We start from the raw sequence: 56,244 nt of genomic DNA, 5'->3' as shown, positions 1-56,244 counted from the left end.
CGTCAAAGACGAGATCGCCGATGCGGCCTGTGACCGGACAGTGACAGGCGACGACGGTGTCACCGAGCAACACGTCCATCACGAACCGATTGCGCCGTTTCAAGATGATCCCTTCATGCAGGGGTTGTGCGAAGCGATACATCGTCAGTCGACGCGTGTGACCGTCGTGTCGAGCTCGAACGTGACGTTGCCGGCCAAGGCGCGTGAAATCATGCAACCGTCTTTCGCTTTTTTAGCAATCCGTTCGACGAGCGTGAGGTCACGGTCTGTGGCTGTTGCCGGCACGTTGATGAGGGTCGTGTAGCGAATCGTCTCATACGTGAAGACGCCGTTCGTCACGTCGACGATGCCTTCGGCGTCGATGGTGATGCCACGGTGCGGCAGGTCACTGCGCCCGAGCATGGCCGCGAGCGTGATGATATAGCAAGTCGCCGCAGCACCGAGAAGCATCTCATCAGGGTTCGTCCCGATGCCGGGCCCATCCATTTCCGGGGGAATCGAGATTTGTGTTTTCAACCGTTCAGCCTCGAGCGTACCGACGTCATTGCGTCCGCCGGTCCAGTCGAGGTTCATTTGAAACGTATGCTTCATAAAAATCGCCTCCAATGTCTCTATTCTAGAAGAGAACGATTGGAGGCGCATGTGTTATGCTCGCGCGCGTTCAGCGAACGTGCGGAGCGTCTGGATGATGACATGGGTCGCTTTTTCCATGTTGTTGACGGAGACGTACTCGAACTTGCCGTGATAGTTCTCGCCGCCCGTGAAGATGTTCGGGGTCGGGAGTCCCATATACGACAGTTGCGAGCCGTCTGTCCCGCCGCGAATCGGTTCGATTTTCGGTTCGATGCCGAGTTCGAGCATGACATCGGCGACCGTGTCGACGATATGTTTCACCGGCTCGATTTTCTCGGCCATGTTGTAGTATTGGTCATCCATCTTCAAGTCGATGCGCGCTTCGCCGTATTTCTGTTTCCATTCGACGACGAGTTTTTCAAGCAACGCTTTGCGCGCTTCGAACTTCGTGCGGTCGTGGTCGCGGATGATGTATTGGAGCGTCGTCGTCTCCACGTCGCCAGAGAAGCCGTTCAAATGGAAGAAGCCTTCATAGTCGCTCGTATGCTCTGGCGCCTCATCGGCCGGAAGGCGGTTGTGGAATGCCATCGCCAATTTCATCGAGTTGACCATCTTGTTTTTGGCACTGCCCGGGTGAACGTTCGTCCCATGGAACGTGACCGTGGCACCGGCGGCGTTGAAACTCTCATATTGGAGTTCGCCGAGCGGGCCACCGTCCATCGTATAGGCGAAGTCGGCGTTGAAACGGGCGACGTCGAACTTGTGCGGGCCGCGGCCAATCTCTTCGTCCGGTGTGAAGGCGATGCGGACCGGTCCGTGCGGAATTTCCGGATGGGCCAATAAGTATTCGACAGCGGTGACGATTTCAGCCATGCCGGCTTTATCATCGGCCCCGAGCAGCGTCGTCCCGTCTGTCGTGATGAGCGTATGGCCGACGTAGCCGTCGAGTTCCGGGAAGTCACGCGGCGACAAGATGACTTGGAGCGCCTCGTTCAAGACGATATCGCCACCCTCGTAATGCTCGACTAGTTGCGGGTTGACGTTCGTCCCGGTGAAGTCGGTCGCCGTATCAACGTGGGCAAGTAAGCCGATTGTCGGTACATCGTGGTCGACGTTACTCGGGAGCGTGGCAAACAAGTAGCCATATTCATCCGTCTCGACGTCTTCGAGTCCGATTGCTTTCAACTCGGCCTCGAGATGGCGAATCAAATCCCATTGTTTCGCCGTCGACGGTGTCGTCTCACTCGTGAAGTCGGATTGTGTATCAATTTTTGCATACGTGATTAAACGTTCAATCAATTTCGATTGCATGGTCTGCCTCCTCTGATGAATCTGTTCTCATTTAGTTTAGCATGAGAGCCGTTTTGAAAAGTATCGAAATTGTTTGAAAATAAAAAGAGAGGCGCAATGGCCTCTCTTCGTGCCCGATTTCTTCCCGAATCAAAACAGAAGAGGAAGTAGAAACGGCAACACGAATGACGTGAAGATGGCAGACAGACCCATCGCGGCGCCGCCTGTCGCCCCTGACAGCGGGTGTTCTGTGGCTGCTTGGGCCGTGCCGATGCCGTGGCTCAGCGTCCCGAGCGCCAATCCTCGTGTGAACGGGTCGGTCACGTTGAAGCGCGTCAGAATCGTCGGACCGAGCATGGCCCCGAGAATCCCACAAGCGACGGCGACCGACGCGGCGAGTGCGGCGTCACCTTGCAGTTGCCGCGCCAATTCCAGTGCGATTGGTGACGTCACTGATTTTACGGACAAGGCGAGCAAGACGTGATCTGTCAATTTAAGCGCAGTCCCTAACCCGACAGCGACGAAAATTGTCGACAGCGTCCCGAGCATGATGGCCCCGAGCGCCCGTTTCGCACGCGCGAGCAAAATGGGCAAGTTGCGATAGAGTGGTAATCCGAGTGCGACCGTGGCTGGTCCAAGCAGCGTCGTGATGGCGTCTCGAGCCGGAGCGTACGCATCATACGTCTGTCCGGACAACAGCAACACCACAATCAATGTCGCCGTGCTCAAGAAGACGACGTTCGTGAACGGGGACGCCCATTTAAATGACAGTTTGCGGCTCAACATGTAGATGCCGATGGTGACGAGCACCCAAAATAACGTCATGACGCTTCACCTTCTTTTCCGGAGATGAGGGCGGTGACGATGAGGCCGACGAATAGGCTGATGATCAAGGCGGCAAAGAGCGGCACGCCTTCCGCTTTTAATAAATCACTGTACGACATGAGTCCGACCGCGATCGGGATAAAGAAGAAGGCGAGATGCTTCGTCAAAAAGCCGGCGCTGTCTTCAATCCACTCGACACGGATCAATTTGGTCATCAGTAAGAGCAGCAAGAGGACCATCCCGATGACGCTTCCGGGAACTTTTAAATCAAGCGTCGCGACAATCCAATTTCCGAGTGCGCTCAAGCCAAACAAGAGCGAAAGGCCGATCACCCATTCGATGAGACGTTGCATATGTGACATCCTTTCACGAATAAGTTCAAAACGTAAGCATCTTCTCAAGTTTCATTCATTCGGTCAAGAGAAAGGCTATATAAAAAATGATAAAGGGTACACACGTTCGGTATGATAGACTACTTGTATCATATCCGAATGAGGTGTTCGAATGGAACTTCAATCAATCAAACAGTTTATTGACCAGCACGGGCTCGAACAGGGGGATGACATCTTGGCGGCGTTCACGAAGCGCGTTAACTTGAAGCTTGAACCCCGAACGACACGAGAAGAAGTCGCAATCGGTCATTCGAAATTTGGCGGCTATCCGGATTTACCGAGTGTGTCGGACCATCCCGGAGAGAACTTGACGTTTTTGGCACAGTTCAGGCTTAGTGACTTCGCTGGATTTGAATCGGTCGAAGCGCTTCCGAAAGAAGGCATGTTATCGTTCTTCTATGATTTGGATGAACAACCGTGGGGTGACGCAGACGAACGTCACCTTTGGCGCGTCCTCTATACAGAAGCGACGACGCTTGAACGGGTACGGGTCGGCGAAGCGCTCAAGGAGCGGGCTGCCACATTCGAGGAAGGTTATGCGCAAAACGATGATGCACTGTTTGATTTGATGAGCGAAGAAGAATATACCGCTTTTGAGGAGCTGTTCGATGAGGGCGAGTTGCATGCGGTGGGCGGGCATCCGGACGAGGTGCAAAACGATGTGTTTGAAGAGATTGAAGAGACGTATGGGGAACGTTTCCGTGACCCGTTTCTCTTATTCCAAATGGATTCGAGTGAAGAACTCGACATCATGTTCGGTGACGCCGGCATCCTTTATTTCCTCATCCCGACCGACGCCCTCAAAGACAAGAGCTTTGAAGAGGCAGAAATCATCATGCAATGCTATTAAACACAAAAAGAGAGTCGACCCTATTTGGGCCAACTCTCTTTTGCGTTACGCTTGTTTTTTCTTGCGGAACCGTGCGAAGAACTCATACACGATTGGGACGATGAGGAGCGTCAACAGCGTCGAACTTGTCAATCCGCCGATGACGGTCACACCGAGACCTTTCGAGATCAAGGCGCCGCCTTCAAGGCCAAGTGCGAGCGGAGCGAGGGCACCGATTGTCGCGAGCGCCGTCATGAGAATCGGACGGAGACGTGTACCGGCTGCCTCGAGCAACGCATCACGCGTCGAGAGACCGGCCGCTTCTTTATGAATGACGCGGTCAATCAGGACGATGGCGTTCGTGACGACGATCCCAATCAACATAAGCGCACCGATCAAGGCTGATACCGAAATCGTTTCGCCTGTGATGAGTAGGGCGACAAGTCCCCCGATAATCGCATAAGGAAGCGAGAACAGGACGACGAACGGTGTGACGGCACCGCCGAACGTGATGACGAGCACCAAGTAGACGATGGCGACGGCCGCGAGCATGGCGAGACCGAGCTGGGTGAACGATTCTTGAATCTGTTCAGTGACCCCACCGACGTCATAAGAGACGCCAGTCGGGAGCTCGATGTCAGACACACGTTCTTCGATAGCAGCCGAAGCTTCCGTCGCTTTGTCCGTGCTGAGCTCGACGTTGACGCGAGCGAGGAGCTTCCCGTCGCGTTGGACGAGCGTATCCGGTGTCGTACCTTCCTCGACTTCGATGAAGTCCGAGATTGGCCGAGGGCCGAACGGCGTCGTCACTTCTTGTTCTTGCAACTCTTCGATGCTGTCGTACGTGACTTGTTCTGTCGGGATGATGACATCGAGTTGCTTGTCATCGATCGTCACGGTCGAAAGCGGGCTTTCTTGCGCTTGGAACTGTCCAATCGTCTGGGCGAGCTGAGCGGCCGAGACGCCTGCCTCAGCAGTAGCTTGCTGGTCGACGTTGAACGTGTACTGCACGTAAGATTCGCGAAGATCGGACGTCGCTTGACGGACGTAATCCGTCTCTTCTTCAATCGTCTCGATGAATGTCGGGACGATGGCTTCTAGATCTTCGAGCGAGTTGGCATAGACGTTGTACGTCACGCCACTCGTGCCGGCGCCGCCGGCGAAGTCTTGCTCTTTCCATTCCCCGCCTGTAGCGAGTTCGTTCAAGCGTTCGACGTCAGCGATTTTGACGTCAGCGAAATCTTCTGTGTCCGGGTCATACTGGACGATGAAAATCCCTTGTTTGTTGTTCCCCGGGTTGAGCGGGTTCTCGCCACCGACCGTGAATTGGACGTCGGTCGCGTCTGCTTGCTCTTCCATGAAATAAGTTTCGGCGATTTCAGCTGCCGCAATCGAATCGTCGAGTGTTTGGCCCGGTTCTGGGTCGAACGTGACGTAAAGCGTCTTCTCCGACTCTTGGTTCAAGAAGTTGACCCCGATGGCTGGGACGAGGGCGAAACTTCCGATTAAGAGTGCTGTCGCGAGACCGAAGACGACGAGTTTATGGTTGAGCGACCAGTTGAGGACACCACGATACCATTGCGCGAGCTTCCCTGGTCCTTCTTCTGGTTTCAATTTATCGCGGTTCTTAAAGAACGAGTCGGCCATCATCGGTACGACCGTGATCGCGACGAGTAATGACGCGAGCAAGGCGAAGACGACGGTCAAGGCGAACGGTAAGAACAGCTCACCGACGAAGCCAGTGACGAACCCGAGCGGCAAGAAGACAGCGATTGTGACAATCGTCGACGACGCGATCGGAATGAACACTTCTTTCGTCGAGGCGATAATCAGTTCTTTGCCTCGCAACGTCTCGTTCGGACGGGTGAGGCGGCGGTAAATGTTCTCAATGACGACGATGGAGTCGTCGACGACGCGTCCGATGGCGACGGTCATCGCGCCGAGCGTCATGATGTTAAGCGTGATGTCGAGCTGTTTCAAGACGATCAATGCCATAAGGAGCGAGAGCGGAATCGAGATGACCGCAATAATCGTCGAGCGGAAGTTACGAAGGAACACGAGAATGATCAAGATGGCGAACAAGCCACCGAGCAACGCTTTCGAGACCATCGTCTCGACCGATTCTTCAATCGGTTGACCTTGGTCGAGCGTGACCGATACTTTGGCCGTGTCATAGTCGGCTTCGAAGTCGGCGAGCACGTCTTTGACGGCGTTGACGACGTCGACGGTGTTCGCATCTTGTGTTTTCGTCACTTGAATCCCGATGGAACGTTCCCCGTTCGACCGTGAAATCGATTCCTCGATCCCGCGGTCTTCAATCGTCGCGAGTTCGCTCAAGGCGACGGTCGGGACAGTCGTCGGGATGTTGGCTGGTGGCACGGCACCTGGCACTTCAGTCGGGACTTGTGGAGTCTCGCCAGTCGGAAGTTCTGTTGGCGCACCTGGCACCGGCTGTTCCGTTTGTGCGGGTGAGTACGGGATTTGGAGGTCGCGGAACGCTTCGAGCGTCTCCGACTTCCCGTCGATGACGACGGCTTGTTCCGTATCACCGAGTTCATACAAGCCGAGCGCGATGCGGGCATCGTTCGCTTGAATCAACTGTTTGACCGTGTCTTCCGTCAAGTTGTATTCGGCAAGTGCCTCCTCATCGAACTGAAGCTCGACGCGACGAATCTCTTGTCCGGCGATTTGCACGGTCTGAGCGCCTTCTACACCTTCAAGCGCTGGTTGTAACTCATCTTCGACCAATTTCGTCAATTCAGCCAAATCGAGACTCTCATCCGAGACGGCTGCCCCGATGACCGGGAACGCGTCAAAGCTGAGACGCGACACCTGCGGGTCTTGGACGGCTTCAGGCAACTCGACGTTGCTGAGCGCGTCTTTGACCAGTTGTTCAGCCTCTTCCATGTCGGTGCTGAAGTCGTAATCGATTTGAATGTTTGAAGCGTTCTGGAACGAAGACGAACGAACTTGTTCGACACCGTTCAAGCTCTTCAAGCGTTCTTCGAGCACGGTGCTCACTTCGTCGAGCACTTGTTCAGGTGAGGCTCCTGGATAAATCGTCGTCACCGAGACGGTCGGTGTCGTGATGTCAGGCAATGTTTCTAGTTTCATCGTCAAGCCGGCGAAAATTCCGGCGGCTGTCAAGATGATCGTCATCAACCAGACTGCGAACTTGTTGTTGACGGAGAAGGACGTGATTTTCTGCATGGGATTCATTTCTCCTCTGAGGGCTTAGTCTGTTTTACCCGAATCGATATTCCGGGCTCGCTCGATCAAGCGAGCGATAATGTCGTGTTTTAAGGCAGGCGGGGCGACGCCGACGTTGAAGTGCTCGGACATCATCATGCCTTCGAGTGCATAACGGATAATCATCGTCTCAACGGGGTCGCTCGTCTGTTGAAACTGAGCGAAGAACGTGTCGAGGTCGTGCTTCCATCGTTCCGCGTACTCTTGGTCGACCGCGAACAACGTCAAGAAAGCGATCATTTTCTCGGCGTCGATGTGGATCGGTGAACGCTCCGGATGGAGTTTTGTCTCGTCAAACAGGCGGACGAACGCTTCGACAGGACCGTTGCCGTCCGCTTGAAGCGACTCGTACAAATCGTTTTGTTCGGTTTGGAGCCGTTCGACGATGGCGGTCAGCAGCGCTTCTTTGGATGGATAATGATACAGGAGACCACCTTTCGAGACGCCAGCTGTCTTGGCGACTTCATCTAATGTAAGATGATGCACACCATGCTCCATGATGATATCCGTCGCGGCATCCAACAATTTTTGTTTCGTGATCATTGATCGGTTTGTCATGTCATGCCTCCTTTCTGTACCGACCAGACGGTTTGTTCTCTTTCACTATAGGGGGCTAGTCATTTTGAAGTCAAGAAATGATGATGTTAAAACTGTTAAGTTATGTACCTATAACTGAAGTAAACGATTTCAAAAAAAGGTTGACGTGAGAATGATTATCAGTGATGATATTAACTGAGAGTAATTATCATTACCAATAATAGATATGAATAAGTGGGGGATTATGAAATGAACAAAAAGTACATGGCACTCGGCCTTTCGGCTGCGCTCACGACATCACTTCTTGCGGCTTGCGCCAGCACAGAAGAAACGACGACTTCAAGCGACAACGAGACAGCAGAAGAGTCAAAAGTCGTCAACGTTTACTCGAGCCGTCACTATGATGTAGATAAAGAGCTTTACAAGCAGTTCGAAGAAGAGACAGGCGTGAAAGTTAATGTCGTTGAAGGGAAGAGCGATGAGTTGCTCGAGCGTTTGAACACAGAAGGCGACAATACAGAAGCCGATCTCTTCATCACAGCGGATGCAGGGAACTTGTATCAAGCGAAAGAAGCGGGACACCTGCAAGCGGTCGATAGCGACGTGCTTGAGTCGAACGTTCCGGAGAAATACCGTGACACGGACAACGAATGGTTCGGTCTCACGAAACGGGCGCGTGTCATCGTCTACGCGAAAGACCGCGTGAAACCAGAAGACTTGTCAACGTATGAAGCACTCACGGAAGAGCAGTGGAACGGCAAAGTACTCGTCCGTCCGTCTGAGAACATGTACAACATCTCGCTCCTCGCCTCATTCATTGAAGTGAACGGTGTCGACCAGGCAAAAGAGTGGGCGAAAGGCATGGTCAACAACTTTGCACGCGACCCACAAGGGAACGACCGTGACCAAGCGAAAGCAGTCGTGGCCGGTGAAGGTGATGTCGCCATTATGAACACCTACTACATGGGTCTCATGTTGAATTCGGAAGATGCGGAAGAGAAGAAAGTCGCTGAACAACTTGGCGTCTTCTTCCCGAACCAAGATACGACGGGGACACACGTGAACATCTCAGGAATCGCGATGACGAAAGCCTCGAAGAACTCGGAGAACGCGAAGAAGCTCATGGAGTTCATGTCTGATCCGTCGGCACAAGAGCAGTTCGCGAGCGTAAACTACGAGTATCCAGTAAATGAATCGGTTGAACCGAACGAACTCCTTAAATCATGGGGTGAGTTCAAAGAGCAGGACATCAACTTGTCTGTCCTCGGTGAAAACCAGCAAGAAGCCATCCGCGTCTTCAACGAAGCGGGCTGGAAATAAGAAGACTTCGGCTTGAACAGACGTTCAGGCCGAAGATTTTTGCGTTTCTCGACACGCTAGCGGTACAACGAGAGCGTTGAACCTGATATGATGGGACAGGAAGTGACTGAACGAGAGAAGAACGGGAGTTGTACGACATGAACTGGTACGCGCTGAAACGACAACTGAATGGATGGGCCATCCTCAGCTTTATCGCGCTCTTGTTCATCGTCCTGCCAGGCGTCGTCGTCTTGGTCGAACTATTCGCACCGGTCAATGACAACTGGCAACACATCCGCGAGTATTTGTTGCCGACTTACGTACGCAATACCCTGTTCATCATGCTTGCGACCGGCCTGCTGACGACGATTATCGGGACGAGCTTAGCTTGGTTCGTCACGGTATACGACTTCCCGTTCCGTAAGTTCTTCAAATGGGCGCTCATCTTACCGCTCGCCATCCCGCCTTATATCGGGGGATACACGTATCACGGGATTTTGAACTATACGGGCGTCATCCAGACGACGCTACGCAATGAGTTCGGCATCACCGTCGACCAGACGTATTTCAACATCATGACGATTCAAGGAACGGTGTTCATCTTCACGCTGTTCTTGTATCCATACATTTACACGATCACGCGGGCTTTCTTGCACAACCAATCGTCCTCGATGATTGAGAACGCCCGCATCCTCGGCCGCGGCTCATGGGATATCTTCTTCACCGTCGTCATCCCGATTTCGCGTGTCGCCATCATCGGCGGGGTCAGCCTCGTGTTGATGGAAGTATTGAACGACTATGGGGTCGTCAAATACTTCGGGATTCAAACGTTCAGTACGGCCATCTTCAGTACGTGGTTCGGGATGAAAGATACGTCCTCGGCGCTGAAACTCGCCGGGACGCTCATGATTCTCGTCATCGCCATCTTGACGATGGAACGGCTCGTCCGAGGTCGGAAGCAGTTCAGCTATGCGACGACGAAAGTGAAGCCGCTCAAACCGAGACAATTGAACGGGTGGCACCGCTACGCCGTATTCGGCTACGTGGCGACCATCTTCGCTATCGCGTTTCTCATCCCGTTCGTGCAGCTCGTCGCTTGGACGGTATTGACGTTCGAACAAGTGTTCACGGCCGAGTTTTTCCGCCTCGTCTGGAACACGGTGAGCGTGGCGTTCATCGCGACCGTAATCATTCTCGTGTTCGCGCTCATCATCGCGAACTACACGCGCCTGTTCCCGTCGAACATGACACGCGTCATCTCGAAAGTGACGACGCTCGGCTATTCGATTCCGGGAGCGGCCATCGCCATCGCCGTCATCACGTTGTTCTTGCTGCTTGACGAGTGGGTGCTGAACGTGGCGCTCGCGCTCGATTTGGGGCAGACGTTCGTGTTTAGGACGACGCTCATCATGCTCATTTTCGCCTACGTCATCCGCTTCCTCGCCATCGGCTATAACTCGATTGAGAGCGGATTTGAGAAAGTCGGGAAGTCGTTCACGGAAGCGTCGCGCATGCTCGGGTGGGGGACGGTACAGACGTTCTTCCGGGTCGATATCCCGATGATTAAAGGGGCGATCATGAGCGCGTTCATTCTCGTCTTTATCGATATTATGAAAGAATTGCCGCTGACGCTGTTTTTACAGCCATTCAATTTTTCGACGCTCGCCACGCAGGCGTTCAAATATGTCAGTGACGAGAAGATTCATGAGGCCGCGCTCGCCTCGATCGTCATCGTGCTCATGAGTGGACTGTTGATCTTTGTGTTCCATAAGGTGCTTGATAAGGAGGCCGACTAATGTTTGTTCAAATCAACGATTTACACTTCAGCTATAAAGGTGCGCAAGCTGAGACGATTAAAGGATTCTCCATCTCGATCACGAAAGGTGAAATCGTATCGCTTCTCGGCGACAGCGGTTCTGGGAAGAGTACGATTTTACGCCTCATCGCGGGGCTCGAGATGCCGAACCAAGGCGTCGTCGTCGTCAACGACTGTGTCTGTTGCGACGACTGCCAGTTCATGCCGCCTGAACAGCGTGGTGTCGGGATGGTGTTCCAAGACTATGCGCTCTTCCCGCATATGACTGTTGAGAAGAACATCCGTTTCGGTCTGCATAAATTGAGCCGGAAGGAGCGGAACGAGCGCGTCGAAGAGATGCTGGCGCTCGTGAACTTGTCCGAGTTCCGTCATCGCTATCCATACGAGCTCAGTGGTGGTCAGCAACAGCGTGTCGCGCTCGCGCGTGCGCTCGCACCGAAACCGTCGCTCCTCATCTTGGATGAGCCGTTCAGCAACTTGGACACGTCGCTCCAACATCGCATTCGGGACGATTTGCGCCGCCTCCTCAAACAGACGGGGACGACGACTATCTTCGTCACGCACGATGAAGAGGACGCGGAGGCGCTCGCCGACCGTATCGTCTATCTTGGCGAAGGCAAAATCAAAAAACAGGTCATGACGGAGAACAATAAGACGTTCAACCCGCAGATTCCGTGTTTCGTGTAAAACGTAAGAACCCGCAGACATAAATCGTCTGCGGGTTCTTTTGTGGTTATTTCGTCTCTTGAGAAGGACTCGACTCATTTCCGAGCTGGTCGATGGCAGTTACATAATACGCTGCCTGCTCGTTCGTGACCTCGATGCTCTTCCGGGCGTGCGACGCGATACTCTCAATACGAGTCGCTTTTCCGTCGACGACTTCATAGACGCGATAGCCGATGACGGTGTCGTCACGGACGGCGTGCCACGTCAATAAGTTCCCGCGGAGTTCGACGCTCGTCGGTGCATCAAGTTCGACTTCGGTATTGATCTTGGTATCGACAAGTTCGGTATAGACGACGAAACGCTCGTCGTAACCGCCGTCACCGAACGTACCGGAACACGTGATCAAGTTCAAATATCGACTCGACGTGGCCCCGAAAATATCTTCGATCGGTGCGTTTTTCGTATCGTAACTCTCTGTTTTTGTGACACGAAACGTCAACGTGTTGCCATTCTCATCAATAATTGTCACGTCATCGCCTGTCTTCAGTTGATCGAGCTCATAGAAGACGGCGGGGCCGGTCTTACTGTCCACATGTCCGGCGATGACGGCATTCCCTTTACTGCCTGGCTTGACGCCGGGCTCGAACCAACCGACTTGGTTCTCGTCTTTTGGGACGCCCATCTGGCCGTTGTCGAGTACGCCGACCTGTTCGATTGCGGTGTCGACCTTGATTTTAGGAATTTGAAGTTGGACGGGTGTCGCGACCTTGGCACTTTCCTCTTCCTCGGCTAATCGAAGCTTCTTCACCTCTTCCTGTAGAAGTGAGAATTCAGCCGATAAATCTGGGCTCTCCTCTATTTGTTTTTCTTCTACAGGTGGTGACGACGATTCTTGGGCGCTCGTCCACGTCCAGAAGCCAAAACAAAAGAGAGAGAGCGCCAGAAACAAATGGCGCTTGTTCATGGGGCTCCCTCCTTATTGAATTATTGTTCAGACACTTTACGGTTGCGAAGCGTTACGAAGGCGAGCAAGATTCCGCCAAGTACAGCAAGGCCAGCGTAGAGCGTGTTCATTGATGGTTCTTGTGCACCACCGAGACCTGTTTCAGGCATCTCTTCAGGCATTGTTGTTTCAGCGAACTTGTCAGGCATTTGTGTCACGATCGCGTTACCGAGTGTCTCACCAACACCGAACATGAACGCGTATCCTTCACGGAATGACATCCAAGCGGCATCCGCATCACCAGCTACATACTGATCGAACGTTTGAAGCACGAGGGCCTCATGTTGTTTGATGGCTTCTTGGCCAGCTTCTTGTGGCAAGTTACCTTCTGTCGCTGCATCGAGGAATGTGCTGAAATCGACAGCGAACTGGTCGAGCTTCATACGTGCTTCTTCAATTTTAGCTTCATCGCCTTCGAGTGTAGCGGCAACGATGTCACCTTGGGCTGTGATGTGGTTCCCGTTCCATACTTTTTCGAATTGGGCTGCACCTTCGTCACCGTAGACTGAACCGATGGCTGCTTTGAAATCGAGTGTGTTCTGATCTTCAGCCCAGCTCACGTAGTCAAAGTCTTCTGCTTGATCGTAGCCTTTTTGCATGCCGATTGCTGCGAGGGCGAAGTGCTCACCAGCAAGGCTGTTCAATGTTGAACGAAGCTCGACGGCCGGTGTGTCAGCAGCAGTTTCAAACTTGTCAGGCATCTGTGTGACGATTGCGCCTGAAAGGGCTTTACTGATGTCGAACATGAGCTTGTACCCTTCACGGTACGTCATATATGCCGACTCGTAATCACCTGCGACATAGTTGTCGAATACTGAGAGAACTTGGTCTTCGTGAAGCTCAAGTACGTCAGCTGCAGCGTCTTTTGGTAAGTTACCTTCTGTTGCTGCATCAAGGAATGTTGAGAACTCTTCTACGAATTCATCGACTTCAGCTTCTGCGTCAGCGCGAAGCTCTTTGTCTTCTGATTTAGCCGCTTCAACGAAGTCAGCTGAGTAGTCGTTATGACCAGCGAAGATTTCTTCGAACTGCGCTGCGCCTTCATCTCCGTAAATTGAAGCGATGGCCGGTGTCATGTCGAGTGCGTTTTGATCGAGTGCCTTCATCGCGACTTCAGCGTCTGGTGCTCCATCATAAGCTTTCATCATCGATGTGACGGCTAAGACGTAATGCTCAGAAAGTAATTGATCGAGCGTGGCTCGTAAGTCACCTGCTGGTGTGCTAGCTGTCGGCGCGTGATCCGCTGCCTGTGCATTCAATGGTACGAGTAAGCCGAGTGCAAGTGCCGGTGCTACAATCTTGTTCATTGTTTTCTTCTTCATGGGTAATCGCTCCTTTTTTTGAGTGGTTGTCGTTGTTTACACCCATCTAACGGAGCGGTTCAAAAAATGGATCACTCTTTTTTTATTTTTTTTCGTTTTTTTGTTGAAGTGTGCGATAGACCCCTGGTGCGACGCCATATTTTCGTTTAAAGATACGATGAAAATATGGATAGGAGCGGAATCCGGACAGCTCGGCGATCCGTTCGAGAGAGTGTTGGGTATACTGCATCTGTTCTTCGGCGAGCTGGAGTCGAATCGATTGAGCATAGGCGACAATCGTCATACCGGTCACTTCTTTGAATAAGTGGACGGTCCGCGATACACTGAGCCCGACCGCGTCGGCGACGTCCGCCACTTTGAAGTCGCTTGTAACGTTTCCTTCTATATAACGCATCATGCGTGACACGACAGGTGGTCGCACGTTTGCTTGCACTTCTTGGACGGAACGGTCGAGCATGAGGAGCAAGGCTTCAATCAGTGTTTCAATCAAATCCGGACTTTGTTCAGTCGTCGGGCGTCGCGCCTCTTCGGTGATATGCTGCCAGAGTGACAACAAGCGAGGGTCGATCGAGATGGACGTGATGCGGGAACGGTCGATCGCCGCCCACCATGCATCGAGTGTCGGACCATCACAGAAGAGATGATAGTCCCCGCTTGCCGGAGTGTCGACATGCAGTTCGTACTCGTCACCAGGTTTGACGAGCAACAAATCGCCAGGTCGTGCCGTATGCGTCTTCCCATTGACGACGATGCGCGCCGTGCCCTCCGTCTGCAAACGAATCAAATACGTCTCCAATCGATTCGGGAAAGGAAAAGTGTAGGTCGTTGTATGATACGAATAGCCACAAAAGCCGATTTCCATCAAATCATCCTTTCTTAATAGCAAAATCGTGCATATTCTCATCATATCATGGATAGAAATCAAGGCGACGAGCGGGTACGATGAAATCGACAGAACGTATGAGGAGGATGAAACATGAAACAATGGTGGAAAGAAGCGGTCGTCTATCAAATTTACCCGCGCAGCTTTAATGACTCGAACGGTGACGGGATTGGGGACATCCCTGGAATCACCGAGAAGATGTCGTATTTGGCGGAACTCGGAATCGATGTCATCTGGCTATCGCCGGTGTACGATTCACCGAACGACGACAACGGATACGATATCCGCGATTACCGTGCCATCATGGATGAGTTCGGAACGATGGACGATTTCGATGCGATGCTCGAAGAAGCGCATCGTCACGGCATCAAAATTATGATGGACCTCGTCGTCAACCACTCGTCGGACGAGCACCAATGGTTCATGGAGTCGCGCTCCTCAAAAGACAGCCCGTATCGGGACTATTACATTTGGAAAAAAGGCGAGAACGGTCAGCCGCCGACGAACTGGGGCGCTTTCTTCGGAGGGAGTGCGTGGCAATACGATGAGGCGAGCGACGAATACTACTTGCATCTGTTCAGCAAAAAGCAACCAGACTTGAATTGGGAGTCAGAGACGTTGCGCCGTGAAGTATACGATTTGATGACGTACTGGCTCGATAAAGGGGTCGACGGTTTCCGGATGGACGTTATCAACATGATCTCGAAAGATCCGAGCTATCCAGACGGCGAGACGCGTGGGACAGGTTATGGGGACGGCACACCGTTCTTTTTCAACGGGCCGCGCATCCATGAGTTCATGCAGGAGATGAATCGTGAGGTCTTGTCGAAATACGATACGATCACGGTCGGTGAGATGCCGGGCGTCAGCGTCGATGAGGCGAAGCTTTATACGGGAACAGACCGTGACGAGTTGAACATGGTGTTCCATTTCGAACACGTCGACGTCGGCAACGGCAGTTTCGGCAAATGGAACCCGACGGACTGGAAGTTGACGGACTTGAAGACAATCTTCTCGCGTTGGCAGGAAGGTCTTGAGGAAGATGGCTGGAACAGTCTCTATTGGAGCAACCATGATCAACCGCGAGCCATCTCGCGGTTCGGGAACGACTCGGACGAATACCGTGTCGTCTCCGGTAAGATGCTGGCGACGCTCCTGCACATGTTGAAAGGGACGCCTTACATCTATCAAGGTGAAGAGTTCGGGATGACGAACGTGGCGTTCGACTCGATTGATGAGTACCGCGATATCGAGACGCTCAACGCGTATCGGGATTACACGACGAACGGACTGTTGACGCATGATGAGATTTTCCGCGGCATTCACGCACGTGGGCGCGACAACTCACGGACGCCGGTCCAGTGGTCGGCCGAGGCGCAAGGCGGATTCACGTCCGGCACGCCTTGGATCGGGGTCAATCCGAACTATGTGACCGTGAACGCGGAAGCGGCACGACGCGATCCGGACTCGCTCTTCCATTACTATCGCCAATTGATTCAGCTCCGTAAACAACATCCGATTGTCGTTTACGGGAAGTATGAGTTGTTGCTGCCGAACGATGAAGCGGTATACGCCTTTACACGTACGTTCGAAGGCGAGACGTGGCTCGTGCTCTGTAACTTCTCGGACGAGACGGTGACGCGTGAGCTCCCATTCGACGTGAAAGAGCGGGTGATTGGGAACATGGAACCAATAGAGCCGTTCACGCTTCGTCCGTACGAAGCGCAAGTGTATAAAGTGTGACGAACAAAACTCGCCTCCATGGCGAGTTTTGTTGTGTTGTTAGTAAAGATGACCCGTTTCGGGAATAGGGATAGTAGAGTCTGACCGAAAGGGGGAAACACGATGAATACGTTAATTGCTTATTCGACCCGCTACGGGACGAGTGAGAAAGTCGCCCATCTGTTGGCCGAGCGGCTAACAGGGAACGTGCACATTCAAAACGTGGTCGAACAGCCAGACGTTGATTGGGCGACAATCGATCATGTGATTGTCGGCAGCTCAATCCGGATGGGGAAAATCCAAGATGAGATGACGGCATGGCTTCATATTCATGAAGCTAAATTGTTGAAGCGTCCGCTTGGACTTTATCTATGTGCTGGGACGCCGACCGCGGCCGAACGGCAACGGGAGCTCGAGGACGCGTATCGGGAAGTGTTGCGCGTGCACGCTTATTTCGTCGAAGTCGTCGGCAACGGCTATGATTTCGAGCGGATGGGCTTTCTCGACAAAGCCATCGTCCGCATGATGGCAAAACAGACGGTGAGTTCGTTCAATTTAGACGAGACGATGCTCGATGAACTCGTCGAGGCGGCTCAAACATCGTTGCGTACGCGACCTGAGAATCCGTAAGCAAACAAGTCGTGAGCCTCGATTGGACTACTCGTGGAGATGAGCACATCTCCACTTTTTTGTTCGCCTTCGATTCGCTGGAGTGTAATATTCGTCAACTGGCCACCAATTTTCAATGCGACCGGGGCCGAGTTGCGACAGATAACGTCCTCAATCGTGACGTGGTCGGTCCGGTTATCGCCGCCGAACAGTTCAATGTCGGCCCGACTCGATGCAAATCCGCTCGTCGCAATCCGTTTCAAGCGTACGTTGCGAGATTTATACTGGACGGCGAGGGCTGGATTGGCGCGGTAGTCGTAATCCGGATTGCCGATGGCCGTGAATCCATGAATGAACACGTCCTGATACGCCGACACGACGAGACTGCGTGCCGAAGATTTCGTATACAGCTTCGAGCGGACCGGTTCCATCGACACGAGATTCGTGCCCGACAGGAAGCGGGCCGTCTTCGACTGCGGGTCATCTGCCAAGTGATGGCTGATATGACGGAAATTGAATGACCGATTGTCGTGATACGAAAAATGTCCGAATATATGAACGTCATGGGCGGCCGATGACGTCCCGTGCGCTTTCACTTCGACGCCCCCGAAACAACCTTCACTCATATTATTGACGAGCGTGACGTGGCGCGACCCATCATCAATCTCAATCCCGTTCGAGTTCGAGAAGCCATGGGCGTGGGTGCGTCCGTGTGGATGATGGCAGTAACAGTTCGTGATATAGAGGGCATCGCTATGATGGGTCGTAATGCCGTCATCTCCGTAATTCGTTGCTTCACAATGGTCGAGCCACACGTACCGGCTCCCTTTTTTGGCGCGAAGCCCGTCCCCTAAGTAATGATAATGAGGAGATGTGATATCGAAGGCATGCAGTCCCGCGTTTTTCGCCGTGACATGGTGAATCCAACCGAATTTGACGTGTGTGAACGTCAACGCGCTTGAAGCGGTATCGCCACTCGAGGTCCGGTCGACGTCACCGAGGCGCTCCACGTTCCAGTCGAGCGTCAAATGTGCGACTTCGATATGGTGGTTTCCGGCGAATGGAGTTGCATTTCGAAGCAACCGTCGATGTTTCGGAGCTCGGTCCGAGAGCTTGATGATCGTTTCCTGCTGACCGGCGCCTTCGAGCACACAGTTCGACGGGATGCGGATGCCGCGGACGACATACACGCCGGCCGGCACGTGGACGTGGCGGTTCGACCGGAGGGCGAGCCGGAAAGCGAGCGTGCAATCGGTCAAACCATCCCCGACGGCCCCGTAGTCGGTGACGTCGACATGTTGGCGTGTCGCTTGTCTCAAGTTCAAGTGCTCGGCGTCGAGCCGACGCATCCATACCGGGCGGACGATTCCATCGATCGTCTCGAGCGGCAAGGAACTTGTCACTGGGACGATGCGTTCGGTCATCGGCAGGTGGGAGAGATAGGTTTTCGCTTGATCGGGATAATTGGCTTGTCGTGTCGCCTCATGCCAATCAAGTGTTTCTTTCAATAGATCACCGAGCGCCCAGTTCGAGTGGTGGGCGATGGTGGCAGCGATATTCGAGCGATCAATGTATGCGGTCATATGGTTCATCCTCCTAGCGTTCACTACAATTGGATGTACCCGTTTTAAAAGTATTTTTAGCAAACCGAAGTATTTAGTAGACAGAAGCATTTATCCGTGGTATATTCTATATGTGCTTAATTAAGAATAGCTGGAAACATAATTCACAAAACGCTTTGGATTATTTTTCGTTTAAGATAATCCTAGAGGTTTGTGATTTTTTATTGGTCAGTTTTTTCTAGTAAGGCACTACTAGAACGCACAGCGTTTATTTCAGGAGGGTTCATTATGAACACAGGTAAAGTAAAATGGTTTAACTCAGAAAAAGGTTACGGCTTCATCGAAATGGAAGGCGGAGACGACGTATTCGTACACTTCTCAGCAATCCAAGGCGACGGCTTCAAGACACTTGAAGAAGGCCAAGCAGTAACTTTCGAAATCACTGACGGAGCTCGTGGACCACAAGCTTCTAACGTTGAAAAAATCTAATCTTCCTTTCTAAGGAATTTTATAACCTGCTCGCTTCGGCGAGCAGGTTTTTTGTTGTCCGCGTGTTTAATCACTTGTCCCAGGGGAATGAATATACGAGTGACTACCACAAGGAGGTTTTTCAGAATGGATGCAATGCAAACGGCAAGACAGATTTTAGATCATAGTAACGTGGGCACGATGGCGACGGTCTATAAAGGAAAGCCGCACAGCCGTTATATGACTTTTTTCCATGATGAGCTGACACTCTACACGGCAACATCGAAAGACACGGATAAAGTCGATGAACTGAAGAACAATCCGTATACGCATATTCTGATTGGCTATGACGGCGATGGCGTCGGGGATACGTATCTTGAGATTTTGGGGGAGACGACGGTATCCGATGACGAATCAATGAAAGAAAAAGTATGGAACGAGAAACTCGAAGGCTGGTTCGACGGTCCGGATGATCCGAAACTCGTCATCTTAAAAATCTCGCCGCAATCGATGCGTGTGATGAATAAAAAAGGGCAGCCGCCCCAAGAAGTAAATCTGTAATTCAAACAAAGACGTCCCGAGTGGGCGTCTTTTGTAATTGACCAATTTCCAAAAAGTGACTGACCTGTGACACACATATGAACGAAACGTGAACTGTTATCCTAACCTATGTGAAAAGATGAACATGGATGGTATATTGTGAATGTAATCACATATAAGACATCATTCACTCATCTAAGGAGGAATTATCATGTTCACAAAATTTTGGCAGAACCACAACGTCGCCACCGGTATTTTGACAGTCCTTCGTGTCTGGCTCGGCTATCACTGGCTCACAGCAGGTTGGGGCAAGATCACAGGCGGATTCGGTTCAGAAGGTTTCCTCAATAACGCACTGACCCTCGCAACAGGCGATCACCCAGCTGTAGCCGGTTGGTGGGCAGCATTCCTTGAAAACTTCGCCATCCCGAACGCTGCCTTGTTCGATGTGTTGATTCCATACGGTGAATTCCTAGTGGGTCTTGGACTCTTGGTTGGTGCCCTCACACGTAGCGCAGCCTTCTTCGGTCTCGTGATGAACATGGCGTTCTTGCTCTCAGGTACGGTCAGCACGAATCCAACGATGTTGATTGTCTCAGTCCTCATTCTTGTCGCAGGCTATAATGCTGGGAAACTTGGTGTCGATGGATTGTTCCTACGCAAATTCGTGGAAACAAAAGTCATGCATCGTTCACCAAATCGTCAAATAGCGTAACGACTTTATGACGTTCTCCTGTGACAAACATCACCTCTTTCGGCTACGATGGACGTAGCATCGATTGAAAAGGAGAACGAATATGAACGCGACACGTTTTAAATGGCTTGGATACACAGAGGGGATGTCTTTCTTACTCTTGTTGCTCTTCGCGATGCCGCTCAAGTACTTGGCGGGCATGCCGCTTGCCGTCAGCATCGTCGGCGCGGCCCACGGTTTCTTTTTCGTCGCTTATGTGGCGGCAGCCGTCTATATGGCATGGCGTTTCAACTGGGGCTTCAAAGTGTTGGTCCTCGCGGTTATGGCATCCGTTATCCCGTTCGGACCGTTCTTGTTAGAGAAACGAGTCCTACCATCTACAGAAAAGACATCGAATTGAGGTTCGATGTCTTTTTTGCGTTCATGCACTCTCTGCTTGCGCTGACACAGCGGCTTTTTCGGCAGTGATGTCGTGACGGATCCGATACATCGCGAACAACGTGATGGTGAGCAGGCAGAGCATGCAAATCGTATAGAGTGAAGCGACCGGCATCCATTCGCTTAATAGGCCAAACACGATGAAGCCGAACGGTGTGATGCCCATCGCGAGGGATTCGAGGACACCAATCACGCGACCGAGATAACTCGGTTCCGTGTTCGTCTGTAAATAGAGCTGGATGGGGATATTGACACGGATGATGAAGAACCCGCTTAATAAGGCGAAACCAGCGAAGAAGACGATAGCTGGTGTGACTGAGAAGTCGAAATAGAGCGGGACGGCCGGTCCGATAAAGAGGCAACTCATAATGATCAGCGCGGTTCGGGTCGTGGCTAGCCGATGTTTGATTTGAAAGACCGGCAATGCATGGGCGAGCGAGGCGACTAAAAATCCGACGGCGAACATGCTTTCTAAAAATCCGAATTGAAGCGGGCTGACGCCGATTTCTTGTAGGGCGGCAATCGGGAACAGCACTTCGGTGGCAACAAAAAAGAAATTGAGCAAGGCGGCCAAGAGGGTCAACGTCCAAAGTACGCGCTGGCGTTTCAAGTAGCGGAAGCCAGACCGGACCTCGGACCAAGTCGATTGCTCGCTGGGGACATGGTCGTACGCTTTAAAGTGGAGACGAGAGGCGACAAGAGCGGCGATCATAAATAAGAGAGACGAGCTGAAGAGAAACGCTGATACCGGAAGTAACGTGAACAGTGCCCCGGCGAGCAGCGGCGTGCCGATGCTTGAGATGGAGATGGTACTTTGAATGAGGGAATTGGCGCGTTGGAGTCCGTCTTCGTCGAACAAGAATGGAATCGAACTCGATAATGTGACGGATAAGAAAGTCGAGACGACAGAGAGCAGACATGTGATAATCAAGAAAGCAGGAACGCCGAACGTCCAGACGAGACTCGCGATGCCGGCAGCTAAAAATAATAAGGCGTTCACGGACTCCATCGTAATGATCACGCGCTTGCGATCCAGTTTGTCGGCAAACGCCCCAGCAAACGGAGATAATAAGACACGTGGCACTGTGCCGGCAAGCAAGACGAGTGCGAACTGTAGTCCCGAACCGGACGTCGTCAGAACCGTCAGTCCCGCGACGAACGTGAAGAGACTGGATGCAAACAACGACATGAATTTTCCGAGCAATAATACATACAAGTTTGATGAAGTGGTCGTCATATCGATTCTCCTTTACAGTTAAGTTCAATCTGATTTAACTTTATAGTAAACGATGACACTCGATCTGTATACAATAAGTTCAATTAAATTTAACTTTTAAGAGGTGCTCTATGATTGGACAACGGATTAAAGCGTTACGCAAAGAAAAAAAACTGACGCAAAGCCAGCTCGCTGAAGGCATCATCACGAAATCGATGCTCAGTATGATTGAGAACGGCAAAGCAGAGACGTCGATGCGCAGCCTTCGTGAAATCGCGAAACGACTCGACGTGTCGGTACAGTCATTGCTCGTCGATCCTCGCGAGGAGGACTTACAGAAAATCGTCGAGGAGATTGAATATACGCAAGGAGGTCTCCACTCATGGGAAGACGAGGCCGTTCAGAAGGCGCTCCTCCCTTACGTGGACGTTGAGATGAACTCGGTATGGCAAGGGAAGGCGTACACGTTACTCGCGGACAGTGTATTTTATAGTGGGAATCAACAACAACTGTTGGAGTGGTATGATCGGGCAATCGCGGTGTTTGAGCGGCTCGAGGAGAAAGAAGAACTGATTATGGCCCGCATCAGCCAAGCGTTTTATCTGCTCATGTGGAATCGATTTGATGAAGCGATTGAGCGTATCGATACGATTGAGTTGATTGATTCGAGAAGGATGAAGACGAAGACGCGCGTCGAATTCAGCATGTTGATGGTGTTCCGTAATATGTTGTATGACGATGATTTACCAGGCGCGATTCGTCGTCTCGAAGATACGCTTGATTACATGAAACGAACGAAAATGTACTATCGGGTCGACGATGTATATCGAACGATTGCCATTTGTGCCCTTTATTTAAAAGATGAAGCAACGATTGTCGATGCGCTACAAAAAGCGAAACAATACACGAGCTTCACGGACGACGTGACGATGAAAATACGCCTGGCGATGACAGAAGCGCTCTATGCGATTGAATATCGGAAGACGGATCTTCTACAGCAACAGATTGCTGTCATGGATCAGTTGCTAGAAGGAAATACAGAATTCATCGCAGCGTTCGAGATGAGTAAAGGCGTCTATTTCGCGTTGACTGGTGAGATAGAGGCAGCCCGGAAATCGTTTTTGAAACTGTTGGAGCATCATGATCAATGGGCGAAGCATGGGTTTGTCGATCAAGCCATTTACTTCGAAGGGCTGTTAATTGGAACGAGTCACGGGTGTGGGGATGAATGGGTACCGTTGATTGAACGAGAAGTGGGCTTGTTCCCAGAAGGTCGTTTCCGCAGCCATCTGATGTCGCTCATTAAAAAAATCAAGGGCTGATTTCTCAGCCCTTGAACGTTTGAATAAGTGTCCCTTTGCCGTCCTCGACTTGAATCGAGGCGTGGGCACCGTTGATAAGTGTCATTTGCGGCGGGACGTGCCCGCAGTCGATATCGTAAATGACAGGCACGTCGAGCAATTCCTGCAGTTCCGTATACACGTCCTCTGCGGTGTAGCCTTGGACGGGCTGTTGAGCCGCACTGCGCCCGAACAAAATGCCAGACGTATAATCAAACCAACCGGCCCACTTCATTTGAAGCAGGGTCCGTTTGAGTGCCGTAACATCGAGCTCGGCGTTCTCGAAATACCAAAGAATCGGCTCCCCGTCCAAATGGGTCTGTTGGAACGTGGCGACATCTCCATACGGTGTGCCGATGGTATGTAACAAGACATCGATACAGCCGCCAAGCAGTCGTCCGGTCGCCTCTGTCCCGTCGAGTGATTTCCACTCCGTCGGTTCGGTCAAATGATAGACGTGCGGGCTTGGGTTCTCATGCTGCCATTCTTTTTGGAACTGTTCCGAGGCGAGCTGGATGACCGTCTCGCCTTCTTTTGCTGATACGACATCGAGCCAACGCGAGCTCGTCGCGTCCCATTCTTCGCCGCGTAGGTCGACAAGGTTCGTCCCGTGGGCCGAAGCGATACCGGTCTTGAGCGTATACACGAATAGGAATAAGCTGACGTCCGAATAGCCAAGCATCCATTTCGGTGGGAGCGCGTCCCAGTCAATCGCGTCTAGCAACTCAATCAAGAGGACGCCGCCCCATGGCGGGATAATCAAATCGATTGCATCATTGTGGAACAACCGGGTCAATTCATCGGCCCGGACTTCTGCTGGTGCCGATTTTGCTTTGTCTTGCGTCCAAACCGATGGCTCGAATTGAAGCGTGAACCCATGGCGGGTGAATGTCGCCTCGGCCTCATGGAGCAGTCCATGTAATTCAGCGGGAACGCCAGACGAAGGGGCCGTCACACCGAAGTGATGTCCGGTCAATTGTGGATAACGAATCATGTGAGCCTCCTGTGGATAAGTGATAGATGGGAATGCGGAAACGGGTTATCCACATGTGGACAATTATTTTTGACGCATACGTTCTGCGTGTTGGATGCCCCAAGCGTTCATTGTCTCGAGCACCGGAATCAACGTCTTCCCATACTCGCTCAAGCGATAGTCCACACGAGGCGGAACTTCGGGATAGATGGTGCGGATGATGATGTCTTGCTCCTCTAAATCGCGAAGCTGTGCCGTCAAAATCTTTTGACTGATATTTGGGAGCGAGCGTTTCAACTCGCTGAACCTTAACGTGTCCCCATTAATGAGCGCGAGTAAAATCGACGGTTTCCATTTCCCCGTGATCAGCTCGAGCGCGGTATCGACTTCGCAACTTGAAATCAATGGCATCAGTCTCACTCCTCTCTACAGTATCCTTGAGGTAACTATACCACCTTTTTGTGCCGTCTTCTGTCGATGCTACTTATCGGATATACTGAGAAAGAGGTGATCAAGGATGAACTTAACAAACATTAAACTCGGCGCCGTCACATTGCGCGTCAACGATTTAGAAATGATGAAAACATATTATGAGCGCGTCATCGGAATGGATGTACTCGAGACGTCAGAACATCGCGTCACACTCGGAACGAACGAAATGGCGCTCGTCGTCTTACATGAAGTGAGCGGCGTGCGTCCAAATCCACGAACAGCTGGCTTGTTCCATATGGCGATCCTATTGCCAAACCGCGTCGAACTCGGACGGATCCTTCGTCATTTGATTGAACAACGGATTGAAGTCGGACAAGGAGATCATTTGGTCAGTGAGGCGTTCTATTTGAGCGACCCGGAAGGTAACGGCATCGAGCTCTACGCCGATCGTCCCCGCGAGCAGTGGGAATATGAAGCGAACGGTCATGTGAAGATGTCGACGGACCCAGTTGAATATGAATCGATGCTTGAGGCGGCGGCCGACCGTCCGTTCACGGGTCTTCCGAACGGGACGACGATGGGGCATGTCCACTTCAAAGTACGTTCCCTAGAAGCGGCAAAATCATTCTATCAAAATCGTCTCGGTTTCAAGGTGACGACCGATTCGTATCCGGGCGCCTTATTTTTAGCGGCCGACGGGTATCATCACCACATTGGCGCGAACGTCTGGGCCCGACCAAGCCAGCCGATGGGACAAGAGGCCGGTCTGGAGGCGTGGACGCTCTTGGTCGATACGGCCACGAATCGCGAACTCGGCGGGATGACATCGGAATGGTCGCTCACCGATGACGACGGCATCACGGTCAATATAAAAAGCGTGGACTAATGTCCGCGCTTTTTTAGCGTGCTGAAATTTTCTTTTGACTTGAATCAAACGAGAGGCGAATGCCGCGCTTTTGATACGCTTGTTCGACACGTTTTGAATTGATACTGAGCTCAAGATGAGCGAGTTTCAAGTGTTCAAGTTCTGGCACCGTGACATCGAGACGGACGAGCTCCATGTTGCGCTCGGCCTTTTTACGTGTGCGTCTCAAGTTACGGGGCACTTCTTCTGACGTCAGTGCCGCGATCGTTTCATTGATCAATTGTCGTTTGTCGCCTTTGACGCTGAGCGCCGTATAGAGCTTATCGAGCGAACCGAAGCGTTTGATTAACTGGACCGATTGACTTTCATCTAATCCGGCCACAGGTGGAATCCCGTCTGAACGGTCTCCTGTCAACGCTTTGACTGCTGAGAGCTGTTTTGGCTTCAATCCCTCGTACAATGCCGCAATCTCCTCAGGGCGAATCTCGAGATGTCGCTTGAGCGGGAGCGGGCGATTGTCTTTGATGTCGCAACGAGCCTGCATTTGTTGCAGCTCTTGCGTTTGAAGCCAGACGGTGATGCGTGGGCTCACGAGCTGAAGCAAGTCCTTGTCTTTCGTCATAATGACGACAGGGGCGCTACAGCTAAACTTCCGAGCGATATGAGCAATCAAATCTTCACCTTCATAGCCTTCGACTTGATATTGCGGAATGCCGCTCTCTTCAAGCAATTGGCGCATGAGTTCCATTTGTGCTTTCAACTCGGGTGGTGTCTGGCGGCGACGGCGTTTATAGCCTGGATAGAGCTCGCGGCGCCATAATGTTTCACGTGAGACGTCCCACACGACGACGAAATGAGTCGGACGATGTCTGCGTAGAATCGTCCGGATGAGGCCGGTCATACCGATGACGGCACTCCGATCGTTTTTAGATACCTCGCGTCCTTTTTTCGTTCGGCTCGCGGCGGCACCATAGTAGGCACTGGCCAGCATGGAGTTTCCGTCAATTAAAAATAGTTTACGTTCCATGCGTAACCTTCTTTCTGTAGTTGTTGGACCGAACATTGATGAACTGTTCGGTGATGTTGTGTCAATGAGTGACACGCACTCAAATTAGCAACATATGTGCAGTATATCACGACAAGACATGAAAATATAGCGACAGTTCGACCGCTCCACGAAAAGCCCTCCCCGAAAAATCGGGGAGGGCGGTCCATTGAGTCAGTCGAGTTCAGGTTGAATCTCGTCTTTATGGGCTAAAATCAAATCGACGAAAACGACGCGGTGATTGTCGATTTCACGGACGATCAGTTCATGTTCGCCCGGTAAGACGAACCGTTCACCGGTGCGGGCATTCGCTTTTTGCGATAAGACGAATCCGCCGATTGTATCGACGTCATCCTCGATTTCGATGCCGAACCGTTCTTCAATCTCTTGCGTCAAGACGAGACCGGACAAGCGGTAATGACCGGGTGTGACTTCGGTGATTTCAGCCTGTTCGTCACGGTCGAACTCGTCACGAATCTCTCCGACGATTTCCTCGAGGATGTCCTCGATCGTGAGAAGACCGGCCGTACCGCCGTACTCATCGATGACGAGACACATCATCGTCCGCGCGTTCTGCATTTTCACCATCGCTTCTTGGAGCGGTGTGAATTCCGTCACGAGCGGAAGCTGATGAATGAACGTCTCGAACGGGGCATCGCTTTTGACGAGTTGAGCGGTGAATAATTGTTTGGCGTTGATGAAGCCAAGCACGTCATCGCGGTCGCCATCACGCGTGACCGGATAACGGGTGTATTGATGTTCTTGGACGGTAGCGATAATCGTCTCAATCGAGTCTTCTTCGTCGATGGTCACCATGTTCATTCGTGGGACCATCGCGTCCTTGGCGATCCGTTCGTCGAAGGAGAAGATGTTTTGAACGTAGGCGAGCTCATTCTCGTTGATTTCTCCGCTGCGGAAGCTCTCGGTCATGATGATCTTAAGTTCTTCTTCCGAGTGCGCCGTCTCTTGTGCGGTCGTCTGCACGCCGAACAAGCGCAACGTCAACCGGGCCGTCCCGTTCAACACATGGATAAACGGATACAGTAATTTCGTGAAGAAATAGAGCGGTCGGGCGACGAGTAACGTCAAGCGTTCGGCTTCATGCACAGCAAGCGTTTTCGGGACGAGTTCCCCGATGACGACGTGTAAGAAGGCAATCAGCAAGAAGGCAATCAAGAAAGATAGGATGGTCGCGAGCGACGATGAGACGTTCAAGCGGTCGACGAGCGGTTGAATCATCCCTTCGATTTGGTCCGCGCCAATCCAGCCTAGCCCGAGGGCAGCGAGTGTGATGCCGAACTGTGAGGCCGATAGCGAGTCATCGAGATTCTCAATCACTTTCTTGGCGACAGCGGCCCGTCGGTTTCCTTCGAGCACGAGTTGGTCGAGTCGGGCCCCACGCACTTTGACGATGGAGAATTCGGCCGCCACGAAAAAGGCGGTCATAAAAATGAGCAAGGCGACGATCAATAAGCTGAGTAACATGGGACTGTCCAAAAATTCCCCCAAAAATCGGGGAGTCACCTCCATTAACGTTAAGTCGTATGTCGTTCAGGAGAATCCCTGAAAACGAATAGTTTGTTTCAGTATAGTAGATTTACCAAAAATATTCAAAAAACAGGCGGAAAGGTTTCGACAAGAGGGGAATGAGGGAACTACAAATCGAGAAGAGATGAAGGAGGAATTGATATGGCTAACTATCCAGAACTAAAGGGAAAAGTCGCAGTCATCACCGGGAGTTCGAAAGGACTCGGGCGCGCCATCGCGGAACGATATGCGAAGGAAGGGGTTCATGTCGTCTTGAATTATCGTAGCAGCGAGGACGAGATGAACAAAGTCATTGAAGGCATCGAGGCTGCTGGCGGGAAAGCGGTCGCAGTCAAAGGGGACGTCGCCGAAGAGGGTCTCGCCGAGAAGATGATTGAAACGGCCGTATCGGAGTTCGGGAAGATGGACATTTTCGTCAACAATGCCGGCGTACAGGTCGAGGCGAAGACGCACGAGATGGAGCTCGATAACTGGAAGAAAATCATCGACACGAATTTGACGGGAACGTTCCTCGGTGTACGTGCCGCCCTCAAATACTTCGTCGACCATGAGATTAAAGGAAACATCATCAATATGTCATCGGTGCACGAAGTGATTCCACGTCCAGGCTATACGCATTATGCGGCGAGTAAAGGTGGCGTGAAGATGTTCACGAAATCGGTCGCCCTCGAGTACGCACCGAACAAAATTCGTGTCAATGGCATCGCACCAGGCGCCATCGACACACCAATCAATGAAGAGACGATGCAAGACCCTGAAGAGAAGAAAGGGCTCGAGGCACTCATCCCGACTCATGAGATTGGTCGTCCGGAACAGATTGCGGCCGTTGCGGCATGGCTTGCTTCAGACGAGTCATCATACGTCACCGGCGCGACGATTTTCGCGGACGGAGGCTTGTCGCTCTATCCATCATTCGGTCCTGAAAATAAAGTGCAATGATAAAAGGGAGGCTCCGCGTCAAGCGGCGTCTCCCTTTGTCTATTAACTGCTTAGTTGATCTTCCGCCGCGTATTTCGGCAAGATGATGGTGAATGTCGAGCCGTGGCCGACGCTCGAATCGACGCGAATCGTTCCGCCGTGTCCTTCGGCAATTTCTTTACAGATGGCGAGGCCAAGGCCCGTGCCACCGATTTTACGACTGGCCGAGTTGTCGACGCGATAAAACTTGTCGAACAGTTTCGGTAGCGCCGACGTCGGAATGCCGATGCCGGTGTCCTGAATCGAAATCTCGATGACATCGGACTTGTCATTCGTGACACAGACGGCGACTTTTCCACCTTCTGGTGAATATTTGATCGCGTTGTGGAGCAAGTTCGTGAACAGTTGACTCAAGCGATCTCGATCACCGTATACATATAGATTCGTATCACATTCGAGGTCGAGCTGATGATGTTCACTCGCACCTTGATGGATGGCGATCGTTTCTTTTAAAATCGTATGCAAGCTCTCGGGTCGGCTATGGTACGTCTGTTTTCCGGACTCCATCCGTTGCACATCGAGCAGGTTGGAAATCAAGTCTTCGAGACGGAGCGTCTCTTGGTGAATCATCCCTAAATATTGATCGATGCGCTCCGCGGGCATCGTCCGATAGCGAAGCAACTCGGTGAAACCGATGATGCTCGTGAGCGGTGTGCGCAGTTCGTGCGACACGGTCGACACGAGTTCCGTTTTCAAACGGTCGACCTCGGTCTCTTGTGTCACGTCCCGGAAGACGAGCATCGTGCCGTGACGGGTGCCGCGCAAGTGGATTTTCTCCGCATACATCTGAATGAAGCGTTCTTCTTGATTCATCGAGAACGTCACACTTTCTTCCATGCTCTCGCCATCAAACGCGCGGCGCATGAATGAGAAGAACGAGTCTTTCTGATCGACTTGGAAACCAAGTTCTTCTAAATCGGCATCCAAACGATACAAGTCCATCTCGTTCCGTTTCGTGGCGGCTTGATTGAACATGATGAAGAGGGCCTGGTTGGCGAACTTCTCATGTGTCGTATGCTCGACATAAATGACCGCATCACGAATCGAGTGCAGGAGGCGCGCCGTCTTCTCGCGTTCTTCCTCGACTTGGTTGCGTTGTGTCGCGAGCGAAGAGGCCATTTGACGGAATGAGTTCGTCAATTGTCCGACCTCGTTTCGTGAAGATACGGCCGCTGGAATCGGAATGATGCGTTCATCCGCCAATCGTTCACTGTTGACGATCAACTCTTGAAGTTGACCGGTTAATCGTTTCACGTAAGGACGAGCAACGATAAAGAGGACGAGCAACACGGCGAGGAGGGAGAGGAGCCAGAGCACTTGCGCCCACTTTGTATGAGTGGCGAGTTGTTCTCGCAACTGATTCTCTTCTTCATTCAACGAGTTGCGGTATTCGGTGAACACCGTCTCCATATCGACGATGCTCGCACTCATGTCAGCTGCACTTTTTGAGTTGATTTTAAATTTGCGGTCGGCAGGCGGTTCCGCTTGCGGTGTCACTTTACCGAGCGTCGGCATTTTCAAAAACGGTTCTGTGACCGTCCCTTCGCGTTTGGCGATGACATATCGCTCTAGACTCGGCATGACGCGTTGTTGATAGGCCGAGAATAGCGTCCGTGCGTCGCTTGCATACGTCTTCTCTTTTTCAGTGACCGCGTTCGTCTCGAACCATGCAGTCTGAATCTCAATTAAGTCTTGTTTTTCTTTCACGCGGGCGAGCATCGCATCGTCGCCGAGGATGACATACCCGCGCATTTCATATTGCATCGACTGCCACGTCTCGAATAGTTCAGTCGCGTTCGTGCGACGTTCACTAATGTTCTCGAGCGATGACGTCGTTTGTTCGATTCGGTTTTCCGTATACATGTACACGGCGAGTGAGGTAAGGAGGATCAGTCCGATGAATAAATAGAAGACGAATAAAAACTGTCTTCCGATCCGCTGGTCAATCCATGCTTTCATAAAGACCGTTCCTTCCTGGAACTGCGTACGTTCCTACTGTGACAAATATCCTGCGAGTGTCGTTCCTTCATTGTACAGATTTGAACCAGTTGTTTCCACCAATCAAGAAATAAGCGGAAATTTAACTATTATTTATTGAATAATAGTGAATGATAAGCTATTGTTTAATATATAGTAGAGGAGGCGAAGAAATGAACCCTCAGTTCAAGAAAGGCGTACTCAATTTATGTGTGCTCGCGCTCGTCGAGACGCATGACCGATACGGGTATGAGCTCGTGCAAGCCATCTCGGCAAAAGTCGCCATCTCGGAAGGGGCCGTCTATCCGCTCCTGCGGCGACTCACCTCGGACGGGTACTTCACAACGTACTTAAAGGAGTCGGCAGAAGGACCACCGCGAAAGTATTACACGATCACAGAGCAGGGGAAAGCTCATTTGGCAGAACTACGTGCGGAATGGGAAGCGTTCACGACCGGTGTCAACGAATTGATTGAAGGGGGAACGGACAAATGACAGAAGAACAATATTTATTGGAACTCGAACGGTTACTGATGGGAATGAGCGTCATCGAGCGGGTCGACATTTTACGGGATGTGTCGGAATACTTTGCGAGTGGACGAATCGACGGGAAGACAGATGCGGCGATGATTGAGGAACTCGGGGCGCCAAGCGCGCTCGCGAGCGAGTTGCTTGGTTCGGTCGATCCATCGCCTGACGTACGAAAAGAACCGGCCGTTGTCAAAAGCCAGAACGTGGCGTTTCGCAACGTCTCGATTAACGTCCTGCAAGCACACGTCCAAGTCGTGCCGTCTCATGACGGCTTTGCCTACGCCACGCTCGAGACGGAACGGGACCACGGGGTGACGATGGAGATCGTTGGGGACACCCTGGAGATTCGAATCGAATCAGAGCGCCGGTTCGGTCTGTCGAACTTGTTCGCCTGGGCAGTGACAAAGGCACCGGTGTTACACGTCGAGCTACCACGCCATGCGTATGAGCAAGTCGTCTTGAAAAATCGTCTCGGCTCCTGTGACGTGCGCAATCTCGAGGCCGCATCGGTCGAAGTTGAGAGTGAGAACGGGAGCATCACGGGCCATACTGTTAGCGCCAAGCGAGGCTCGTTCCGCTCTTCGAACGGGAAAGTCAGTCTCACGTCGATGACAGGGCAGGACCTTGACGCGCAATCGTCGAACGGACGCGTGGAAGTGCTTGGCTCGACTGTGGATCGTCTCGAGGTTCAGTCGTCGAACGGCCGTCTCGATATCCATGACGTGACAGGGGCAGTCGAGGCGAAGACATCGAACGGACGAATCGACTGTGTCATCGATGTGCTCGAGTATCCGGTCCGTCTGAAAACGAACAACGGACGCATCGATGTGCGTTTGAAGCGAGATCCGCGTGACGCCGTCATCCGGGCCAAGACGAGAAACGGCAAAGTCGAACTGTTCGGGGATCGGGCGAACGAGCGGACGTTCGGGGACGGGACGGTCGAACTCAAACTGACGAGCTCCAACGGGAGCATCACCGTCGAATAAGTATGAAAAAGACTCGCGCGTGAGCTATTCACGCGCGAGTCTTTTTGTTTACAGATCGTGGACGAGCAAGTAGGCGACACGGACTGGTCCGTGCACCCCGACAATCAAATTCATCTCGATATCGGCCGAGTTCGATGGACCTGAGATGAAGTTGACTCCGTTCGGCGAGTTGAGCTCACCGGAGCGGTCGAGGTCGGCCAATTGTTTGGCCGCCTGCGTCATCCGCGGGACAAGTACCGATTTCGGGATGATGGCGATATGGTCGCGCGGCAATAGGCTGATTGTACGTGACTTGCCGGGTGCTGCGTATTGAACGATGGTTGCACTCTCGGAGAGGGCCTGGTCGGCAATCGTGATGCCGATATCGGCTTTTATGGCGAGGGCACGGCTGTCTTCCGGGCGCTCCACATCCCACCAGTCAAACGATTCGCTCGTGTTTGGGGCCCACGCCTGAATCCGGTCGTCATGTTCAGCGATGATGGCCTTCCCTTCATACCGATCAATTAACAGACGGAGCGTATCATCGAGGTTGGCCGACTCGCATTCGACGACGTCGGTGTGGATGCGTGTCGCGACCATCCGGAACGTTTCGAGCAGTTCCTCGTCGGACGCATCTTTCAACACCTCGTCTTGCGGTCGGTGCTTATACACTCGTTTCGGCGGCGTCAAATCGACGTCACGTCCGAGTTGCCCTGCGATTCGTTTTAGAAAATCCTCGCGATTGGTGATTGTGCCTGGATTCATTCTGCATTCCCCCGTTTCTTGAACCAATCCCGCACCGTCTGCTTGGCGGGTTGTGGTAAGTCTTTCGAATCCGTCCACGCCGGTAACCCTTTGTCGATTTGTCCCGCTTTCGTGAACGGGGACGATGCGAACGGCGCGATGTGTTCGGCCGCTTCAAATAAGAACGGACTCGAGGATGTGACGGCGAAGCCTTTCATGGCGATGCGCTCGACGAACGGTGATTGTCTCTTCTCCTCGACGATGACCCGACGATGCTCAATCAACAGCTCGTGAAGCGGGATTTTGACCGGACAGGCTTCCGTACAGGCACCGCATAGGCTCGAGGCGTATGGCAATTCTTTATAATTCTCGTATCCGTCGAGGAGCGGGGCGAGTACGGCACCGATCGGGCCCGGATAAATTGAGCCGTAGGCGTGACCACCGATATGGCGGTAGACTGGGCAGACATTAATACAGGCCGCACAGCGGATGCATTGGAGCACAGATTGGAACTGTGTGCCGAGGATACCAGAGCGTTTGTTGTCGACGATGACGAGATGGAACTCCTCTGGTCCGTCGACTTCGCCGTGACCGCGCGTGCCAGCGAACGTCGTGATGTACGAGGTGAGTCGTTGACCGACGGCGCTCCGACATAGCATATTGACGAGCACCTCGAACTCCTCATACGACGGTACGATCCGCTCCATCCCCATGACCGAGATGACGGTGTCCGGAAGCGACGTCACCATGCGGCCGTTGCCTTCGTTCGTGACGAGACCGACGGCACCGCTCTCGGCGATGGCGAAGTTACAGCCGGTGATGCCGACCTCCGCTTTCAAAAAGTCTTTCCGGAGCTCTCGACGGGCGTACCGGCCGAGTTCGGTCGGGTCGTTCGTCCCTTCGTAGCCGTGCGCCGTAAACGTCTCATGGACGGCGTTCCGGTCTTTATGGAGGGCCGGGGCGACGATATGCGATGGCGGGTCGTTGTCGAGCTGCAGAATCCATTCCCCGAGATCGGACTCGACGACCGTGCATCCTTCCTCGTGGAGCGCCTCGTTCAGCCCGATTTCCTCGGTCACCATTGATTTTGATTTGACGACATGCTTGGCGTTCTTGGCGCGGACGACTTCCCGGATGTACCGGTTCGCTTCTTCCGGCGTCTCGGCGAAGAAGACGTTGCCGCCTCGTTTGGAAATATTCTCGCTCAGTTGATATAAGTAATAGTCGAGATGCTCGAGCACGTGTTGGCGAATCTCTTCCGAGTGGTCCCGAAACGCTTCCCAATCCCCAAGCTCACCTGCCGCGTTCAATCTTCCGTCGCGCAGACGGTTCTGTGCCGAACTGACGGCTTGACGCATGAACGGGTTATCAATCCCGTCCTTGCGTCGCTCCTGAAACTTCTCATCTAACCGAATCCCCATGCTCATGCTTGTTTCACCCCTTCGTTCAACACTTCCGCGATATGCATCACTTTGATCGGATGGCCCTGTTTATGGAGGCGTCCCCCGATGTTCATCAGACACGAGGCGTCCGCCCCGATGAGCACCTCGGCCCCGGAGTTCAAGATGGATTCGACCTTCTCATCGACCATCTGCACCGAGACGTCCGGCATCTTGACGGAGAACGTTCCCCCGAAGCCGCAACAGTTGTGGACGTTCTCGAGTGGGAGCATCGTCAAGCCGTCGACATTTTTAAGCAGCTGACCCGGTGCCGCCTCGATGCCGAGCAAGCGCGTCATATGGCACGAGGCGTGGTACGTCGCCTTGGCCGGGAACTTGGCCCCGACGTCCGTCACTTCGAGCACGTCGACGATGAACTGCGTCAACTCGAACGTCTTCGCCGCATGGGCCTCGGCCCGCATCTTCCAGGCGAGGTCGTCTTTGAACAAGTGCGGATAGTCGCGCATCATCATGACACAAGAGCCGGACGGGCCGACGATATAATCGGCATCAGCCTTCTCGAACGTCTCGATCATATGCTTCGCAATCTTCTTCGTCTCTTCATGGTAGCCGCTGTTATAGGCGGGCTGCCCGCAACACGTCTGCTCAAACGGGAAACTGACGTCACAACCTAGATGTTCTAATAGTTCGACCGTCGCTTGTCCTACCGATGGGAACAACGTATCAGAGAGACAAGTGACGAACAGTGCCACTTTAGGCATGTCCATTCCTTCTTTCCGGTTCATAGTTTAATTCGTAAACGGTTTCACGGTTATTATTCCATAATAAATAGACACAAAACAGAAAAATGGAACGAATCTCTCAAATAAATGTCAAATCCTTACTAATTGAGAACTAAATGATAATGAATCGAGATTCAGGATAGAACTGATATACGACAGTGTTCCCGTGCTCGATAACAGAAAAACCCCCGTCGGTCGACGAGGGCACGAATCTAACTTATAAGAAGAACATTTCCAAAATGAACAGTGCGCCGAACAAGTAGATGAGCGGGTGGACCGTCTCTTTGTTCATCGCTTTGAAGATTGGGTACAGGATGAATCCGAAGGCAATCCCGCGTTCGATACTGCCCGAGAGCGGCATGATGAGAATCGTCATGAACGCCGGGAAGTATTCGCTGAAGTCCGTCCAATCGATATAGCGGACGTTCGTCAACATGAGTGCTCCGACGATGATGAGCGCCGGCGCCGTGATGGCGGCTACACCAGAGATGGCACCAATGAGCGGGCTGAAGAACAACGTCAGTCCGAACAAACCGGCTACGACCGCTGTCGTGAGACCGGTCCGTCCGCCTTGAGCGACACCGGCAGCTGACTCAATGTAGGCCGTCGACGGGCTCGTCCCGACGAGCGAGCCACCCATTGTCGCGAGCGAGTCGGCGAACAAGGCGCGGTGACCGTTCTCAATCGTCCCATCCTCTTTCAACAGGTTGGCCTGTTTTCCGACTCCGACGAGTGTTCCCGTCGTATCGAATAACGTGACGAGGAAGAATGACAAGACGGCACCGAACAAGCCGTATTGGATGACGTCTGAGAACGCCGTGACCGGGTTGACCATCAGTCCTTCCGGCAATGTCGGCATCGCCGTCACGCCTTCAATCTTCAAGAGACCCATGAAAAAGGCGGCAATTCCGGTAAGTACCATCCCGATGAGGAGTGAGCCCGGCACGTTCCGCGAGAACAAGAGCGCCGAGACGATCAAACCACCGAGGACGAGCAAGACACTCGGTGATGACAAGTCCCCGAGACGGACAAGGTTCGCCTCATCCGCAACGATGAGACCTGACAACTTCAATCCGAGCGAGGCGATGAACAACCCGATACCGGTCGTGATGGCATGCTTGAGCGACGCCGGAATGGCTTGAATCAGTTTCGTCCGAATCGGTGACAGCGACAAAATCAAGAAGAAGACCGATGAGACGAAGACGACGCCGAGCGCGGCTGACGGAGCAATTTGTTGCTGAGCGACGAGCGTATACGCGAAGAATGCGTTCAGTCCCATCCCTGGTGCGACAGCAATCGGGAGATTGGCATAGAATGCCATGAGTCCAGTACCGATCAAGATGGCGATGATGGTCGCCGTGAACGCCTGTGCGAACGGGATACCGGCGTCTGACAGAATCGCCGGGTTGACGACGGAGATGTATGCCATCGTCACGAACGTTGTGATGCCGGCCATCACTTCTTGTTTAACGTTCGTTCCATGTTGTTTCAATTGAAAAAAATTCATGAATAAAACTCCCTATCATTAGTAATCTCCGAACAATAATGTTCGTCAATCTTCGAATTAACGTTATCAACTTGATGACTATACAAAATGAGCAGGCTGTCGTCAATGATTTTGAGTGAAAATACCTAAATTATTCTCATGTAAGCGCTGAATGTTCGGAAATAGACAAAATAAAAATAGTACTTGCTCTGAAACGCGTTTCAGACTGTACGGTTAAGTCAAAGGAGGGAAAGAACATGAATCCGACAACTTGGAAGACATGGTGTAGTGGGATCGTCTACGAACTCGTCATCAATCAGTTGTATACGCCGCTCGGAAGAATGTTGTGCGCCCGTTTCCAAGACGAGTTTCTTCATCTACCCGTCGAAGAACGGTTTCGTCTCGTCCAAGCGATCCGGAAACAAGTGATTGCGAAAGGTGACAGTCAGGAGGCAGAGTGGGTACACTATATGCAAAGACTGACAAATTGAGGTGAGACAGGATGGCGAACATTCGAGATATCGCAAAATATGCGGACGTATCCGTGACGACGGTGTCGCGCGTGCTCAATGAGCACCCATACGTGTCGAAAGAGAAGCGTGAACGGGTGCGACGGGCGATGGCCGAGCTCGGCTATTTACGGAATCAGCAGGCGCTGACGTTATCGACCGGTCGCACACAGCGTTTCGTCGTCGTGTTGCCGTATTTAGATCATCCGTATTATGGACTGTTCGTCAACGGGCTCGCGAAAGCTGCCCTCCAAAGAGATTACCGACTCGTCATGTGGCAGACAGAATATCAACTCGACCAAGAGCGGCAAGCGCTTGATTTATTGAAGCACCGTGAAGTCGATGGGGCGATTTTGTTATCCCATACGATGTCATTCGATGAGATGGAAACGTATCGACAGTTTGGTCCGATCACGGTCGCGACCGTCGGGGCGCCGCAGACGATTTCTTCGGTCCACGTCGATCATTACACCGCGTTCGTCGCCGGTTTGCGCGTGTTGATGCAAGCCGGATATAACGAGATCGGCATCGTGTTGTCACGACAAGACAGTCCAAGCTCAATCGCGCGTCAGCAGGCGTACTTCGATGAAGTCGAACTTGCGCGTGAGCGATGGGTCTGGACCGGCTACTTGACGAGTGAGGACGGAATCGGACTGGCCGATGCGTTTCTGCGTCAACAAGAGCGTCCTCGAGCGCTCTTTTTCTCGTCCGATTATGTGGCGCTCGGTTTTTTAGGGGAATTACGCCGTCGCGGTGTCAGCATCCCCGATGAAGTCGCCATCCTGGGCTTCGATGGTCATCCGATCGGTCAGGCATTCGGTCTGTCGACGATGCACTCGCCAAATGAAGACATCGGCCGGACGCTGTTCGACGTGACGTTTGATGAAATGAACGGTGCAGCTTCGGTCACAAACAGTTTAACGGTCACGTATTTGCCGGGGACGACACTCTAGGCAACTTCCTCGCTCGTCTTTTCTGAAACGATTAGAATGGAAACAGAAGTCGAGAGGAGGATGACAGATGAAGATTAACGTGACAGAAGAAGCACTCCAATTTTTTAAAGATGAGATGGAGGTCGAGGCTGGCCAGACGGTGCGTTTATTCGCTAAATATGGGGGTTCGACCGATTTGACGCACGGTTTCTCAGTGGGGGTCATCACAGAAGATGTCGACAACGCGGCGGTCGAAACGGAAGCGGACGGGATTCGCTTCGTCGTGGCTGAACAGGATGAATGGTTGTTCCAAGGACAAGACGTCAACGTCGAGATTCGAGGCGACGAGGTCGTATTCGTTCAAGCGTGACATCACAGTTTGTTAACAGAAAGAATACATCCGTTTGAAGCCATCCAGCTCGGGGAAGAGTCTACGACATGACAAAACCGAAAGGATGAGACAGATGTCAGAACAAGATAAAAAGCGTGAACAAGAAGAACAAGAGAAGTTGAAACGAGACCAACCGGATATTTCGCACGAAGAAGATTCAAAAGGGGATCATTCGGACCTCGAAAAGACGGACGAAGACGAACAAGCGTAAAGAGCCCCTAGTGGCTCTTTTTGTTTGGGAATTGAAAGAATGAGTATAGACGTTATAATGGATAAGGGAAAACTATCATAGTGAGGAGAATGTATGATGAGTACAGTACTAGTCTTTGGACATAAAAATCCAGACACAGATACGATTTGCTCGGCGCTCGCTTACGCGGAGCTCAAGAAAAAGTTAGGGATGGACGCCGAGGCGATCCGCCTCGGTGAAGTGAACGGGGAGACGCAATATGCGCTCGACCACTTCCGCGTCAAAGCACCACGCCTCGTGGAACGCGTCTCGGACGAAGTGAACTCGGTCATCTTGGTCGACCATAACGAGTTCCAACAAAGCGCGGAAGACATCGAGGACGTACGCATCCTCGAAGTCGTCGATCACCACCGTATCGCCAACTTCCAAACAGCAGATGCCCTCTACTATCGGGCGGAGCCTGTCGGATGCACGGCGACGATTTTGCTCAAACTCTATAAAGAGCACGGTGTCGAAATCGCGCCTGACATGGCAGGATTGATGCTATCGGCGATCATCTCGGACTCGCTCTTGTTCAAGTCACCGACATGCACGGACGAGGACATCAAAGCGGCAAAAGAACTCGCAGCTATCTCTGGTACAGATATCGAGACATACGGTCTCGAGATGTTGAAAGCCGGAGCGGACCTTAGCCAAAAGACGATCCCAGAACTCATCTCGCTCGACGCGAAAGAGTTTGCGATGGGCGACTACCGCATCGAGATTGCTCAAGTGAACACGGTCGACGCGAACGATGTATTGAGCCGTAAAGCTGAAGTCGAAGCGGCAATGGCCGTGAAGATATTAGACAAAGAACTCGATTTGTTTGTCTTCGCCATCACGAACATCTTGACGAACGATTCAGAAGCACTCGTTGTCGGTAAGAAGACTGACCTATTCGAGCAGGCGTTCAACGTCAAATTGGTCGATGGCCTTGCGACACTCCCTGGTGTCGTCTCACGTAAAAAACAAATTGTGCCTGTGTTGACTGCTGCAGCCACAAACTAAGAAATGCATGGACGTCCTGTCGATCGACTGGGCGTTCATTTTTTGTTTTATAACGAACAAGGCTCGAAGCGTCTGCTTCGAGCCTTGTTCGCATATATATTGTCAGGATTTCGTAATCACGAACAGCATGAACCGGCGTCCCTCTAGTTGGATTGTCTTCCATATGTTCCGATGCGCCATAACTTCTCGAACGGACCATATCGATGCGATTTGAGCCACCACATCGAGAAGAACGCTTGGGCAATCAAAATTGCGATGCTTAAGAACAATCCTTCCGTCAACGACAGACGACCGTAGTAGCCGAGGGCGATGACCGGCAGGACGACGACGAGCGTGTGCGTCAAATAGTTCGTCAGCGCCATACGGCCGAGCGCCTGCAGTGGACGGAATGCGCGCCCGTTACGGACGGCAATCGTAAAGAGACAGACGTACGTCGTCGCGAGCAGTTTCCCAGAGACGAGGACAGCCGCAGAGTTCGTCGCCGAATATTCGGCACCGCTACCGTAGTGATGCCAAATAATGACTGCGAAGAACGGAAGGGCCGCTATCGTACAGATGATGGCCGTCCGTGTCAATCCTCGGATGCTCCACGTGAGGAGTTTCCGTTCCCGTCCGATATAAAGTCCGAACAAGAACAGGCTTAGAATTTCAACCCCGACAAAAAATGAGTTTTGGAACATGTCAAAAATCTCTTCGTCTAAGCGATAGTCGAACCATGGGCCGAATCCAGAATTAAAGATTGCCGGGAAAGGATCACCACTAAACCTAAATCCGAGCGATAATTCTAAGTACATGGATGAGACATAGAAGAGTAAAAAGCTCCCAATCAACAAACTCCATGCCCATGTCAAAATCGCCCGGTTGCTTAATCCATAAAACAGTGGGAGCAACAAGCCCCACATCGCGTACGTATGTAAGATGTCACCCGACCAAATGGCCAGGTGAACGAGTCCGAATAGAAACAAAATCACGATACGGCGGATATAACGGGCGACCGAGTCCCCGCGCGCATATGAGCGCTCGAGAAAAATCGAGAAGCCGATTCCGAACAAGAGCGAGAAAATCGTGTAAAACTTCGTCTGGACGAACAAATCGAATAGCGTCCGAACGAGTAAATCGCTCCCCGCATAGTCGGCGCGACCGGAAATCCAGTCGCTTCCGAGCATTGTGGGGATGTTGACGAGAAAGATGCCGCATAGGGCAAACCCTCGAATGATGTCATATAGAACGATACGTTCGTTTACTTGAATCGGGCCAGCCATACGCCACTTCCTCTACACGGATTAGAATACTTTTGTCGTCCACGATTCGCAGTTCCAGACGTCGGTGACGATGTCTTGATAGAACTCTGGTTCGTGACTGATGAGTAGGATACTGCCTTTATATTCTTTCAACGCACGTTTCAACTCTTCCTTCGCGTCGACATCCAAGTGGTTCGTCGGCTCATCGAGGAGGAGCAAGTTCGATTCGTTGTTTTGGAGCTTACAGAGACGGACCTTCGCCTTCTCTCCACCACTGAGGACCGCGATTTTACTCTCGATATGCTTCGTCATGAGACCGCATTTCGCGAGCATGGCACGGACTTGTTGCTGGTTGAGTGATGGGAACTCGCTCCAAATCTCTTCGATACATGTGTTGTTGCTGACGGCCGCTTCTTGTTCGAAGTACCCAATCTCCAAGAACTCACCGCGTTCGACGGTTCCTTCAAGCGGGTTGATCATGCCAAGAAGGCTCTTCAACAGCGTTGTTTTCCCGATCCCGTTCGCACCGACGAGGGCAATCTTCTGACCGCGCTCCATTTGGAGGTCGAGTGGTCGTGAGAGCGGCTCATCATAACCGATGACGAGATTTTTGGCGTCAAAGATGAGACGACCTGACGTGCGTGCCTGCAAGAACCGGAACTCTGGTTTTGGACGTTCCGCACTCAGTTCGATGACGTCCATCTTATCGAGTTTTTTCTGGCGCGACATCGCCATGTTCCGTGTCGACACACGTGCCTTGTTGCGGGCGACGAAGTCTTTCAAGTCGGCGATTTCTGCCTGCTGGCGTTTATAAGCCGATTCAAGCTGCGAGCGTTTCATCTCGTACACTTCCATGAACTTGTCGTAGTCCCCGACATAGCGTGACAAGTCTTGGTTCTCCATATGGTAAACCAAGTTGATGACGCTGTTTAAGAACGGGATATCGTGCGAAATCAAGATGAAGGCGTTGTCGTAGTTCTGGAGATAACGCTTCAACCACTCGATGTGGGCCTCGTCCAAATAGTTGGTCGGCTCATCGAGGAGAAGGATGTCCGGCTTCTCGAGAAGCAATTTCGCGAGCAATACTTTCGTCCGCTGACCACCTGAGAGGTCCGTGACGTCACGGTCGAGTCCGACATCTAAAATACCGAGACCGCGTGCAACTTCTTCGACTTTCGCGTCGATGATATAGAAGTCGTTCGAATCGAGCATTTCCTGCAGTTCGCCGACTTCGGCGAGCATGTCGTCCATCTGTTCAGGTGTCGCATCGCCCATTTCCATATAGAGCTCACCGATTCGTGTTTCGGTGTCAATCAAGTATTGGAACGCGCTCTTTAACACGTCCCGAATCGTCATCCCACGTTCGAGGACAGCGTGCTGGTCAAGGTAACCGACACGGACGTTTTTCGCCCATTCGATTTTGCCTTCGTCCGGCTGGAGCTTACGCGTGATGATGTTCATGAACGTAGATTTTCCTTCACCGTTCGCTCCGATGAGGCCGATGTGTTCGCCTTTCAATAGACGGAAAGACACGTCATTTAAAATGGCGCGATCACCGAAACCGTGGCTCAAGTTTTGTACTGTTAATATACTCATATTTCTTATTCGTTCCCTTCAAAGTTGACTATCCGATATTGTAGCATGGATTCAAAAAAATTAGTACGCCAGTCCGACCGATTGGCGGATGAAGAGTTGGTCTTCAACGGCGTTCAGCATGAATTGGGCGACATCGGCCCGTGAAATCTGTTTGCCGTTGTCGGGAATGCTGTCGACGGATGTGCGATACGCTGACGTCCGAGGACCGTCCGTCAGTTGCATCGGCCGCACGATCGTGTAATCGAACGACGAGTTGCGCCATAAATCGACCGCGGCCCGGTGATCACGGAGCGGTTTCCGAAGCATGAACGTGACGACCGTGCCGGCGATACCTGGAATCTCTTTGTCGATTCCGGCCGAGGCGAGATAGACGACCCGACTGATGGCGTTTGCTTTCAGTGCCGGGACGAGCGCATCGGTGACGCGGGCCAAGAAGTCGGGATCGCTCAAGTCGGTTCCGAGACAGCTGATGACAGCATCATGACCAGCGAGTGCGTTCGTCAGTGCGGCGCTGTCTGTGACGTCGCCTTCGATGATTTCAAGTTGCGGTGTCCGGATGAGTTTTTTCTGTTCCCGCACGAAGGCGGTCACATGGTGGCCGTGCTCGATGGCCTGGTCGACAAACTGATGACCGGTCCGGCCTGTGGCCCCTAATACGAATAGCTTCATAATGGACGTAGCTCCTCTCGTTTTTCCAGTATCTTTAGTATACAGCAGTTTCAGAAAAATCGAACTTTTAGCCGTCTTTTCCAAAACGGGTTGCAATTTATAAAATATCGTCTAGAATAAGTCCTATCTTATATAAATAAAAGATTCGCACTCGTATATCCGTGAGAATATGGCTCACAAGTCTCTACCGAACCACCGTAAATGGTTCGACTACGGGTGACGCTTGTCGTGTGCATTCGTTTTGTTTCCATGCGGTTCGTCGTCCCCGGGTTGGGGTGACGAATCGCATTTTTTTATTGGAGGGAAAACAATGAAGCAGTTAGAAGACAAAATCAGAGATGAAGGACAAGCGTTGTCCGAACACGTATTGAAAGTCGATGCCTTCTTGAACCATCAAGTCGATCCTGTCTTAATGCAAGCCATCGGACGCGAGTTCGCAGACCGGTTCCGTGACGAGGGAATTGACCGCATCGTCACATTGGAATCGAGTGGAATCGCTCCGGCCATGATGACGGCGCTTGAGATGAACATCCCGTTCGTTTTCGCACGTAAACGTAAATCACTTACACTCCAAGACGATCTCGTTGAAGCGGACGTCTATTCGTTCACGAAACAAGAGACGAACCGCATCAGTTTGAGCCGACGCTTCGTCCAACCCGGGGAGCGCGTGCTCGTCATCGATGACTTCCTTGCCAACGGGGAAGCCGCTCTCGGTTTGACGCAGCTCGTCGAATCCGCCGGGGCGGTCGTCGCCGGTGTCGGCATCGTCATCGAGAAGTCGTTCCAACCGGGACGGGACAAGTTGCTCGAACGAGGCTATCAAGTCGAGTCACTCGCCCGGATCGCAAAGCTTGAAGCGGGTGAGATTTCCTTCGTGGAGGTGGTCCGATGAATACGTTTAAGACAGCCAGCCTTGGTTTCCAACACTTACTCGCCATGTACACGGGCGCGGCCATTGTCCCGCTCATCGTCGGTGGCGCCATCGGACTCGGTCCGACGGAACTCGCGTATCTCGTCGCAATCGATTTGTTCATGTGTGGTGTCGCGACGCTGTTACAAGTATGGACGACTCGTTTTACCGGCGTTGGTCTGCCGGTCGTGCTCGGTTGTACGTTCACCGCGGTCGGTCCGATGATTGCCATCGGTAGTTCGAGCGGAATCACCGCCATCTATGGGGCGCTCATCGCGAGCGGGATCATCGTCATCTTAATTTCAGGTTTTGTCGGAAAACTGGCCCGCTTCTTCCCGCCGGTCGTGCTCGGCTCAGTCGTGACGATTATCGGTCTCTCGCTCATCCCGGTCGCCATCAATGACATCGGCGGCGGGATGCCGGGTGAGCCTGGCTTCGCTTCGATGCAAAACTTGGCGCTCGGTGGCTTGACCATCGGCTTGATTCTCGTCTTGAACCGAATCGGTACCGTGTTCACACGGGCGGCCGCCGTCTTGTTTGCGGTCTTGATCGGCACAGGGGTCGCCGCATTCCTCGGTCTCGTCGATTTCAGCCCGGTCCGTGAGGCTGGTTGGTTCCAAATGGTACAACCGTTCTACTTCGGGATGCCGACGTTTGATGTCTCGGCCATCCTCGTCATGACGCTCGTGGCCATCATCTCGATGATTGAATCGACGGGTGTCTTCTTGGCACTGAGCGATATCACGAAAAAACCGATTGGCTCGAACGAGCTGACGAAAGGATATCGGGCCGAGGGTGTGGCAACGATTCTCGGAGGGATTTTCAACAGCTTCCCGTACACGACGTTCAGTCAAAACGTTGGACTCGTCCAATTGTCAGGCGTCAAATCGCGTCGCGTCATCTTCTGGACGAGCGGTCTGTTGATTTTACTGGGCTTCTTGCCGAAAGTCGCGACGTTCACGACATTGATTCCGAAACCAGTTCTCGGTGGGGCGATGCTCGTCATGTTCGGCACGGTCGCCGCGTCCGGGATTCGGATTTTGAGCCAAGTTGATTTTGCGAAAAATGAGAACTTGATTACAATCGCCTTGTCGATCGGTGTCGGGCTTGGCATCACGGCCAACCCGGCCATCGTCGCAAATATGCCGGAAGCGGTGCAGTTGTTCACGGACAGTGCCATCGTCGCCGGATCGTTCACTGCCTTGTTATTGAACGGGTTCTTCCGACTCGTCGACCGGTTCCGTCCGGCCGAGGTCGTTGCCGATAACCGGCAAGTCAGCTAGACTGAAAGGAACTACGTAACTAGGGGGGAACAAGCATGGGGAAAACTGCACTTGTCGTTGGCGCCACCGGATTGATCGGACGCGAACTCGTCGAACAGTTGCTCGAACAAGAACGGTATGATCAAGTCTGGATAATCGTCCGCCGCTCGAAACGATGGAGTCATCCGAAACTGCATGAAGTCGTCGGATTCGAAGAGATGGACGAGGCGTTGCCGCACATCGATGACGTCTACTGCGCACTTGGGACGACGATTGCCGTCGCTGGTTCACGTCAGGCGTTCAAACATGTCGATCTCGACTTGCCGCTTGAAGTGGCACGCGTCGCGAAACGACACGGGGCGACACGTTACGCCGTCGTCTCGGCGCAAGGCGCGTCACTTCGGTCACCTTTCTTCTACAACCGCGTGAAAGGGGAGCTCGAGAACGGGCTCAAAGTGTTCGGCTTCGAGCACTTGATTATCGCCCGTCCGTCGCTCTTGCTCGGGGATCGGGAGGAGTTCCGTCTCGGCGAGAAAGCAGCCGAGGTCTTCAGCCGTCCGCTCCAACCGTTCTTGCTCGATAAACTCCCAGACGCCGCACCGATTCAAGCGCTTCATGTGGCGCGTGCCTTGATTATGGCCGCCGAAGAAGGACAAGGCATCGAAGTATTGACGTCTGGTATGATGCAGAGGATGAGCCAATGAAGCGACTGACGAAAAAACGGACGAAAGCCGTATTGATTGATAGCGTCATCGCTGGATTGGTCAGTTACGGCGTCGAACAGCTCGTCCGTAAAAAAGTGAAGAGCGAGTTCGTCCATACCGTCATCACGCCGACGCTCGTCGCCTATGCGCTCGAGGCGTGTCAGATGCGTCGCGGCGGACAGACGCTCGGCTATAAACTGATGGGTCTTGAGTTGAAAAACGACGACGGGACACCTGTCACAGCCGAGCAGGCGTTCAAACGAGCACTGCACCGCGATACGATTTCGATTGCTGCCTACGTCAAGGACCGTGCGCACTTCGAGGCCGAAGATGGTGCCGTCTTGCCGCACGATGCAGCGTTCCATATGCACGTAACCGAAAAAAACTGACCTCGCGCGAGGTCAGTTTTTTTTAGTCGTGGATGCGGCTAAGGATGGCCGTCGTCAAGGCGACGATTGTTCCGAGGACGAGTCCGTTCGAGAACACGGTCGCCAAGAGTGGCGGCAAATCGTTCATTGCTCCAGGCGGGAGCAACATCGCGCCGGCTCCGATGACGAGCGGGAGCCCGACAGTGAGTGACGCCGTCTTTTGATTCAATTCGAACGCTGCCTCGTTAATTCCGATGATAATCATCGTCGCGATGAGCGGGGTGACGATGGCGTATCCGACGGCGGCCGGGATGCTCGCGATGAGCGAGACGAACGGACCGATGAGGGCGAGCAACATCATCACAGCATGGGCCACGAGATGTGGTGAGCGATGAACGCTCTCCGTCGAGGATAAGAAACCAGCCGTTCCAGAGATGGCGACCGGTCCCGGTGTCCCAAACATGCCCGCCACCATTTGACTGATCCCACTGACGACACCAGATGCCGGGACGTTGCCTTCGATTTGACGCTTCTCACGCGAGCTGACGATGCGTTCAATCAATTTGATATTGGCAAGGACGTTCGTCATGAGAAGGAGCGTGATGACAAACGCAGTCGGAAGCAAGTTCCAATCCCACACCCACGTTCCGAACGGGAACAGTTCAGGAACAAGGAAGAATGACTCGGAACGGACGATCGGGTTGCCTAGTCCGAGCAAGTTGAACAACCAAAATCCGGCGATGAGCGTCATGACGAGTCCATACTGTTTGAACCGGCTACGCTCGAGCGTGAGCGCGAACAACACGAGACCGGCCGTCGCGACGGCTTGAACGATGTTAATGCCGTCCTCGGTCACGCCAAAGCCGCCTTTGATGACGGCACCCGACAGTTGCAGGACGAGCAGAATCATATAGACCCCGAGCACTTGTGGGGTGAACAACGACAGCATCCGTCGCAACAGACCGGTGACGGTCATGACCACACCGAGCACACCACTCAAGAACAACATGAAACCGAGCGCTTGGAGCGTCTCTTGTCCGCTACCATAAAGTGCTGGACCGATGGAGGCATAGAGTGTGAACACGCCCCACCAAATCCCGGCCGGTCCTTCTAAGATTGGCAGTCGGTGGCCGAGAAGCGTCTGGATGATGCTGAAGAGTGCAAAGACGAACAGCGAACGTGAGATGAATGTCATCGTGTCGGCTGGCGACAGTTCGAATAAGGCAGCGATGGAGAGCGGTGGTACAATGTTTGTAGCTAAAATAAAAATAAACCACTGAATCGTCGTGGTTACAGAACTTTTGGTCATGATGTCCCCCTGGTATTTCCCTTTTTTCTTATTAGTGTACCGTGACGGGGAAGTGGATGCAAATGGAGGTATATAATGAAGAAAAAACTGAAGTGGATTGGCCTTGGCCTATTAGGGGTCATATTGGTCGCCATCATCGGCTTCCTCGTGTGGACGCAACTGACGTACGGACCGACGGAAGAAGCGCTCGATTACGCGGCGGAGGCGACGGAAGTGGACAATCGTCTCGAGTTCGGTGACTCGTCGAGCGAGGTCGGTTTCATTCTGTATCCGGGAGCGAAAGTCGAGAAAGAGGCGTACGCCTATTATGGAGCAAGGTTAGCGGAAGAAGGAATCTTCGTCGCCATCCCATCGTTGCGCTTAAATCTCGGGATAGCCGATATCGATGCCGCAGATGCCATCATCGCCGCCCATCCAGACATCGAGCGTTGGGTCGTCGGGGGGCATTCACTCGGCGGTTCGGCCGCGTCCGGTTACGCGCTCGAACACGAGGAAAAAGTCGAGGGCGTCATCTTCCTCGCGTCGTACCCAATCAGTACGATGGCGGATAGCAATCTGCGTGTCTTGTCCGTCTCTGGGGAAATCGACGGTCTGGCCACACCGGCTGATATCGAAGCGAGCCGTGACAACGTCCCGAATGACGCCGTCTTCCATCAGATTAAGGACGGCAATCACGCCAACTTTGGGATGTACGGACCGCAGGATGGGGATAACGACAGCCCGCTCAGCGCCAAAGAGCAACAAGACGAGACGATCGACCAAATCATCGATTGGTTATGAAAACAGCGTGCCCGACGTGGGCACGCTGTTTTAACGTTGGTCGAGCTTATAACTGACGGTGGTTAACAATGCCGTCAAGAGTGCTACGGCTCCCCCGACGAGGGCGAGCGTCATGACGGGTGCGTTCGCATAGACGAGCCCGCCGAGCGCTGAGCCCATACCGATGCCGACGTTGCTCGCGACCGGCATGAGCGATGAAGCCAGGCCTTTGGCGTCCGGATTGAACTTCTCGGCCAAGTCGATCAAATAGATTTGCGTCGATGTCGTCAGTAGAATCGCCATGAACGACATGAACGCGATATTGATCAGGCCGAGCGTCACGTTCGACGTAGTCACATACAACGCCGCCAAGACGAGCGCTTGAATGAGGAAGACGTATCTGAGCCGACCAATCGGATTGTGACTGGCGATTTTACCGGCCGCCATATTGCTGAAGATGGAGATGAACCCGTAGGCAAACAGAATTGGGCTAATCCAAGAGACCGGGACGCCGAGTACACCTTTCAAAATCGGAACGAGATACGTATAGACGACGTACGTCGCGCCGAAGCCGAACGCCGGGATGAAGAATGCGATTAAAATCCGCGGGTTCGTCAAGAGGCGCAATTGATCGGCAATCGACGTCTTGACGCTCGTCAACTGACTCGGGACGACGCGGTAGACGGCGAGAAATGCGACGACACCTAAAGCGGTCGTCAACAAGAACGTCGTTTCCCATCCGGCACGTTGCCCGATGAACGTACCGAGCGGGACGCCGAATACGTTCGCCATCGTAAAGCCACCGAAAATGAACGAGACGGCAATCCCGCGCTTCCCGGTCGGTACCGATTCACTGGCGACGAGCATGGCGAGCGAGATGAGCACGCCCGTCACGACGGCGGTCATCATCCGGAGCACGAGCAAGATCCCGTACGTCGGAGCGAGACTGCTGAATAGGTTGAAGACGATGAACAGAGCGGTGAGCACGAGCATCAGTTTTCGTTTCGGTAAATGGCTCGTCAATGACATCGTCAGTGGCGTGCCGATGGCGAACGTGATGGCGAACGCCGAGACGAGTGTCCCCGCCGTGGCGATGGAGATGGATAAGCCGTCAGCGATATCAGGCAAAATGCCGACAATGACAAATTCACTCGTCCCGAGCACGAACGTGAGCAGGGCAAGTGATAAAATAAGCGTCCAGTCGGTCCGACTGAGCGTTGAAGAAGTCGTCAAAAGAAATCACTACTTTCAAAAAAGAATGGTCGTTAGACATCAGTCGTTTCCAACCATACCGAATTTTCGTCAAAAGCAAAACCCTTTTCTCTCACATTGTGAAAGAAAAGGGTCTGATTAGCGCCAGAATGCCGTCGCTTCGACACCGGCATGGTCGGAAACGATCGGACCGTTCTCGCCGTCAAAGACGACGGCATGGCGTGAGACGTGAATCGGGGCGTTCGTCAGCATCAAGTCGATGCGAAGCGCCCGCTTGTTCTCGTCCCAGCCGGCAATCTTGCCTTGGACGGTCGCATCACCTTCACGCTCGGTCGCCAAATGGAACAAGTCTTGGAGGCCGTGCTCGATCAAGTAGTCGTACCCTTCGCCACGGATGAACGCGTCGTTATTGAAGTCACCGAGCAACAAAGCGCGGTCGTCGTCCTCGACGCGGCGCAACAGTTCATCGAGCTGATGGCGCACCGGTTCATCGGCGTCATGCCACCAACCGAGGTGACAGGAGTAAATCGCCGTCGGCGCGTCCATGCCGTCCACGACCGCCTTGACGATTTTCCGAGACTTGTAATCGTTCGGATCGGTCGTCTGCGAGACGAAGAACGATTCGGTCGATACGAACGGAATGCGCGACAAAATCGCGACGCCTTCCTCGTAGATGTCATAGCCGTAATGGGCGAAGTCCCACGTCATGTAGTAATCGACGCCTTGCTCTTTCAAACGCTCGACGAGCACATAGGCGAAGTTGTTCTCTCGAATCAAGCCGTCGATGAGCGGGGCTTCTTTATGTTGATTCACTTCTTGGAGTGCGATGATGTCATATTCCTCGCTCGCGATCCGTTCGACGATCGAGTCGATTTTCTCTTGTTGACGGTCCTCTAACCAGGCGTGACAGTTCAGCGTTAAAATATTCACGATAGTCCTCCTTTAGAAAAAACAGGCCAACTCGTACGAGCTGGCCTGTTGATTATGCACCGATGACGTCTTGAATATCAGACTTCAATACGTCGGCTTTCGGGCCGTAGATTGCTTGGACACCGCGGTCTTTCAAGATGAGACCCATGGCGCCGTTCTTTTTCCATTCGCTCTCTTCTGAAACGAGCGACATGTCTTTGACTGTGACACGCAGACGCGTCATGCAGGCATCGACGTCCTCGATGTTCTCTTCCCCACCGAGTAGAGCGATAATCCCCATGACCTGCTCGTTGCCGGTCACGTTCGATTTCTCAGTTGTTTCTTCCATGTAGTTCCCGTTGCGACCAGGCGTCGGAAGGTTCATCTTCTTGATGAAGAAGTTGAATACACCGAAGTTCAAGAAGAAGAAGGCCGCCGACACGAGGAAGAAGTTAATCAAGTCTTGGAGCAATCCTGCTTTCACAATCATCGGGATCCGTGTGAGCAATTCAATCGCACCGAACGCGTGGACACGGAGGTCGATGACATCCGCCAAAGCGAAGGCGGCACCGGCCATGAGTGCATAGACGACGTAAAGGACTGGAGCGACGAACATGAACATGAATTCGATTGGTTCTGTGACACCCGTCAAGAAGACGGCGAGACCAGCCGACAAGAACATCGGCTTGTATTGTGCTTTCTTGTCTTCGTCAACGTTGCGGTACATCGCGTAAGCAGCACCGATCAAGGCAGCGAACGACAAGATGACTTGACCGACTTTGAAGCGGGCCGGTACGACGTCTGCGAGCAAGGCGTTGTAAGCGGCTGTATCACCAGCGGCACGCAGGTTAACGAGGTCCGTTACCCAAGCCAACCAGAGCGGATCTTGACCTGCAACGACCGAACCGGCTGTCGCACCTGTCAAAATCGTATACGTGCCACCAAGTTCCGTGTAGTTCATCGGCACAGTGAGCATGTGGTGAAGTCCGAACGGCAAGAGGAGACGTTCGAGCGCACCATAGATGAACGGCGCGAGGACTGGTGCCGTGTTGCGTGACGTCGCAATCCATTCACCGAAGCTGTTGAGCGCACCTTGAATCGTCGGCCAAATGATTGACAAGGCAATCGCGGCAACGACCGAACCGAGGATGACGACGAATGGGACGAAGCGCTTCCCGTTGAAGAACGAGAGGGCGTTCGGCAATTTGTTGAAGTTGTAGAACTTGTTATAAAGGGCACCACCGAGGAAACCGGCGATAATCCCGACGAACACGCCCATGTTAAGAGCTGGTGAACCGAGTACTGATGTGAAGTAGTCAGCGACGACGAGGTCAGCTCCGAAGAGTGACTGGACTGTCGCTTCCGGGTCTTGGAGCATCGTTCCGTTGACGGCGAAGATGGCACCTGTGACACGGTTAATCAAGATGAAGGCAATCAGTGCAGCGAAAGCACCGCCGGCTTTATCTTTCGCCCACGAGCCACCGATGGCGACCGCGAACAAGATATGTAAGTTGACGATGATTCCCCAACCGAGATCTTCAATGATGCGAGCGGTCGTGAGCAAGATGCTGACGTCTCCGGCTGACATGCCAATCAATTTACCGATCGAGATCATGAGACCTGCGGCTGGCATGACGGCGATGACGACCATTAAGGCCTTACCGAGTTTCTGCCAAAAGTCGAACGAGATGAGTTGTTTCATGCTATACGCTTCCTTCCTATACGGAACTTTTTATCTGTCTATGGCGACTGTCAATGCAATCGCTTGCATAGATGATTGTAATCGATTGCATAACTTTGTGCAACCGTTTTCCTAATTTTCATGGATTTTCATAATCGAAACCGATTCGACTCGTTTCGCCCATAGCTTGTCAGTCGAAACGAATCTCGCTACAATACTAGAGGTTGAAAGGGGCGAGAACGATGGGATGGAGACAGACGACATCGGCATTATCAAAAGAAGAGCAGGCGGCCTTGCTTGAGGAGTTGTTGCAGTCGGGCCTGTTATTAGAAGAAGATCGATTACTGTATAGCATGTTGATGCCAGACCGTGTCAAACGGATGCAGGAAGTGTTGGCGTTACGGACGAACCATATCACGATTTTGACGGAAGGGGTCGATGATCCGCACAATCAGTCGGCCGTGCTCCGCTCGGCGGACGCGTTCGGTGTGCAGACGTTGCACGTCGTCGAAGGTCGGGCCAAGTTCAAACCGAACTCGATTATCGCCAAGAGTGCGGATCGTTGGGTCGACGTGGTCGAACACCCTTCCATTGAGGACGCGATTGACCGATTGAAGGCGGACGGATATCAAATTCTCGCCACGGCACTTAGTGAAGAGGCGGTTCCGCTTGAGGACATCGACGTGTCGAAACCGACGGTGCTGTTGTTCGGGAACGAGCATCACGGCGTATCGGAACGAGCGCTCGCCAAGGCGGACGGCAATTATTTGATTCCGATGCAAGGATACGTCCAAAGCTTGAACATTTCGGTCGCTGCCGCCATCTCGTTATACGATGTGACGACGCGGGCGCGTCATGTCGTGACGGACGGCTATGGGCTGAAGGTGGAAGACAAGCAGCGCATCTTAAAAAATTGGATGGTGAAGAGCCTTCCGAAGCGGTCGCTCGGCGTCTATAAGCAAAAAGGTTTGACCGCTTTTGCGCGCGAGACAGGAAAAACGGAGTAAACGGCGAAAGGTACAGGCGTACGAACTACTTGTCCATATTTCGAAAGGGGATGGAAAGATGAGTACGACCAGTTCATTTATCGTGAAAGATGTGACGACGAATTTCAAAGACTATGAAGAGGAATTCTTTAACCTGTATCGGACGTTATACGGGGACATCGATCAACTGCGTTTTAAAGAACGGCTGTATCGCCATGCGAACCCGCTCGTGTTGCTCGCGTTTTCGGACGAGCGTCTCGTCGGATTCAAAATCGGTTATGAGGCCGAGCCGTATCGCTTCTATAGCTGGGCCGGCGGCGTTCACCCTGAGTTTCAAAAGCATGGCATCGGTCGCAAGCTGATGGACACGCAACTCGAGTGGGTGAAGGCACAAGGGTTCCATTCGATTCGAACGAAAGCGCGCAACACGAACAAAGGGGTCATCATCTTGAACCTGTTGTGTGGCTACGACATCATGGGGGCGTATACCGAGGAGAACGAGCCGCGCATCATGATGGAAAAACAATTGAACTGACCGATGAGCCGTGGCACATGCCACGGTTTTTTCGTGTCGATGAAACCAAATGGCACCTCGTCCGTATTATAGAAAAAAGGGGGCAACATCATGGTCTATACGTTTGCGTTCGGGGAAGAAGTATACATCGATTCGACCGGGATGGGCGATTCGTTGTTCGAAGGGATGTTCAGCATCTTTCCGATTGTGGTTATTAGTATTATCGCGTTGATTGTGTTTGCCGTGATGGCAGGCATCCGCAATCAAGTGAAGACGAACAGTCTGTTGAAAGATATGCAGCAGTTCGCGTCAGACTTGGCCGACCATCCGAGTGACGAGTCGGCGAACCGGCTCGCCGACTATTTGCGGGACGTCACGTCGTTCCCGGTCGAACGGACACAGATGGAGCCGTTCCGGGTCGCACTCGGCAGCTATCAGTTGGTGATGGAGTCACCGCACGTGCACGAGGAGACGAAGGAGCGGATTGACCGCCAATACAAGCGGCTCGGCATCTTGGACGGGGAGAAGTTCGCCGATGAGCCGGCACCGCGACGCCGTTCGAGCTCGCATCACCACGACCATCACGATCACCATATGTAAAACGCGTCGGGAACGTTCCCGACGCATTTTTCTTACATATAGCGGCTTGCATCAAAGTCGATTTCGGTCCGATGGTTGGCCGCCTCGATGGCGCTGGCGATCCGGTTGGCCCGTTTCTCGACGTCTTGGGCTTTCAACCGATACAGCTCAGGGTCATAGAGCGCATGTTTGATGACGGCCGTCCCTTCCACATACCCGGTTCGGAACTCGCGCTTCGGGCGTTCGGCCAAATCTTGATACATCCGAGCTTGAGCGCGTAATTGAATGGCGAACTCCATCGCTTCGACGAGCGGGAGCGGTCCATCATTCGTCTCGACGACGGTACGTAGGTTTGCTTCACAGACGAGACGGTCCAGACGACGCAAGTCAGTTCGAATCGACTCGAGCTCGACTTCGATATCCTCGAGCGACCGGGACTGAATCGTCGGGAGCGGTTCATCTTTCTCGAGTTCGATGAACGCGACGCGTTCGACTTCTTCGAGCAACTTATCAATCTGCTTCAGCAGCAGTTGTTTCAGTTTAATGGCGTCTGCCAAATACATAGGGATTCCTCCTTCTGCTTTTTCTAACCGTACCATAATGTGACTCCTAAAAAAGGAAGGCGTTACTTTTTTGAGACGAGGCGATATGATGAAAGAAAGAGAGGAGGGCGACCGATGGATAAATGGAAAACCCAATGGATCATTGCCGTCGTCTTGCTCGTATTCGGTACTGTGACGTTCCTTTATCAGTGGATTGACTTGCGTCCGAGTGAGATTCGAGATTATATCGTTCAATTCGGTTGGCTCGCCCCGCTCGTATATATTTTATTGTTCACCGTTCGTCCGTTGATTTTATTTCCGACGTCCGTCTTGTCCGTCGCCGGTGGGTTGGCATTCGGGACGTTGCCCGGTGTCGTCTATACGATCATCGGGGCCACGCTCAGTGCGCTCGTCGCCTACTATATCGCGATTCGCTTTGGTGACCGCTTTCTCCATCATTTCGAGACGAGCAGCTACGAGAAGGTGCAGCATAAGATTGAAGAGGACGGGTTCTTCTATGTGTTGATTTTACGCTTGATTCCGCTCGTCAACTTTGACTTGGTCAGTTACGCCTCAGGGCTCGCGAAAGTGCGCCTCCCAGGTTATATCTTCGCGACCACGGTCGGGATGATTCCAGGAGCGTTCGCCAACAACTTCCTCGGCAGCAGTATCGCGAGTGGAGACTTTAAGATGATCATCCTCGCCCTCGTCGTCTTAGTCGTCCTGACGCTCGTTGCAACCGTGTTCCGCGAACCGATTAAACGACAAATTAATCGCTATAAAAAGAAGTAGGCGCTCAACGGGAGCGCTGGGCTAACCTAAATTTTTGAGACAATATAAAAACACCTTCGCAGTGGTACACTTTAAAAAAGTGCTAGCATCGGAGGTGTTTTTGCGTGGGCAAAAACGTATATTCAAGTGAAGTGAAATGGGCAG

At 52.6% G+C, this 56,244-nt stretch carries 58 protein-coding genes and 1 riboswitch (1 of these 59 only partly in view); of the genes, 29 read left to right on the top strand and 29 right to left on the bottom strand.

The features are described 5' to 3' along the window. From KNP80_RS08390 to KNP80_RS08370, 5 genes are all read right to left on the bottom strand, one after another. On the bottom strand, positions 1 to 217 hold the beginning of the coding sequence (locus tag KNP80_RS08390) for a DNA/RNA nuclease SfsA (RefSeq protein WP_214832945.1). The gene continues 581 nt to the left of window position 1, outside the view; only the first 217 of its 798 coding nucleotides appear in the window; it begins with the start codon at positions 215 to 217; its stop codon lies beyond the left edge, outside the window. Beyond that, positions 145 to 591 (bottom strand): OsmC family protein, encoded by a 447-nt coding sequence (locus tag KNP80_RS08385; protein ID WP_214834483.1) that lies wholly within the window; start codon positions 589 to 591, stop codon positions 145 to 147. Before KNP80_RS08385 ends, KNP80_RS08390 begins: the two co-directional genes overlap by 73 nt. Positions 592 to 645: 54 nt before the next feature. Beyond that, positions 646 to 1,884: a peptidase T gene (pepT, locus tag KNP80_RS08380; protein ID WP_214834481.1), complete on the bottom strand. Its 1,239-nt coding sequence runs from the start codon at positions 1,882 to 1,884 to the stop codon at positions 646 to 648. A gap of 129 nt (positions 1,885 to 2,013) precedes the next feature. Further along, entirely contained in the window at positions 2,014 to 2,688 is a 675-nt protein-coding gene (locus KNP80_RS08375; protein WP_214834479.1) for an LrgB family protein, read from the bottom strand. Then, positions 2,685 to 3,041 (bottom strand): CidA/LrgA family protein, encoded by a 357-nt coding sequence (locus KNP80_RS08370; protein WP_214830495.1) that lies wholly within the window; start codon positions 3,039 to 3,041, stop codon positions 2,685 to 2,687. Before KNP80_RS08370 ends, KNP80_RS08375 begins: the two co-directional genes overlap by 4 nt. Before the next feature lie 151 nt (positions 3,042 to 3,192). Between KNP80_RS08370 and KNP80_RS08365 the strand changes: the two genes are divergently transcribed. After that, positions 3,193 to 3,930: a YwqG family protein gene (locus KNP80_RS08365; protein ID WP_214718544.1), complete on the top strand. Its 738-nt coding sequence runs from the start codon at positions 3,193 to 3,195 to the stop codon at positions 3,928 to 3,930. Positions 3,931 to 3,975: 45 nt separating this feature from the next. On the opposite strand, the gene KNP80_RS08360 is transcribed toward KNP80_RS08365, so the two are convergent. Together KNP80_RS08360 and KNP80_RS08355 are read right to left on the bottom strand one after the other, a co-directional pair. Next, positions 3,976 to 7,119, bottom strand: a complete 3,144-nt coding sequence (locus tag KNP80_RS08360; protein WP_214718541.1) for an efflux RND transporter permease subunit — start codon at positions 7,117 to 7,119, stop codon at positions 3,976 to 3,978. Positions 7,120 to 7,143: 24 nt separating this feature from the next. Beyond that, on the bottom strand, positions 7,144 to 7,716 hold the full coding sequence (locus KNP80_RS08355; RefSeq protein WP_214718539.1) for a TetR/AcrR family transcriptional regulator: 573 nt from the start codon (positions 7,714 to 7,716) through the stop codon (positions 7,144 to 7,146). 228 nt (positions 7,717 to 7,944) lie between these two features. On the opposite strand from KNP80_RS08355, the gene KNP80_RS08350 reads away from it, so the two are divergent. The 3 genes from KNP80_RS08350 (at position 7,945) to KNP80_RS08340 (ending at position 11,497) form a co-directional block, all read left to right on the top strand. Continuing rightward, a complete protein-coding gene (locus KNP80_RS08350; protein WP_214830489.1) occupies positions 7,945 to 9,015 on the top strand; it encodes a Fe(3+) ABC transporter substrate-binding protein in 1,071 nt (356 codons plus the stop codon). 137 nt (positions 9,016 to 9,152) lie between these two features. Next, entirely contained in the window at positions 9,153 to 10,790 is a 1,638-nt protein-coding gene (locus KNP80_RS08345) for an ABC transporter permease (RefSeq protein WP_214830488.1), read from the top strand. Further along, complete coding sequence (locus KNP80_RS08340) at positions 10,790 to 11,497, top strand: ABC transporter ATP-binding protein (RefSeq protein WP_214718533.1); 708 nt, start codon at positions 10,790 to 10,792, stop codon at positions 11,495 to 11,497. Before KNP80_RS08345 ends, KNP80_RS08340 begins: the two co-directional genes overlap by 1 nt. 46 nt (positions 11,498 to 11,543) lie before the next feature. On the opposite strand, the gene KNP80_RS08335 is transcribed toward KNP80_RS08340, so the two are convergent. From KNP80_RS08335 to KNP80_RS08325, 3 genes are all read right to left on the bottom strand, one after another. Next, complete coding sequence (locus KNP80_RS08335; RefSeq protein WP_214834477.1) at positions 11,544 to 12,440, bottom strand: class F sortase; 897 nt, start codon at positions 12,438 to 12,440, stop codon at positions 11,544 to 11,546. A gap of 20 nt (positions 12,441 to 12,460) precedes the next feature. Next, on the bottom strand, positions 12,461 to 13,786 hold the full coding sequence (locus tag KNP80_RS08330) for a globin family protein (RefSeq protein WP_251132361.1): 1,326 nt from the start codon (positions 13,784 to 13,786) through the stop codon (positions 12,461 to 12,463). Between the two features lie 97 nt (positions 13,787 to 13,883). Beyond that, positions 13,884 to 14,663 (bottom strand): helix-turn-helix domain-containing protein, encoded by a 780-nt coding sequence (locus tag KNP80_RS08325; RefSeq protein WP_214834472.1) that lies wholly within the window; start codon positions 14,661 to 14,663, stop codon positions 13,884 to 13,886. A gap of 114 nt (positions 14,664 to 14,777) precedes the next feature. Between KNP80_RS08325 and KNP80_RS08320 the strand changes: the two genes are divergently transcribed. Together KNP80_RS08320 and KNP80_RS08315 are read left to right on the top strand one after the other, a co-directional pair. Beyond that, positions 14,778 to 16,427 carry a glycoside hydrolase family 13 protein gene (locus tag KNP80_RS08320; RefSeq protein WP_214834470.1) on the top strand — a complete coding sequence of 550 codons (1,650 nt, stop codon included), beginning with the start codon at positions 14,778 to 14,780 and terminating at the stop codon, positions 16,425 to 16,427. Between the two features lie 102 nt (positions 16,428 to 16,529). Next, a complete protein-coding gene (locus tag KNP80_RS08315) occupies positions 16,530 to 17,036 on the top strand; it encodes a flavodoxin domain-containing protein (RefSeq protein WP_214832930.1) in 507 nt (168 codons plus the stop codon). On the opposite strand, the gene KNP80_RS08310 is transcribed toward KNP80_RS08315, so the two are convergent. Next, positions 17,000 to 18,598, bottom strand: coding sequence for a glycoside hydrolase family 55 protein (locus tag KNP80_RS08310; RefSeq protein ID WP_214718522.1), 1,599 nt, complete (start codon positions 18,596 to 18,598; stop codon positions 17,000 to 17,002). The genes KNP80_RS08315 and KNP80_RS08310 overlap by 37 nt on opposite strands. A gap of 267 nt (positions 18,599 to 18,865) precedes the next feature. Between KNP80_RS08310 and KNP80_RS08305 the strand changes: the two genes are divergently transcribed. From KNP80_RS08305 to KNP80_RS08290, 4 genes are all read left to right on the top strand, one after another. Next, positions 18,866 to 19,066, top strand: coding sequence for a cold-shock protein (locus tag KNP80_RS08305; protein WP_016507985.1), 201 nt, complete (start codon positions 18,866 to 18,868; stop codon positions 19,064 to 19,066). A gap of 126 nt (positions 19,067 to 19,192) precedes the next feature. Next, positions 19,193 to 19,606 (top strand): pyridoxamine 5'-phosphate oxidase family protein, encoded by a 414-nt coding sequence (locus KNP80_RS08300; RefSeq protein ID WP_021068055.1) that lies wholly within the window; start codon positions 19,193 to 19,195, stop codon positions 19,604 to 19,606. 190 nt (positions 19,607 to 19,796) lie between these two features. After that, positions 19,797 to 20,300 (top strand): DoxX family protein, encoded by a 504-nt coding sequence (locus KNP80_RS08295; RefSeq protein WP_021068056.1) that lies wholly within the window; start codon positions 19,797 to 19,799, stop codon positions 20,298 to 20,300. Between the two features lie 82 nt (positions 20,301 to 20,382). Further along, on the top strand, positions 20,383 to 20,679 hold the full coding sequence (locus tag KNP80_RS08290; protein WP_214834468.1) for a DUF3817 domain-containing protein: 297 nt from the start codon (positions 20,383 to 20,385) through the stop codon (positions 20,677 to 20,679). A gap of 21 nt (positions 20,680 to 20,700) precedes the next feature. On the opposite strand, the gene KNP80_RS08285 is transcribed toward KNP80_RS08290, so the two are convergent. Beyond that, positions 20,701 to 21,954, bottom strand: a complete 1,254-nt coding sequence (locus KNP80_RS08285) for an MFS transporter (protein WP_214715122.1) — start codon at positions 21,952 to 21,954, stop codon at positions 20,701 to 20,703. A gap of 110 nt (positions 21,955 to 22,064) precedes the next feature. Here KNP80_RS08285 and KNP80_RS08280 point away from each other — a divergent pair, with 110 nt between their 5' ends. Continuing rightward, positions 22,065 to 23,255: a helix-turn-helix domain-containing protein gene (locus KNP80_RS08280; protein WP_214718518.1), complete on the top strand. Its 1,191-nt coding sequence runs from the start codon at positions 22,065 to 22,067 to the stop codon at positions 23,253 to 23,255. 4 nt (positions 23,256 to 23,259) lie between these two features. Here the strand turns inward: KNP80_RS08280 and KNP80_RS08275 are convergent, their stop codons facing one another. Both KNP80_RS08275 and KNP80_RS08270 read right to left on the bottom strand, forming a co-directional pair. Further along, a complete protein-coding gene (locus KNP80_RS08275) occupies positions 23,260 to 24,267 on the bottom strand; it encodes a S66 family peptidase (protein ID WP_214718517.1) in 1,008 nt (335 codons plus the stop codon). Positions 24,268 to 24,330: 63 nt separating this feature from the next. Next, on the bottom strand, positions 24,331 to 24,657 hold the full coding sequence (locus KNP80_RS08270) for a winged helix-turn-helix transcriptional regulator (protein ID WP_214834466.1): 327 nt from the start codon (positions 24,655 to 24,657) through the stop codon (positions 24,331 to 24,333). 106 nt (positions 24,658 to 24,763) lie between these two features. Between KNP80_RS08270 and KNP80_RS08265 the strand changes: the two genes are divergently transcribed. Continuing rightward, a complete protein-coding gene (locus KNP80_RS08265) occupies positions 24,764 to 25,564 on the top strand; it encodes a VOC family protein (RefSeq protein WP_214832924.1) in 801 nt (266 codons plus the stop codon). Between the two features lie 13 nt (positions 25,565 to 25,577). On the opposite strand, the gene KNP80_RS08260 is transcribed toward KNP80_RS08265, so the two are convergent. Beyond that, complete coding sequence (locus tag KNP80_RS08260; protein ID WP_021068063.1) at positions 25,578 to 26,570, bottom strand: 5'-3' exonuclease; 993 nt, start codon at positions 26,568 to 26,570, stop codon at positions 25,578 to 25,580. 192 nt (positions 26,571 to 26,762) lie between these two features. After that, the gene (locus KNP80_RS08255) at positions 26,763 to 28,085 is read right to left on the bottom strand and encodes a hemolysin family protein (protein ID WP_035385700.1); all 1,323 of its coding nucleotides are present in this window, start codon (positions 28,083 to 28,085) and stop codon (positions 26,763 to 26,765) included. Between the two features lie 192 nt (positions 28,086 to 28,277). On the opposite strand from KNP80_RS08255, the gene KNP80_RS08250 reads away from it, so the two are divergent. Then, positions 28,278 to 29,075 carry a glucose 1-dehydrogenase gene (locus KNP80_RS08250; protein WP_214834464.1) on the top strand — a complete coding sequence of 266 codons (798 nt, stop codon included), beginning with the start codon at positions 28,278 to 28,280 and terminating at the stop codon, positions 29,073 to 29,075. A 42-nt stretch (positions 29,076 to 29,117) separates the two neighbouring features. On the opposite strand, the gene KNP80_RS08245 is transcribed toward KNP80_RS08250, so the two are convergent. Next, positions 29,118 to 31,073, bottom strand: coding sequence for a HAMP domain-containing sensor histidine kinase (locus KNP80_RS08245; RefSeq protein ID WP_214715110.1), 1,956 nt, complete (start codon positions 31,071 to 31,073; stop codon positions 29,118 to 29,120). Positions 31,074 to 31,264: 191 nt separating this feature from the next. Between KNP80_RS08245 and KNP80_RS08240 the strand changes: the two genes are divergently transcribed. Beyond that, complete coding sequence (locus KNP80_RS08240; protein ID WP_021068067.1) at positions 31,265 to 31,585, top strand: PadR family transcriptional regulator; 321 nt, start codon at positions 31,265 to 31,267, stop codon at positions 31,583 to 31,585. Beyond that, positions 31,582 to 32,607, top strand: coding sequence for a DUF4097 family beta strand repeat-containing protein (locus KNP80_RS08235; protein ID WP_214834462.1), 1,026 nt, complete (start codon positions 31,582 to 31,584; stop codon positions 32,605 to 32,607). Before KNP80_RS08240 ends, KNP80_RS08235 begins: the two co-directional genes overlap by 4 nt. A 48-nt stretch (positions 32,608 to 32,655) precedes the next feature. Here KNP80_RS08235 and KNP80_RS08230 read toward each other — a convergent pair whose 3' ends face one another. The 4 genes from KNP80_RS08230 to KNP80_RS08215 form a co-directional block, all read right to left on the bottom strand. Further along, positions 32,656 to 33,351: a LutC/YkgG family protein gene (locus tag KNP80_RS08230; protein WP_214832922.1), complete on the bottom strand. Its 696-nt coding sequence runs from the start codon at positions 33,349 to 33,351 to the stop codon at positions 32,656 to 32,658. Then, positions 33,348 to 34,751, bottom strand: coding sequence for a LutB/LldF family L-lactate oxidation iron-sulfur protein (locus tag KNP80_RS08225; RefSeq protein ID WP_380082842.1), 1,404 nt, complete (start codon positions 34,749 to 34,751; stop codon positions 33,348 to 33,350). The genes KNP80_RS08230 and KNP80_RS08225 overlap by 4 nt, the downstream gene beginning before the upstream one ends. Positions 34,752 to 34,753: 2 nt before the next feature. Beyond that, a complete protein-coding gene (locus KNP80_RS08220) occupies positions 34,754 to 35,491 on the bottom strand; it encodes a (Fe-S)-binding protein (RefSeq protein ID WP_214715103.1) in 738 nt (245 codons plus the stop codon). Positions 35,492 to 35,729: 238 nt separating this feature from the next. Continuing rightward, complete coding sequence (locus KNP80_RS08215; RefSeq protein WP_214715101.1) at positions 35,730 to 37,019, bottom strand: NCS2 family permease; 1,290 nt, start codon at positions 37,017 to 37,019, stop codon at positions 35,730 to 35,732. Between the two features lie 236 nt (positions 37,020 to 37,255). Here KNP80_RS08215 and KNP80_RS08210 point away from each other — a divergent pair, with 236 nt between their 5' ends. The 5 genes from KNP80_RS08210 to KNP80_RS08190 all read left to right on the top strand — a co-directional run bounded on the left by KNP80_RS08210 (position 37,256) and on the right by KNP80_RS08190 (position 40,067). Next, a complete protein-coding gene (locus KNP80_RS08210; protein ID WP_214715099.1) occupies positions 37,256 to 37,489 on the top strand; it encodes a hypothetical protein in 234 nt (77 codons plus the stop codon). Positions 37,490 to 37,500: 11 nt separating this feature from the next. Next, positions 37,501 to 38,460: a LacI family DNA-binding transcriptional regulator gene (locus tag KNP80_RS08205; RefSeq protein ID WP_214715097.1), complete on the top strand. Its 960-nt coding sequence runs from the start codon at positions 37,501 to 37,503 to the stop codon at positions 38,458 to 38,460. Between the two features lie 67 nt (positions 38,461 to 38,527). Continuing rightward, entirely contained in the window at positions 38,528 to 38,809 is a 282-nt protein-coding gene (locus tag KNP80_RS08200; RefSeq protein WP_214718512.1) for a HesB/YadR/YfhF family protein, read from the top strand. Positions 38,810 to 38,894: 85 nt separating this feature from the next. After that, the gene (locus tag KNP80_RS08195) at positions 38,895 to 39,041 is read left to right on the top strand and encodes a hypothetical protein (protein ID WP_214834460.1); all 147 of its coding nucleotides are present in this window, start codon (positions 38,895 to 38,897) and stop codon (positions 39,039 to 39,041) included. A 96-nt stretch (positions 39,042 to 39,137) separates the two neighbouring features. After that, positions 39,138 to 40,067, top strand: a complete 930-nt coding sequence (locus tag KNP80_RS08190) for a manganese-dependent inorganic pyrophosphatase (RefSeq protein WP_214718511.1) — start codon at positions 39,138 to 39,140, stop codon at positions 40,065 to 40,067. Between the two features lie 143 nt (positions 40,068 to 40,210). Here KNP80_RS08190 and KNP80_RS08185 read toward each other — a convergent pair whose 3' ends face one another. From KNP80_RS08185 to KNP80_RS08175, 3 genes are read right to left on the bottom strand one after another with little or no spacing between them, the layout of a single operon-like run. After that, positions 40,211 to 41,329 carry a DUF418 domain-containing protein gene (locus tag KNP80_RS08185; RefSeq protein ID WP_214832918.1) on the bottom strand — a complete coding sequence of 373 codons (1,119 nt, stop codon included), beginning with the start codon at positions 41,327 to 41,329 and terminating at the stop codon, positions 40,211 to 40,213. 21 nt (positions 41,330 to 41,350) lie between these two features. Then, positions 41,351 to 42,904: an ABC-F family ATP-binding cassette domain-containing protein gene (locus tag KNP80_RS08180; protein ID WP_021068083.1), complete on the bottom strand. Its 1,554-nt coding sequence runs from the start codon at positions 42,902 to 42,904 to the stop codon at positions 41,351 to 41,353. 60 nt (positions 42,905 to 42,964) lie between these two features. Next, positions 42,965 to 43,573, bottom strand: a complete 609-nt coding sequence (locus KNP80_RS08175) for an NAD(P)-dependent oxidoreductase (RefSeq protein WP_214718507.1) — start codon at positions 43,571 to 43,573, stop codon at positions 42,965 to 42,967. A 131-nt stretch (positions 43,574 to 43,704) separates the two neighbouring features. Next, positions 43,705 to 43,806: riboswitch (purine riboswitch) on the top strand. Positions 43,807 to 43,883: 77 nt separating this feature from the next. Between KNP80_RS08175 and KNP80_RS08170 the strand changes: the two genes are divergently transcribed. The 4 genes from KNP80_RS08170 to KNP80_RS08155 are packed head-to-tail and all read left to right on the top strand — an operon-like array spanning position 43,884 to position 46,838. Further along, complete coding sequence (locus KNP80_RS08170; protein ID WP_214832916.1) at positions 43,884 to 44,465, top strand: xanthine phosphoribosyltransferase; 582 nt, start codon at positions 43,884 to 43,886, stop codon at positions 44,463 to 44,465. Then, entirely contained in the window at positions 44,462 to 45,766 is a 1,305-nt protein-coding gene (locus KNP80_RS08165) for a nucleobase:cation symporter-2 family protein (RefSeq protein ID WP_214715076.1), read from the top strand. Before KNP80_RS08170 ends, KNP80_RS08165 begins: the two co-directional genes overlap by 4 nt. Positions 45,767 to 45,801: 35 nt before the next feature. Continuing rightward, positions 45,802 to 46,449, top strand: a complete 648-nt coding sequence (locus KNP80_RS08160) for an NAD(P)H-binding protein (protein ID WP_214715074.1) — start codon at positions 45,802 to 45,804, stop codon at positions 46,447 to 46,449. After that, positions 46,446 to 46,838, top strand: coding sequence for an RDD family protein (locus KNP80_RS08155; RefSeq protein WP_214753532.1), 393 nt, complete (start codon positions 46,446 to 46,448; stop codon positions 46,836 to 46,838). Before KNP80_RS08160 ends, KNP80_RS08155 begins: the two co-directional genes overlap by 4 nt. A 22-nt stretch (positions 46,839 to 46,860) precedes the next feature. On the opposite strand, the gene KNP80_RS08150 is transcribed toward KNP80_RS08155, so the two are convergent. Further along, entirely contained in the window at positions 46,861 to 48,126 is a 1,266-nt protein-coding gene (locus KNP80_RS08150; protein WP_214832914.1) for a purine/pyrimidine permease, read from the bottom strand. A 75-nt stretch (positions 48,127 to 48,201) separates the two neighbouring features. On the opposite strand from KNP80_RS08150, the gene KNP80_RS08145 reads away from it, so the two are divergent. Beyond that, positions 48,202 to 48,906: an alpha/beta hydrolase gene (locus tag KNP80_RS08145; RefSeq protein WP_214832912.1), complete on the top strand. Its 705-nt coding sequence runs from the start codon at positions 48,202 to 48,204 to the stop codon at positions 48,904 to 48,906. 30 nt (positions 48,907 to 48,936) lie between these two features. Here the strand turns inward: KNP80_RS08145 and KNP80_RS08140 are convergent, their stop codons facing one another. From KNP80_RS08140 to KNP80_RS08130, 3 genes are all read right to left on the bottom strand, one after another. Then, entirely contained in the window at positions 48,937 to 50,118 is a 1,182-nt protein-coding gene (locus KNP80_RS08140) for an MFS transporter (RefSeq protein WP_214832910.1), read from the bottom strand. Positions 50,119 to 50,235: 117 nt separating this feature from the next. Then, entirely contained in the window at positions 50,236 to 51,027 is a 792-nt protein-coding gene (locus KNP80_RS08135) for an endonuclease/exonuclease/phosphatase family protein (protein WP_214832908.1), read from the bottom strand. Positions 51,028 to 51,079: 52 nt separating this feature from the next. Next, on the bottom strand, positions 51,080 to 52,708 hold the full coding sequence (locus KNP80_RS08130; protein WP_214715063.1) for a PTS transporter subunit IIBC: 1,629 nt from the start codon (positions 52,706 to 52,708) through the stop codon (positions 51,080 to 51,082). A gap of 221 nt (positions 52,709 to 52,929) precedes the next feature. Between KNP80_RS08130 and KNP80_RS08125 the strand changes: the two genes are divergently transcribed. The 3 genes from KNP80_RS08125 to KNP80_RS08115 all read left to right on the top strand — a co-directional run bounded on the left by KNP80_RS08125 (position 52,930) and on the right by KNP80_RS08115 (position 54,787). Further along, on the top strand, positions 52,930 to 53,694 hold the full coding sequence (locus KNP80_RS08125) for a TrmH family RNA methyltransferase (protein WP_214832905.1): 765 nt from the start codon (positions 52,930 to 52,932) through the stop codon (positions 53,692 to 53,694). Positions 53,695 to 53,752: 58 nt separating this feature from the next. Next, the gene (locus KNP80_RS08120) at positions 53,753 to 54,208 is read left to right on the top strand and encodes a GNAT family N-acetyltransferase (RefSeq protein ID WP_251128949.1); all 456 of its coding nucleotides are present in this window, start codon (positions 53,753 to 53,755) and stop codon (positions 54,206 to 54,208) included. A gap of 90 nt (positions 54,209 to 54,298) precedes the next feature. After that, complete coding sequence (locus KNP80_RS08115; protein WP_214718480.1) at positions 54,299 to 54,787, top strand: hypothetical protein; 489 nt, start codon at positions 54,299 to 54,301, stop codon at positions 54,785 to 54,787. 32 nt (positions 54,788 to 54,819) lie between these two features. Here KNP80_RS08115 and KNP80_RS08110 read toward each other — a convergent pair whose 3' ends face one another. Beyond that, a complete protein-coding gene (locus tag KNP80_RS08110; RefSeq protein ID WP_251132360.1) occupies positions 54,820 to 55,365 on the bottom strand; it encodes a hypothetical protein in 546 nt (181 codons plus the stop codon). A gap of 78 nt (positions 55,366 to 55,443) precedes the next feature. On the opposite strand from KNP80_RS08110, the gene KNP80_RS08105 reads away from it, so the two are divergent. Beyond that, positions 55,444 to 56,100: a TVP38/TMEM64 family protein gene (locus tag KNP80_RS08105; RefSeq protein WP_214715056.1), complete on the top strand. Its 657-nt coding sequence runs from the start codon at positions 55,444 to 55,446 to the stop codon at positions 56,098 to 56,100. Positions 56,101 to 56,244: the final 144 nt, after the last annotated feature.

The organism is Exiguobacterium sp. E4787 (assembly GCF_018618375.1).
GTDB lineage: Bacteria > Bacillota > Bacilli > Exiguobacteriales > Exiguobacteriaceae > Exiguobacterium > Exiguobacterium chiriqhucha.
The sequence above is the reverse complement of the archived record's forward strand: the minus strand, read 5'-3'. Positions and strand labels throughout refer to the sequence as shown.

Bases quoted from the DNA above. Each gene is read 5' to 3' on its own strand.
- KNP80_RS08385 (WP_214834483.1), bottom strand. From the start codon at position 591: ATGAAGCATACGTTTCAAATGAACCTCGACTGGACCGGCGGACGCAAT.
- pepT (WP_214834481.1), bottom strand. From the start codon at position 1,884: ATGCAATCGAAATTGATTGAACGTTTAATCACGTATGCAAAAATTGAT.
- KNP80_RS08375 (WP_214834479.1), bottom strand. From the start codon at position 2,688: ATGACGTTATTTTGGGTGCTCGTCACCATCGGCATCTACATGTTGAGC.
- KNP80_RS08370 (WP_214830495.1), bottom strand. From the start codon at position 3,041: ATGCAACGTCTCATCGAATGGGTGATCGGCCTTTCGCTCTTGTTTGGC.
- KNP80_RS08365 (WP_214718544.1), top strand. From the start codon at position 3,193: ATGGAACTTCAATCAATCAAACAGTTTATTGACCAGCACGGGCTCGAA.
- KNP80_RS08360 (WP_214718541.1), bottom strand. From the start codon at position 7,119: ATGCAGAAAATCACGTCCTTCTCCGTCAACAACAAGTTCGCAGTCTGG.
- KNP80_RS08355 (WP_214718539.1), bottom strand. From the start codon at position 7,716: ATGACAAACCGATCAATGATCACGAAACAAAAATTGTTGGATGCCGCG.
- KNP80_RS08350 (WP_214830489.1), top strand. From the start codon at position 7,945: ATGAACAAAAAGTACATGGCACTCGGCCTTTCGGCTGCGCTCACGACA.
- KNP80_RS08345 (WP_214830488.1), top strand. From the start codon at position 9,153: ATGAACTGGTACGCGCTGAAACGACAACTGAATGGATGGGCCATCCTC.
- KNP80_RS08340 (WP_214718533.1), top strand. From the start codon at position 10,790: ATGTTTGTTCAAATCAACGATTTACACTTCAGCTATAAAGGTGCGCAA.
- KNP80_RS08335 (WP_214834477.1), bottom strand. From the start codon at position 12,440: ATGAACAAGCGCCATTTGTTTCTGGCGCTCTCTCTCTTTTGTTTTGGC.
- KNP80_RS08330 (WP_251132361.1), bottom strand. From the start codon at position 13,786: ATGAACAAGATTGTAGCACCGGCACTTGCACTCGGCTTACTCGTACCA.
- KNP80_RS08325 (WP_214834472.1), bottom strand. From the start codon at position 14,663: ATGGAAATCGGCTTTTGTGGCTATTCGTATCATACAACGACCTACACT.
- KNP80_RS08320 (WP_214834470.1), top strand. From the start codon at position 14,778: ATGAAACAATGGTGGAAAGAAGCGGTCGTCTATCAAATTTACCCGCGC.
- KNP80_RS08315 (WP_214832930.1), top strand. From the start codon at position 16,530: ATGAATACGTTAATTGCTTATTCGACCCGCTACGGGACGAGTGAGAAA.
- KNP80_RS08310 (WP_214718522.1), bottom strand. From the start codon at position 18,598: ATGACCGCATACATTGATCGCTCGAATATCGCTGCCACCATCGCCCAC.
- KNP80_RS08305 (WP_016507985.1), top strand. From the start codon at position 18,866: ATGAACACAGGTAAAGTAAAATGGTTTAACTCAGAAAAAGGTTACGGC.
- KNP80_RS08300 (WP_021068055.1), top strand. From the start codon at position 19,193: ATGGATGCAATGCAAACGGCAAGACAGATTTTAGATCATAGTAACGTG.
- KNP80_RS08295 (WP_021068056.1), top strand. From the start codon at position 19,797: ATGTTCACAAAATTTTGGCAGAACCACAACGTCGCCACCGGTATTTTG.
- KNP80_RS08290 (WP_214834468.1), top strand. From the start codon at position 20,383: ATGAACGCGACACGTTTTAAATGGCTTGGATACACAGAGGGGATGTCT.
- KNP80_RS08285 (WP_214715122.1), bottom strand. From the start codon at position 21,954: ATGACGACCACTTCATCAAACTTGTATGTATTATTGCTCGGAAAATTC.
- KNP80_RS08280 (WP_214718518.1), top strand. From the start codon at position 22,065: ATGATTGGACAACGGATTAAAGCGTTACGCAAAGAAAAAAAACTGACG.
- KNP80_RS08275 (WP_214718517.1), bottom strand. From the start codon at position 24,267: ATGATTCGTTATCCACAATTGACCGGACATCACTTCGGTGTGACGGCC.
- KNP80_RS08270 (WP_214834466.1), bottom strand. From the start codon at position 24,657: ATGCCATTGATTTCAAGTTGCGAAGTCGATACCGCGCTCGAGCTGATC.
- KNP80_RS08265 (WP_214832924.1), top strand. From the start codon at position 24,764: ATGAACTTAACAAACATTAAACTCGGCGCCGTCACATTGCGCGTCAAC.
- KNP80_RS08260 (WP_021068063.1), bottom strand. From the start codon at position 26,570: ATGGAACGTAAACTATTTTTAATTGACGGAAACTCCATGCTGGCCAGT.
- KNP80_RS08250 (WP_214834464.1), top strand. From the start codon at position 28,278: ATGGCTAACTATCCAGAACTAAAGGGAAAAGTCGCAGTCATCACCGGG.
- KNP80_RS08245 (WP_214715110.1), bottom strand. From the start codon at position 31,073: ATGAAAGCATGGATTGACCAGCGGATCGGAAGACAGTTTTTATTCGTC.
- KNP80_RS08240 (WP_021068067.1), top strand. From the start codon at position 31,265: ATGAACCCTCAGTTCAAGAAAGGCGTACTCAATTTATGTGTGCTCGCG.
- KNP80_RS08235 (WP_214834462.1), top strand. From the start codon at position 31,582: ATGACAGAAGAACAATATTTATTGGAACTCGAACGGTTACTGATGGGA.
- KNP80_RS08230 (WP_214832922.1), bottom strand. From the start codon at position 33,351: ATGAATCCAGGCACAATCACCAATCGCGAGGATTTTCTAAAACGAATC.
- KNP80_RS08225 (WP_380082842.1), bottom strand. From the start codon at position 34,751: ATGGGGATTCGGTTAGATGAGAAGTTTCAGGAGCGACGCAAGGACGGG.
- KNP80_RS08220 (WP_214715103.1), bottom strand. From the start codon at position 35,491: ATGCCTAAAGTGGCACTGTTCGTCACTTGTCTCTCTGATACGTTGTTC.
- KNP80_RS08215 (WP_214715101.1), bottom strand. From the start codon at position 37,019: ATGAATTTTTTTCAATTGAAACAACATGGAACGAACGTTAAACAAGAA.
- KNP80_RS08210 (WP_214715099.1), top strand. From the start codon at position 37,256: ATGAATCCGACAACTTGGAAGACATGGTGTAGTGGGATCGTCTACGAA.
- KNP80_RS08205 (WP_214715097.1), top strand. From the start codon at position 37,501: ATGGCGAACATTCGAGATATCGCAAAATATGCGGACGTATCCGTGACG.
- KNP80_RS08200 (WP_214718512.1), top strand. From the start codon at position 38,528: ATGAAGATTAACGTGACAGAAGAAGCACTCCAATTTTTTAAAGATGAG.
- KNP80_RS08195 (WP_214834460.1), top strand. From the start codon at position 38,895: ATGAGACAGATGTCAGAACAAGATAAAAAGCGTGAACAAGAAGAACAA.
- KNP80_RS08190 (WP_214718511.1), top strand. From the start codon at position 39,138: ATGAGTACAGTACTAGTCTTTGGACATAAAAATCCAGACACAGATACG.
- KNP80_RS08185 (WP_214832918.1), bottom strand. From the start codon at position 41,329: ATGGCTGGCCCGATTCAAGTAAACGAACGTATCGTTCTATATGACATC.
- KNP80_RS08180 (WP_021068083.1), bottom strand. From the start codon at position 42,904: ATGAGTATATTAACAGTACAAAACTTGAGCCACGGTTTCGGTGATCGC.
- KNP80_RS08175 (WP_214718507.1), bottom strand. From the start codon at position 43,573: ATGAAGCTATTCGTATTAGGGGCCACAGGCCGGACCGGTCATCAGTTT.
- KNP80_RS08170 (WP_214832916.1), top strand. From the start codon at position 43,884: ATGAAGCAGTTAGAAGACAAAATCAGAGATGAAGGACAAGCGTTGTCC.
- KNP80_RS08165 (WP_214715076.1), top strand. From the start codon at position 44,462: ATGAATACGTTTAAGACAGCCAGCCTTGGTTTCCAACACTTACTCGCC.
- KNP80_RS08160 (WP_214715074.1), top strand. From the start codon at position 45,802: ATGGGGAAAACTGCACTTGTCGTTGGCGCCACCGGATTGATCGGACGC.
- KNP80_RS08155 (WP_214753532.1), top strand. From the start codon at position 46,446: ATGAAGCGACTGACGAAAAAACGGACGAAAGCCGTATTGATTGATAGC.
- KNP80_RS08150 (WP_214832914.1), bottom strand. From the start codon at position 48,126: ATGACCAAAAGTTCTGTAACCACGACGATTCAGTGGTTTATTTTTATT.
- KNP80_RS08145 (WP_214832912.1), top strand. From the start codon at position 48,202: ATGAAGAAAAAACTGAAGTGGATTGGCCTTGGCCTATTAGGGGTCATA.
- KNP80_RS08130 (WP_214715063.1), bottom strand. From the start codon at position 52,708: ATGAAACAACTCATCTCGTTCGACTTTTGGCAGAAACTCGGTAAGGCC.
- KNP80_RS08125 (WP_214832905.1), top strand. From the start codon at position 52,930: ATGGGATGGAGACAGACGACATCGGCATTATCAAAAGAAGAGCAGGCG.
- KNP80_RS08120 (WP_251128949.1), top strand. From the start codon at position 53,753: ATGAGTACGACCAGTTCATTTATCGTGAAAGATGTGACGACGAATTTC.
- KNP80_RS08115 (WP_214718480.1), top strand. From the start codon at position 54,299: ATGGTCTATACGTTTGCGTTCGGGGAAGAAGTATACATCGATTCGACC.
- KNP80_RS08110 (WP_251132360.1), bottom strand. From the start codon at position 55,365: ATGGTACGGTTAGAAAAAGCAGAAGGAGGAATCCCTATGTATTTGGCA.
- KNP80_RS08105 (WP_214715056.1), top strand. From the start codon at position 55,444: ATGGATAAATGGAAAACCCAATGGATCATTGCCGTCGTCTTGCTCGTA.